Below are 57,671 nucleotides of genomic sequence, written 5' to 3' on the forward strand. Positions count from 1 at the left end.
GTACGGATGCAGAAGATCTCCGCACAGAGCAGGGAACACTCTCACGGCTCTTTGCCGTCAGTGGTTTTGGTGCGCTGATCGGATCCTTGCCGCTGAGCATTGCCCCCATCTCCGCTGTTCTTCCCGCACGTGAAGGAGCGCCGTATCTCTGCGGCATTCCTCCGACGGCCTGGATATTCTCTCTGTTTCTCTTCCTGCTGCTGCCCTGCGCTCCGCTTCTGCAGGCAGTCTCAGAGTTCCCCGCGGCACCTGCCGTTGCGCTCGCTGTTCTCGGTCTGATGCTGCTCCTGCGCGCGCTTGCAGTTCTAAGCAGTCTGCATGAGCCGCTCACATTGCGCGAGAGTGCGGTCATTGCGGCCTTTCTGCTCGCAGCATACGATATCAAGACAGGGCTCACAGCTGCGCTTCTCACCTGGATGCTTCTCACGGCGGTATGCGGCGAACGTTGCCGCATTGCACGCGGCACATGGGAACTGGCAATGCTGCTCACTGTGCTTGCCCTGCTGAAATGGACAACATAAACACAAATCTGGGAGGTTCATCTCTTGCAAAAGGTTATTGTTCTGCGCGGCGCTCTTGCCGCAGCTCTGGCTGTCTTTATTCTGACGTCGGCATCCGGCGAGGCGCGCCGCGTGCATGATCCGGATAAAGCGACGAAGATTCGTACGGAGCGCACGACAAACGCCCCTAAAAGCAATGATTTCCGTGCGCGGATCGATGCACTCATGAAAAATGCGAACGAGATCAATGCACCTGTGCGGGAGGACGATTCTCCCTTCAGCGTTCCAAAGACGCTCTCTGAGTATGACACGGCCATCATCGGCACCCCCCTTGCGAGTCAGGAACAATGCGTGAGCTATCTGCTCAGTGTGAACCCGCATCCGGCGATCTCCGTTTCACCGCGTGAACTCGTCGCCTACTACTATGAGGAGGGTGCGCGCGAGGGCATCCGTCCCGACGTGGCATTTGCACAGGCGCTGAAGGAAACCGGCTTCTTTCGCTACGGCGGAACGGTAACGCCCGATCAGAACAACTACTGCGGGCTCGGCACAACGAGCACGGAGATCAAGGGGGCCTACTTCGCCACCTCGCAAATCGGTGTGCGCGCTCATATCCAACATCTGCTCGCCTATGCCTCAACGCGCAGACCCGTACGCCCCGTCGTTGACCCCAGATATAATCTCGTACGCAATGTCTACGGCACCATTACCCTCGGAAACTGGCAGGATCTCAACGGCCGCTGGGCAGTTCCCGGCGACTCATACGGACAGAGCATCCTGTCGATGTTCCGCGCAATCCTGCGTAAATAGAGAAGGAGAACGGAAAGATGATCACCGTCAACAATCTGAGTCTGCAATTCGGCAAACGCGTCCTCTATAAGGATGTCAATCTGAAGTTCACCCCCGGCAACTGCTACGGCATCATCGGCGCGAACGGCGCGGGGAAGTCCACCTTTCTCAAACTCCTTTCCGGTGATATTGAACCGACAGGCGGCATTGTAGACATTACGCCGGGTGAACGTCTCGCTGTCCTCCAGCAGGATCACTATGCCTTCGACGAGGTCGAGGTGCTGCGTACGGTTATGATGGGGCATGCGCGCCTCGTTGAGATCATGGATGAGAAGGACGCGCTCTATGAAAAGCCGGATTTCTCCGATGAGGACGGAATGCGCGCCTCCGAGCTCGAGGCAGAGTTCGCCGAGCTCGACGGCTGGAACGCCGAGACAGAGGCGGCACAGCTGCTCAACGGTCTCGGTGTGCCGGACGCGAAGCACCACCTCAAGATGAATGAGATCTCGCCCTCTGAGAAAGTGCGTGTCCTGCTCGCACAGGCACTCTTCGGCTCGCCTGACATCCTGCTCCTCGATGAGCCGACGAACCATCTTGACGTCTCCTCGATCAACTGGCTCGAGAACTTTCTCGCAGACTTTCCGAACACGGTCATCGTTGTCTCGCATGATCGTCACTTCCTCAACCAGGTCTGCACCTATATCTGCGACGTAGACTTCGGCAAGATCTCGCTCTACGCCGGCAACTACGACTTCTGGTACCAGTCCAGCCAGCTTGCCCTGCAGATGGCAAAAGATGCGAACAAGAAGAAAGAGGAGAAGATCAAGGAGCTGCAGACCTTCATCCAGCGCTTTGCGGCAAATGCGGCAAAATCTCGGCAGGCCACCTCGCGCAAGAAACTCCTCGAGCGCATCACGCTCGATGATATCAAACCGTCCACCCGCCGCTATCCATACATCGCGTTCACCCCTGACCGCGAGGCAGGCGATCAGCTGCTGACGGTCGAAGGGCTCTCCAAAGAGATCGACGGGCGGCAGCTCTTTAAGAACATCAGCTTTACCCTCAAAAAAGGGGATAAGGTGGCCTTTGTCGGTCCGAACGGGGCAGCGAAGACGATGTTGTTCAAGATTCTCATGGGCGAAGAGGAAGCAGACGCAGGCACGTTTAAGTGGGGCGTAACGACGACACAGACCTACCTGCCCTCGGACAACAGCGCTTATTTCGACAATGTGAAGCTCAACCTCGTCGATTGGCTGCGTCAGTATTCGAAGGATCCCGATGAGACATTCGTGCGCGGATTCCTCGGGCGCATGCTTTTCTCGGGAGAAGAGAGCCAAAAACGTGCCGAGGTGCTCTCGGGCGGTGAGCGCGTCCGCTGCATGCTCTCGCGCATGATGCTCTCGGGTGCGAATGTCCTGCTCTTTGACGAGCCGACTGATCACCTTGACCTGGAGTCCATCACAGCGCTCAACAACGGTCTCATGTCGTTCCCCGGCACGATTCTCTTTGCCTCGCGTGACCACGAGTTCACACAGACCATTGCGAACCGCATCATCGAGATTACACCGATCGGCATTGTCGACCGCATCTCGACGTATGACGAATACCTCAGCAACGAGACGGTCAAACAGCAGCTTGCAGAGAAATATAAGGCTGCGGAATAACCCCATATTAAAACAGGCAGGAGGTGCGCATCTATGCTGGAGTCATTGCTGCACGGCACAGAGAATAAGAATGCCGCTCTGCGCCTGCGCGAAATGGTTGCCGTCCTGCGCCGCCACGACATCGTACACGGACTGACGCCGGCAAAGCTGCGGGCCATCTTTGAGGATCTTGGTCCGACTTTTGTTAAGTTCGGACAAATCATGAGCATGCGCCCCGACTTTCTGCCGACGGAGTACTGCGACGAGCTGATGAAGCTGCAGACCGGCGCGAGCCCCCTCGCCTTCCCAGTCATTCTCTCCATTGTCGAACAAGAGTATAAGCGCGATTGGAATCGGGTCTTTCGCGAGATCGACAGTACGCCGCTTGGCTCGGCAAGTATCGCCCAGGCACACAGGGCGGTGCTGACTACGGGAGAAGAGGTCGTCATCAAGGTGCAGCGCCCCGGCATCCACGAGATCATGCGCATGGACCTTACGCTCATGAAGCGTGCCGCAACCATCATCCGACTTGTCAGCCGCGACGATGTCGTCGATTTCCGCTCGCTGATGGATGAAATGTGGAACATTGCAAAGCAGGAGATGGACTTCCTCATTGAGGCGAGCCACATCGAGGAGTTCTCCCATCTGAACCGCGATCATCCCTTCATCTCCTGCCCGCGCGTCATGCGCGATCTCTCGACCCAGCACATCCTCGTCATGGAGTACATTGACGGCATCCCGCTTGATCAGACCGATGCGCTGCATGCCGCAGGCATCAACGTCACTCAGATCGGGCGCCGCCTCGGCGAAAACTACGCCAAGCAGATCATTGAGGACGGCTTCTTTCACGGCGATCCACACCCCGGAAACATCCGCATCCGAAACGGCACGATCGTATGGCTGGACCTCGGAATGATGGGGCGGCTCAGCAACCGCGACCGCACGGCGCTGCGCCGCGCGATCATGGCGCTTGCAACACACGATACCTTTGAGATGAAATCTGCCGTGCTCGCGCTCGGCATCGTCAAGGGACGCATCAACCACGCCCAGCTCTATCAGGATATCGACGTCATGATGGAACAGTACGGCTCGCTTGATTTCAGCGACCTGCATATGGGCGTGCTGACAAACCAAATTCTCAGTATTCTGCGGATGCATCGCATCGGATGTCCGAGCGGGCTTGCCATGTTCGCACGCGGCGTCATGACCGTGGAGATCGTCATGCGGCGCTGCGCGCCCGAAGTCAGCTTCCTTGAGATCTTTGCCCACAGCCTCTCCCTCGGCCTCGTCCACGGTATGAACTGGCGTGAGGGCCTCGCAAAGGTCCGTCAGGAAGGCATTATGCTCCTGCGCAAATCCGTGCAGATCCCCGAGCAGCTTGCAGACCTTCTCAAGATGACCATGAGCGGACAGGCAAAGCTGAACATCGATCTCACCGGTTCGGAGGAACCCGTGCAGCGTCTTGACAAGATGATCAACAAGCTCATCATTGCCCTTCTCTGCGCAGCGCTCCTCATCGCCTCGAGTACGCTCTGCACGACGGATATGCAGCCGCAGCTCGGCGGCATTCCCATCATCGGTCTGCTCGGTTATCTCATCGCATTTATTCTCAGTCTCAGACTCATCTGGGATATTCATAAGGGGGTGTAGCTATGCGCGGCATACGCGGCGCCATCACCGTCGGGCGCAACGAAAAAGAGGAAATCTGGCTGGCAGCACAGGAGCTCATCACCGAACTCCTCCGCACAAACGCCATTACTGCCGCCGATATCGGCGCTGCAATCTTCAGCGTCACCGAGGATCTGACGGCGGCATTCCCGACCGCCGGCGTCCGCCGCATCAACGGCTTTGATCTCGTTCCCCTTTTTGATGCGCGCCAATGCGCCATCGAGAACAGCCTCCCCCGCTGCATTCGTGTTCTCCTTCTCGTCAACACCGACGCAGCGCAGGCGGATATCCATCACGTCTATCTGCGTGCAGCAGCACATCTGCGCCCCGATCTCGAGGAATGAATCATAGACAGCAAAAAGCCGAAGGTGAAACTTCACCTTCGGCTTTTTGCTGCGTATATATCTACCCGATTGGATGCATAACGATCTTGGTTGCCTCCCCGTTCTTGAGGAGATGATATGCTCTGTCCCACTCGTCAATGCCGACCTCATGCGTGATCATCTTGTCCGCGTCGATCTTGCGCTCACTCATGAGCTTCAACGTCGGCTCCCAGTCGTGCGTATTTTGACTGCGGCTTCCGACAACGGTCAATTCCTTCTGGATGATCTTGGAGAAATTGACCGTCACTTCGTCCTTCGCAAAGAGGCCAACCTGTACGTACTGCCCTCCCTTTTTCAGGAGATCCATGCCGAGATGCATGGAGGGAACCGCCCCCGTGCAGTCATAGCAGACATCCGCACCGTAGCCCTCCGTGAGGCTTTCAACCAGCGCTTTGACATCATCCTTCTGCACATCCGCGATGTGCTCGACGCCAAATTTCTCCTTGGCGATCGTCAGGCGCCCCACATCCTGTGTCAGTCCTGTCATCACAACACGTCCGCCGTACGCCATGACTACCTGTGCCACGAGCAGCCCGATGGGGCCGGGACCGAGGACCAGAACGACGGCGCCTTTCTCAAATTTTGCCTTGTTGACACTGTGGTAGGCGCATGCTGCTGCCTCCGTGATGGACGCCTGACGCGTCGTCACATTCTCCGGCAGGATATGAACGCTCTTTGCGCGTGCGAGCACATACTGCGCCATTGCTCCGTCCTGCTGTGTGCCGAGTCCCTTGCGGCTGGAGCAGAGATTATACTCTCCGCGCCTGCAGTAGCGGCAGTGCCCGCAGATCTTAAAGGTAGTCTCGGAGGTGACACGGTCGCCGACCTTGATATTCGTAACCCCTGCGCCGACTTCCGCGACCACGCCCGCGAACTCATGCCCGATCGTCAGTCCCTCAGCATCCGCATTATAATGCCCCTCGAACGTATGGAGATCGCTGCCGCAGATGCCGATATACTCCACGCGGATCTTGACCTGTCTCTCTCCGACGACAGGCTCCGGCTTATCAATGACATGCCAGTTGCCCGCCCCCTTCGAGACCTTGACCAATGCCTTCATGATGATTTCCTCCTATCCCCCGTGCAGAAATTGCTGATACTTTCATTTTATCGGCGATTTCCATAAAAGGCAGGGAGACCAGCTCTCACGAATCTGCTCCCTGCCCCGCGGCAATCTCTGCTCAAGTGAACAGTGCAAGTACCTTGAAGATAACGAAGTTGACGATATTGCCGGCCTGGTCGATGCTGGAAATGAGCGCAGCGCCCTCCGGCATCTTAAAGTTCGCCGTGACGCCCATCGAGGTCTGGAACTCTGCGAGCGCCGTTCCGATGAGAAGACAGACTGCGATGACGACCAGTCCGCTGAGCACGGAGTGGATGATATTGCCGCGCGCTGCCGCAACGATCATCGCAACGAAGAACGGGATCGTTGCCAGGTCGCCGAAGGGGAGCATATTGTTCCCGGGAAGGATGACGGCAAGCAGCAGCGTCAGCGGAACGAGAATGAGCGCAGTGGCAATGACGGCAGGATGTCCGGTTGTCACAGCGGCGTCGAGACCGATGTAGAGTTTGGAGTGCTCGGAGTCCTCTCCGAAGCGCTTCTGAAGGAAGTCGCGCGCTGCCTCGGAGATTGGAATCAGGCCCTCCATGAGCAGCTTCACCATGCGCGGCATCAGCACCATAACGCCCGCCATCGCCATGCCGATCTGAATCGTCTTGCCCACATCATAGCCCGCGAGTGCACCAAGGATACAGCCGAGGATCAGCCCCATGAAGATCGGCTCGCCGAAGATGCCGAAACGTTTTTGAATGGTCTCAGGGTCTGCCTTGAGATCCTTGATGACGGGAATCTTTTGAATGATCCAGACGAGCGGGATACCGATGAGAGAATTCGCCATGGTCGAGCCCGTCGGAACGGAGACACCCGGCAGATCGTAGTATTTCTCCATATAGGGTGCCGTCCAGTCCGCGAGCTTCAGCATGGCGATCTCAAAGAGCACCGCCGCCGCAATCGCCAGCGGGATACTGCCGTTGATTGCGTATACGCACGCACCGCAGAATGTAAAATGCCAGTAGTTCCAGATATCAACGTCCATCGTCTTGGTCGTCTTTGTGACCAGCATGATGAAGTTGACGAGCAGGCCGATCGGCAGTATGATCGCCGCAATCGGGGAAGCCCATGCAAGACTTGCCGAACCTGGCCAGCCGATATCGATGATCGTGAGATTAATGCCGAAGCGCACGACCATCGCCTGTGCGGCAGGGCCGAGATTATCGACGAGCAGCGCAACGACAAGACCAATGCCGACGAAGCCGACGCCGATGGTAAGACCTGAGCGGAACGATTTTGCAGGGCCAAGGCCAAAGCCCAGACCGATGAAAAAAATAAATACCGGCAGAATGACGGTCGGTCCGAGCGACAGGAATGCCTGAACTAACGGAGTTAAAGTCTCCACGAAAATCTCCCCTTTCTAAAAGTCAAAAACGACAATTTACTTTTGCAGCTCGGCAAGGATCTCCGCCTTCACCTTATCCAGGCCCATTCCCGTAAGGAAGGGGCGGCCGTTGATAACTGGGAACTTGTACTGGTCTTTGTCCACAACCGTCGTCGTGATGAGAAGATCAGCGCGGTCTGCATAGCCCGGTACCTCCATCATCTTGCACTGGATGATCTCCACCTGGAGTCCGTTCTCCTTCGCCAGATTCTCCAATGCAGTGTTGACCACTGTCGACGTAGCAATGCCTGTTCCGCATGCGACCAGTACAACCTTCTTTTCATTCGCCATGATGCTCACTCTCTTTCTGTAACAGAAATCATCCATCCTCCGACTTCGACAGGCGTTCTCTGACAAACGCGCAGATCTCCTCTGCCGATTCGCTGCTTTTCACGGTCTTCAGTGCATCCGCGTCCTGCAGGATTCCCATGAGGTTCTGCAGCAGCGTCAGCTGCGCGTGCGCCTCCTTCATCGCCAGCATAAAGATGCAGTCTACGGGAATCGTCTCCGTATCGTCCCCCATGACGACGAAATCCACCGGTTCCTTGAGACGCGCGATGCAGACGGCAGGCGCATTCACATGTTCCACATCCGTATGCGGAATCGCAACGCCTCCCATCACTGTCGGCAGGCCTGTTGCAAAGACCTTCTCCCGCGCGACGACCGCGTCCGCATAGCTCTCCTTCACATAGCCCTGCTCATACAGGCGCTGTGCTGCCTGACGCAGCAGATCGAGATTGTCCCGGGCCTCCACGTCCAGGAGCACAAGCTCTTCAGTAAGCGCAACGTCCATATGGTTCCCCCTTTCACACACCGAACACCTTGAAACAATTTCATTATAACGACAAGCCAACGCCCCTCATAGACATATCTGTTTCCTGAAACATTCCTGAAAAGAGGAAATATGAAAGGTCTTTTCCACTTTTCGCTTCCGCAATTACATATGCGGAAGTCTCGAAGAGGCATAGAAAAACTGCGGTCATAAGATCGCCGTAAATTCTTGGAGAAATTTTTCATAGGATTTATGTTTGAGCAAAGAATCCAGACCGCGATGTTCCTTGATAAACTCATAGAGTTTGAGAAACAGCTTCTCCCAGAGGGGCGCCTTCGCCTGCTCAATGTTGAGGAGAAATACGACGCGCACGGGGAAGTCCTCCCATTGCACAGACTCTTTCAAAACGAGCACGGAGATGTTGGAAGAGGTACATCCCGTCGAAAGCGCATGCGGAATGGCGGCATAGTCGCCGATTGCTGTCGAAGACATCCGTTCACGCTCAAAGACGGAGTTCTTCCCCTCCGCATCCATCCAGCCGTTCAAAATCGCTTCATCCGTGAGGAACTCCAGACATTCCTCACGCGTACGGAATGACTTGTTCACATAGAAGCTATCCTGATGGAAGAACCGGCGAACCGTTTCTGCATCGAGGCTGGCCTGTTTTTGGAACATGATGCGCCGAATCTTTTCGATATCGTCTGGGCGCAGCATATGGTTTACGCGGATAATCTTCGGCGAGGACATCTCAAGCGGAACCGTAGAGACGATATAGTCTGCCTCCTCCATCATCTCCGTGGTCAGCTTATAGGCCGGAAGAACACTGATGACTTGAATGCTCCCGCGAAAATGCTCTTTGAGCTTTGCCTTCATGAGGACAGAGACGCCGAGTCCCGCCGAGCAGATGACATAGACATTCTTCGGGTGTTCATCCTCCGCCATGCTGTTTCGGCTCATCGAGGCGCCGAAATGCAGCGCAATGTAGCCGATCTCGTTCTCGTTAAACTCGATATGGTCAATCTCGCGCACCATCTTTGCCGCATAGACGGCAATCTGAAAGGCAAGCGGATAGTCTTGCTTGACCGAGCCGAGCAGCTCATTGCGGATATTTACGCGGAAGTGCACGCGGGCAATCGCGATACGCAGGTGGAGCATGAGCCCGTCCTTGAGATATTCGTCCGCTGTAAAGTCAAGACCGAACTTCTCATCTACGGCAATGAGCACTCGTTCAACGAGCTCTTTCACATGGGCATCGTTGACGGTGCTCCCGATATCCAGCAGCTTCTTGCCCGTCAGGAGACACCGGGTGATGTAGAACACCTCGCTGTATGGGATATCGATGCCGGTATAGCGAAAAATCTCGTTGGCGACTTCCTTTGCCGCGCTGTACTCAAAGGTTTCCTCCAGCTTCTGCGCCATGCTGGCGCGGCATTCGACCGTCTGCCCGGCAGCAGACCGATGAATGGCAAGCGCCGTCTGCACGGCGAGATCGCGGCGCGCCGTATCCGTCAGCTGGAGATTGCGGACGCTTGCGGTCTGCGAGAGAATTTTATCCATTGCATCGCAGCTGATCTTGTCAAAGAGCAGCCCCTGCACTCCCTCGTCCCGAACCTCATGCAGATAGTCGACGATAAAGCTGCGCAGATCGCACTCCTCCGCATCAATACGCAGGCCTTCGCTCTTATGCTGCACGATCTTGACGGCATACTCGGCGAAACGTTCCCGCGTCGTATGCAGATAGTTCTTGATCGTCGACAGGCCGACATACATCTCGTCGGCAAGCGTCATCTGCGTGACCGACATATCCTTCAGGCTGCACTCCAAAAAACGGCTGATGATATAGTTCTGCTGCTCTTCCGCACTCGCCAGGCCGACGGCCCCGCCCTTGCTCTCTAAGAGGTGCAGAAGATCCTCTGCATCATCCTCCGGCAAAAGTTTATAGCCGCGGTTGGGCACTGCCAGCAGCCTTCCCTTTTTGTCCGCAAGCAGTTCCTGCAGCATTTTGATATCGGAGCGTATTGTCCGGGAGGAGACATTCAGGTGCCGCGCAAGCTCCATTCCGGTCATGCCGTCTGCATTCTTTAGGAGCAGTTCCAAGATCCTTTTGCACCGTTCCGGCTTCTGCATCGTCAGTCCTCCCTGCGGCAAGAATGATTTAGATCAATAGGAAGCCCGCATACAGCAAAAAAGCGCAGGAAGTCATTCCCACGCTCTCTGTGCTTATATTGGCAGCTATATATGTCCCGCAAGATTTTTCAACTCAGCGCTGACGCATCCATGCGGGAATATCGATGACATCTGTGCCGCCGGAGCCTGTATTCGGCTCAACGACATTCATGCGGCGGTTATTTCCCGTATGCGGCGGAACAATAGCGGCAGCGGGACGTGCCTGTGCCTGCGGAGGCGGCGCCGGCTGCGGCGACGGCGCTGCCGATGATTTTGCTGCCGGCTGCGTTCCGCCAAGACCCGGTACCGGGATCGTCCAGTCCTCCGAGAGCCCCGTCCCCGCGTCTGCCTTTCCTCCATCCGTGAGGCCGCCAAAGCCCGTTGCCACAACAGTAACGCGCACACAGTCCTCGAGTGTCTCATCCACGCCGATGCCCCAGATGATATTTGCCTGACGCCCGCTCGACGCATTCGTAATCATGCTGTTCAGCCACTCGGATGCCTCGTTGACCTCGAACATGCTGAGGTTCTTTGAACCGGTGAAGTTCAAAATCACCGAGCTGGCTCCCTCGATGCTTGTCTCGAGCAGCGGGGACTCGATGGCCGCCTTTGCCGCGGCAACGGATGCCCCCTCGCCGCGCGCTTCGCCGATGCCCATGATCGCCGCGCCGCCGTTCGCCATCGTCGTATGCACATCGGCAAAGTCGAGATTGACGACGCCCTGGTTTGTGATGAGATCGGTGATCCCCTTGACCCCCTGCCAGAGCACATTGTCCACCTTGCTGAACGCCTCGGTAACCGGCGTACTCTTGTCAATGATCTTCATCAGGCGGTCATTGGGGATGGTGATGATGGTATCGACATGCTGCTGCAGATTATCGATGCCCGTATCCGCATTGCGCGCGCGGGTCATTCCCTCGTAGGAGAAGGGACGCGTAACAACGGCAACCGTGAGTGCGCCGAGCTCGCGTGCACACTCTGCCACGACGGGAGCAGCGCCCGTTCCCGTACCGCCGCCCATGCCGGCCGTTATGAATACCATGTCCGCACCGCGCAGCGCCTCGACAATCTTCTCGCGGCTCTCGGTCGCCGCCGCTTCCCCGATCTCGGGACGGGCCCCGGCACCGAGTCCGCGCGTGCGCTTTTCACCAATCTGAATGCGAAGAGCTGCCTTCGACTGCAGCAACGCCTGCGCATCCGTATTGATTGCAACAAATTCAACTCCCTGCAAGCCGGAGTCGATCATATTGTTGACTGCGTTTCCGCCGCCGCCGCCTACACCGACAACGATGATCTTTGCGAGTTCTTCAAAGTTATCATCCATTTCGAACACAGCCTCAGCCTCCATATCGTATCTTTATCATCTCAGTCCGTTGACAGACAACAATTTCCTCGCTTATTTTACCATGAAACTCGATATATTACCATAGCGCAAGAAAATTTTTAACTTCTTTTCCCGTTCAGCGCGTTCTGCCCCGATAGTCTTTGAGCAGATAGCGGCGCAGGATAGCAAGATTTTTAAAGATACGGAAACCGAAGGCAAGCAGCGCAACGTAATAGAGGTCGATGCCGAGGCGGTCGCCGATAAAGACGAGTGCGGCTGCAAGCAAGGTGTTTGAGAAAAATCCCGTGACAAAGACGTGCTTGTCAAAGCGCTCTGAAGTCGCTGCGCGCAGTCCGCCGAACGCGGCGTCAAGAGCAGCAACAAGGGCAACGGAGAAGAGTTTCGAATAGGCAAGCGGAATGACGATGGGGCTGTTGTAGCCGATGAAGAGCCCGATCACAAGACTGATCAATACGATGTAGATCATTTGCTCTCCTCCTCACGTTCCTGCGTCTCGTGCGCATAGGTCTGGCGAATGCTCCCGCCATAGGGAGGGATGTACACATCGTCACTGGCCGTAATATCGAGCTGGATGCCCCAGACGCCCAGCGTCTCGACAACGCCCCCGCGCATACGCAGAGAATTTTCGAGTGACTTTTTTTCTCCGATGGCGCGGATCTCAAACGGTGCAGACGAGCGGACATTATTGACCGAGAGCGTGGGTCCCGCACAGCGGATCTCAGAGACGCCGGTGAGGCGCTGCCCGTTGACGGAGATCGCCTCTGCGCCCGCCGCGCGCAGCTCGTTGATGACGCGCAGGAGGTCGTCATCGTGGATGACGTAAAGATTCGGGTTCTCTCCGGATTTCGCGGGTCTCGCACTGTCGTCCATGCGTACGATGACGCCCTCTCCCCGGAGAGGGACGAGTGCCGCACGATACCGCAGCATCTTCTGATCCTCTGTACTCGACTGATCCGCTGCCGCCGCCTGCATCTTGCGCAGCTCGTCCCCCAATTCGTCGCGTTCATGTTCCGTCTGGAGCAGCCGATCCGAGATCTCCTCGATGCGCTGCTGGGAGAGACTTCCCTTCCCATCTTGGGCCGTGCGGAACTGCACGGCAATCATAAATCCGATCAATATGCAGACGAGTGCAATGAGCCACCCGCCCTGCCAGAACTGTTTCATTTATTTCCCCTCTGTCGTTTTATCCGCGAGTTTGATGAACGGCGCATCGTAGCTGAAGTCCACGTACTCGATCGTATGGCGCGTTGTTTTCTGATCCTGTAAAAAATCCTGTGTGAGTCCTGCCTTGTCCGGAATGCCCTCCAAACGTCCGAGACGTATCGGGAGCGCGTTCTTGGTATAGGCAACGACGGCATTCGGCACGGTGATGTTGACCTCTGAGATCTGCCCAATGTCCGCTGGGTCGATCCTGCTGAGAAAGCTGATGACCGATGCTACCTGCGGATCGGAATTATCGTCTCCGATGTAGAGGTCGCGCAGCTTGATCCCGGTGATGATGGGAATGTCCGCCCCCTTGAGCGTGCGGTAACTGGCGATGACCTTTCCCTGCCGGTCAAAATCCAGATATCCGTAGTCGCAGGCAACAGTCGCAACCGGCATGCGCTCGACAATCTCCATTTCGATCTTGTTGGGCAGCTGCCGGCGCACGACAGCAGATTCGATGCGCAGATCGCGGAGCAAATTTGTCGTCATCTCATCAGTCTTGAGCTCAAAGAGACGCTGCCCGTAGTGAATGCGCGCGATCTCACAGAGTTCAGTCTCGTCCAGATTGACGCTCCCGCGAACGACCAGCTGCTGAAACGTAAAGAGAGGCGAATAGATAAGCGCCGCAAGAATGCCGCTGGCGCAAAGGAGATAGAACGCCCCTTTGAGAACACGGCGCGATTTCATCGGTAATACCCCGCCATCGTGAGGATTTTCTCGCAGAGCTCAGGGAACTCCATCCCAACGGCGCGTGCTGCATCCGGCACAAGGGATGTCTCTGTCATGCCGGGTACGGCGTTGACTTCGATGACATAGGGCTGCTCCTCTTCGCTCAGCATGATGTCGACGCGCGCTGCGCCGCTGCACCCGCACGCTGTGAATGCACGGACAGCGATCGCCTGCACCGCCTCTGTACATTCTTTGGAAAGCGCCGCCGGGACAATATGCGTCGATGCGCCCGGCGTATACTTACTCTCGTAATCATAGCGCCCCGATGCCGTCGTGATCTCAATGACCGGCAGAGCCTCTGCCGCCGCGGGCATTCCCCAGACGACAACGGTGAGCTCCCGCCCGCGGATGAACTCCTCCACAAGAGCTTCTCTGCCATAGGTAAACACATCGTCCAGTGCGGCATTCAGCTCTTCCGCACGCGTGACGATATGAACGCCGATGCTTGATCCCTGCTCCGGTGCCTTTACGACAACCGGCAAACCGAACTCGCGCCGGATGTCTTCCGCCGTATGCTCGCCGCACTTGCCCGCATCAATCAGGCGAAAGCGCGGCGTTGCAATGCCTTCCGCGCGAAAAATCCGCTTTGCCGTCCCTTTGTCCATCGTGAGCGCAGCAGCGCGAACACCGGAGCCGGTATAGGGGACGCCGAGCATGTCGAGCGTTCCTTGGAGAACTCCGTCCTCGCCGTATTTCCCATGCAGTGCATTAAATACGATCGCGGGGCGAAGTTTTTGAATCTCCTCCGCAAAGGTCTTGGGCATCAGTTCGAGTCCGGCCGCAGGATAGCCCTTCGAAAGAAGCGCCTGCAGGATTGCCTTGCCCGAGCGGCGCGATACTTCCGCCTCAGTAGAAGGGCCGCCCATGACGACGACAATCGGTGCCTCTGCCGATCCCGCCGTCCCCTCTTTGAGCCGCTTGACAAGATCCTCCCCTACCTCGAGGATATTGCCCGCGCCCATCGTGATAACAAGATCACCCGCGCGCACATGTTGGGCGAGATAATGTTCGAGATCGCCGCGCGCCGGCAGATAGACCGCATCCTGCCCCGTCTGCTTTGCGACCTCCTTCATCAGCGTCTCCCCGCTGACGCCGGGGATCGGTGCCTCGCCCGCTGCATAGACGTCCGTCAGGAGGAGCAGATCCGCTGCGGCAAAGCATGTACCGAACTCTTCGCGCAGCAGCTGCGTGCGCGAATAGCGATGCGGCTGAAACACACAGATGAGCCGCCCAGGGTTCGTTTGGCGTGCCGCAGCGAGTGTTGCGGCAATCTCCGTCGGGTGATGCGCATAGTCATCCACCACCCAAACGCCGCGCTCCTTGCCCTTCGTCTGGAAACGGCGCTTTGCCCCATGAAACTGTGCGAGCGCACGCCGAATCTCAGGGAACTCCACACCAGCAAGACGCGCCACAGCAATGCAGGCAAGCGCATTGAGCACGTTGTGCCTCCCCGGAATGTTGAGTAAAACGCGCCCCATCTCCGCGCCGCGCTCAAAGGCCGTAAAGGAGATCACAGAGCCGTGCGTCTCCATATCCGCCGCGCGATAGTCCGCCTCCGCATCAATGGCATAGGAAACGACGCGGCACGGTGTCTCGCACGCGATTTGGCGCAGGATTTCATTTTCAAAACAGAGGACTGCCGTGCCGTCCGCATCCGTCTGATCAACGAACGTACGGAATGCCTCGATGATCTTCTCCATCGTGCCGTAGTGATCCATATGATCATCTTCGACGTTTGTTACGACAGCGATGTGCGGGCGCAGCTTCAGGAAGGAGCCGTCGCTTTCATCCGCCTCGGAGACGAGATAACGCCCCGTTCCGAGCTTCGCATTCGTGCCCAGATCCGGTACCTCGCCGCCGACGATGATCGTCGGGGAAACACCGGCACAGTCCAGTGTCACGCCGATCATGGAAGTGGTCGTGGTCTTGCCGTGCGACCCGGCGACCGCAATGCCGTCATATGCATTGACGAGCGCCGCATTGATATCCGAGCGGTGAAGCTTGGGAATGCGCAGATCCCATGCCGCGATCACCTCTACATTATCGTAGGGAATCGCCGTGGAGACGACGATGGCATCCGCGCCGCGCACATTCTCGGCATGCTGTCCGTCCGTCCAGATGCGTGCGCCGAGGCGAATGAGTTCCTCGATGATGGGCGACGTGCCTTGATCAGAGCCGGATACTTGATAACCGAGCAGGAGAAGAATCTTCGCCAGCGGACTCATCCCTGCGCCGCCGATGCCGATAAAATGGATCGCGTGGATCCCCTTTAAATCTTTGAGCAATATCTTCACCCTTCTCCTTTAGATATTCGCAGCGCAAGTGCTGCGATTTCCTCGGCTGCCTTCGGCTTTCCGAGGCGCTTCATCGCCGCCGCCATCCCCGCGCGGCGCACATCATCCGAGAGCAGCGTCCGGAGGGCCTCCGTGAGTACGGCGCCGTCGAGGTCACGATTGAGAATGACCTCTGCCGCCCCTGCAGCCTCCATCGCGCGGGCATTCTTTTCCTGATGGTTCTCCGCCGCATACGGGTAGGGAATGAGGATCGCAGGCACCCCCCGTGCCGCGAGCTCCGCAAGCCCCGTCGCCCCGGCGCGAAATACCGCAACATCCGCCATTGCCATCGCCTGCGGCATATTGTAAAGATACGGCAGGACACGGATGTTCGGATGTTCCTCGAGCCGCACCCCTGCATTGCGGATGCGTGCCAGCGTATCACCATGCTCCTCTGCTCCGGTCACATGGAGATACTGTACGTCCGTCTGCTCTGCCGCGCGGGCGATAACCTCCACCATTGCACGGTTGATCGAGCGGGCACCGCGGCTGCCGCCGGAGACGAGCACAGTCTTTTTCAGAGGGTCGAACCCAAACGCCTTTGCTCCCTCCCCGCGCGATGCCGTGAGCACTTCGGGACGGATCGGGTTGCCCGTCACATAGGTTTTATTCTGCGGGAATACGGCGCGGGCATCCTCCATGCCGACGGCAATCGCCGTTGCAAACCTCGCGAGAATGCGGTTGGTCACGCCCGCATATACATTCTGCTCCTGCACGAGTGTCGGCACGCCCGCAAGGCTCGCTGCGAGGAGAATCGGTCCCGCAGCATAGCCGCCTGTCCCGATGGCAACGTCGGGTCGAAAACGGCGCACGATACCGCTTGCACTCGCAAGGGCGCATAGAGCACGACCCGCGCGCAGAATATTCTCAAGCGAAAATTTTCGCTCAAAGCCTGCCAGGTCCACCGCGATGAAGTCAATGCCCTCGCGCGGTACAATGTCTGCCTCCAGCCCATGCGGCGTACCGACGTAAAGGATACGGGCAGAGGGCTCGTTCTGCTGAATCGCGCGGATAATCGTGAGCGCCGGGTAGATGTGTCCGCCCGTTCCACCGCCGGATACGATGATATTCATAACTCGTTCACGATCCTCTTGAAATCCCGTCCGCGCTCCTCGTAGCCGCTGTACATGTCAAAGCTGGCACAGGCAGGCGAAAGCAGTACTGTCTGCCCTTTTGCCGCCAGATCATGCGCCGCCTGCACTGCCGCCGCCATATTGTAGCCCGCGCGGCGGATATGCTGCTTGGAGAGGCCTGCACCTTCTGCTGCTGCGGCAAAACGCGCTGCTGCATCGCCGATCAGAATCAGCTCGTCGACACGCGCATGAACAAGCTCCATGAACTCCGTGAGATCGGTCAGCTTATCATCGCCGCCCGCAATGAGAACAATATGCCCGTCAAACGCCTCGAGAGCCTTGATCGCCGAGTCCGTATTCGTCGCCTTGGAGTCATTGTAATAATTGACCCCGTCCAGTGTGCGCACGAACTCAATGCGGTGCTCCACTCCTTTGAAGGAGCGCAGAACGGGGCGCGCCTCCGCCGGTGTAACGCCGGCGAGCAGCGCCATTGCCGATGCCGCAAGCGCATTCTCAACATTGTGCCCGCCGGGGATGCCAAGTTCTCGGACAGGGATAAGGACATGCTCCGCACCGTCCCAACGCATGACAATCATGCCGTCTGCCCGCACGGTTGCCCCCTCGCTCAGCTCCGTGCGCCTGCTGAAGAAGCACACATGTCCTGCTGCGCGCTCCGCCATGCCGCGCGTATGCGGATCATCATAATTCAGTACGAGAAAGTCTTCATGCGTCTGCGCGGCAAAGAGTTTCTCCTTCATCGCCTGATAGACTTCCATCGAGCCGTGCCGCACAATGTGGTCCGGCGTCACATTCAGCTCCGCAGCAACAGCCGGATGAAAATGCGTCGTCGCCTCCATCTGATAGCTCGAGATCTCAGCCGCGATCGCACCGTCCGCAGGGATCTCCTGCGCCACATCGATGAGCGGCACGCCAATATTGCCGCCGACGCCGACAGCCGAAAAATGCGCACGCAAAAGTTCCCCAAGGAGGGTAGTGGTTGTGGTCTTTCCGTTCGTTCCCGTAATCGCGTAGATCGGCGCGCGCGCAATCTCCCCTGCCAGCTCCACCTCTGTCGTTACGCGAATGCCGCGTGCCCGCGCGGCGCGAACGAGCGGGATGCGCTCCGGCACCGCGGGCGAGAGCACAATCAGATCGATCCCGTCCAGCAGTTGTTCCCTTTGTGCGCCAAAGACGCAGGAGATCCCCTGCGTCCTCAAATCCTCAATATGCTTCTGCGTCAATGCATCTTTTTCCGCATCTGCCTCATCCTTTGCGTCCGAGAGCGCCACGCGCGCCCCCGCTGCCGCGAGATACCGCGCCGCCGCAAACCCGCTGATGCCCGCTCCGATGACGAGCGCAGACTGATTGTCATAGGACAATTCCCTGTGTCCCCCTTATGAAAAGCCATATCACGATGCCAGCACAATGATCCACGCGATGACCGCCGCCGCCGCACCGATCGCCCAGAATGTATAGACGACGCGCGTCTCGCTCCAGCCCCCGAGTTCGAAGTGATGATGAATCGGGCTCATGCGAAAGATGCGCTTTCCCCGCGTCTGAAAGGAAATCACCTGCAGGATCACGGACAGCGCTTCGCAGAAGAAGACGAATCCAACGATCGGCAGCAGGAGTTCCGTATGCGAGAGGAGTGCGACGCCCGCGAGCGCGCCGCCGAGAGCAAGCGATCCCGTATCTCCCATGAAGATGCGTGCTGGGTGATGATTATACCATAAAAATCCAATGCATGCACCAATTATTGCAGCAGAAAAAACCATCAGCCCGCTGTCCATGCCATACATGAGCGCCGCATAGAAAAGCGCCGCTGCGGTTACGGTCCCAGAGGCGAGTCCGTCGAGACCGTCCGTCAGGTTGACCGCATTCGAGGTGCCCACGAGCACACATACAACGAGGACGTAGTAGAGCGCACCGATATCGACCGCCTTGCCCATCAGCGGAACCCATACGCTTGTATCGTGCCCGAGCACGACGCTTCCGATCAGAATAGTGACGAGCGCAATGACGAGCTGACCGAGCAGCTTCTGATAGGCGCGCAGTCCGAGATTGCGCTTTTTGACCACCTTGATGTAGTCGTCTGCAAAGCCGAGCAGAAAATGCCCGAGGAAGATGAAGAGTGCGAGCAGCGTCGTCACCGTCAGCGGAGCAAAGAGAAGCGTCGCCGCCGTCACGGCAAGCACAATCATCACGCCGCCCATCGTCGGCGTGCCGCTCTTTTGCTGGTGACTCGCGGGGCCCTCGGCACGGATGCTCTGTCCGTATTTCAGGCGATGCAGAAACGGAAGGAAATACACGCCGCTGAAAAGCACAATCGCCAGCGATGTCACGACCGTCAGCAGGATGCGCAGCTGCGGTGTGATAGAATCCAATATATAATCCATCAGTGCCCCGCCTTCTCACCTGTCAGCAGGGCGATTACCTGCTCCATCCGCATGCCGCGCGAGCCCTTAAATAGAACCGTATCGCCGTCCGAGAGAATTTTGCGCAGCAGCTGAGCTGCCTCCTCATGCGTCTCGGCATGAAAGCATGCGGCGCAGCCCGTCTCCTCTGCTGCCTCATGGATCCAGCGGGCCTGCGGTCCGTAGGTCACGACTGCCGCAAAGCCCAGCTCCGCCGCGCGGCGTCCGATCATGCGGTGCGCCTCTTCGGCCGCGGCGCCAAGCTCCAACATATCGCCGAGCACCGCGATTTTGCGTCCCGGATAAAGCGCAGCCGTCGTTTCGAGCGCTGCGTGCATGGAGGAAGGACTTGCGTTATAGGCATCGTTGATGAACATCCATGCGCCGACTGACTCCGTTTCGTAGCGCATCTTTGTTCCCTCGATGTTCCGCAGTCCCGCCTGCATCTCCTGCGGCGTGAGGCCGAGAGCAAATCCGGCTGCAAGCGCAGCGAGGGTGTTGCTGACATTATGCCGGCCGGGCAGGGACACGGCATATTCATGCCGTTCATTCGCATACGTCACCATGAAGCGTGAACCATCCGCCGCACACTGCAGTGCTTCGGCGCGCACATCTGCATCCGCATCGATCGCGTACGTTAGGATACGCACGCCGTCCGCTGCAAACGAACGCATTGCAGCGACACGGCTGTCATCTGCATTGAGGATCACCGTCCCGCCCGAAGGGATCGCCTCCACGAGTTCGGCCTTTGCCTTTGCAATGTTCTCGATGGAGCCGAGCAGCTCCATATGCACCTCGCATACATTCGTCACAATGCCGATCGTCGGCGCAGCAACGGGGGCAAGCGCCGCGATCTGCCCCAATCCGCGCATGCCGATCTCCACAACAGCGGCGAAGTCCTCCGGCACAATGCCGAGCAGCGTCAGCGGCAGGCCGACCTCGTTATTGTAATTTTCCGCTGTGCGGCAGACCTTCCCCCGCCCCGAGAGAACAGCGGCTGTGAGTTCCTTCGTCGTGGTCTTGCCGTTGGACCCCGTAATCGCAATCACGGGGATGTCAAACTTCATGCGCCATGCATGCGCGATTGCTTGATATGCCCGCAGTCCGTCGTCCGCTTTGAGAACGGTGCCTTTTGCTTTCTTCAGCGCCTTCTCGGCAGATGTGCTCAGCGGCGTGCCGACAATGACTGCCGCCGCCCCCCGCTCGAGCGCTTCCGCTGCAAAATCCGCGCCGTCAAACTTCTCTCCGCGCAATGCGACGAAGAGATCGCCCGAAGAAATTTTGCGCGTATCCGTCGTGATATGCGGGAATACCGTATTCCCGGCAAGTTTCCCGTTATGCGCTGCAGCGCCGACAGCAGCCTGCACCTCATCCCATGTCATGCCCGTCATTGCCTGCTCCTTATCGCCTCTGCCGCCGTTTCCCGATCATCAAAATGAATCGTTCCGTCCTTCAGAATCTGATAGGTCTCATGCCCCTTGCCGAGGATGACCACGGTATCGCCCGCACGTGCCGTCTGTACGGCATGAAAGATCGCTGTGCGCCGATCGACAAGCTTCTCGTAGGGCTTTCCCCCGATCGCCGGCAAAACGCCCGCCTCGACCTCATCCAGGATCGCCGCCGGATCCTCTGTGCGGGGATTATCTGACGTGAGCACGATGACATCGCCGAGCTCTGCTGCAATCCGGCCCATAATGGGCCGCTTCGTCCGATCTCGATCGCCGCCGCAGCCAAAGACGGTGATAATCCGCCCTGTTGTCACGGCGCGTGCGGTACGCAGCACATTTTCCATGCCGTCCGGCGTATGCGCGTAATCGACGATAACGGAAAAATCCTGACCTGCGCGCACGAGCTCGAACCGCCCCGGCACCCCGCTGAACGCCGCAAGTGCCGCCGTAATATCCGACGCTGTCACTTGTTCAGCGAGTGCAGCGCCTGCTGCCGCAAGCACATTGTATACGTTGAACAGGCCGGTGATGCCGGTCTGCACAGCAGGCAGCTCGGCCCCCGCATATGCGATGGTCAGCTCCATGCCATCCTGTCCCAGACGGATCTTCCGTGCCGTGAGAGCCGCCGGCATATCCACACCGTAGGTAATCAGAGGACAGTGCGTATGTGCACGCATCATCTTGGCCGCCGCATCGTCCGCGTTGAGGATTGCCGTCTTGCCCTCCTTCACGCCCTGCTCGGACACGAGGTCAAAGAGGCGCGCTTTCGCACGTGCATAGTTCTCCATCGTCTTATGATAGTCGAGATGATCCTGCGTCAGATTTGTAAACACTGCCGTATCAAACTCGATCCCTGCTACGCGCCCCTGATCGAGCGCATGCGAAGAGACCTCCATCACGACCGCATCCATGCCGCGCGTGCGCATCTCTGCAAGCAGCTGCTGCATGACGATGACATCGGGTGTCGTGTTCGCCGTAGAGAAGACATCATCCTCCATCATGATCTGAATCGTTCCAATCAGGCCGACCCGCCTGCCCGCATGACGGAGCATGGCGCGCACAAGATAGCTTGTCGTCGTCTTGCCGTTGGTCCCCGTGATGCCGATCACACGCATCGCACGCGCGGGATAATCGTAAAAATACGGCACGATGAGATCCAGCGCCTCTTGAAGATCCGGCACGTGCAGAACGGAGATGCCGGGCGGCACCGCCACCTTGTCTCTCTCCGTCAAAACAGCGCGGGCTCCTGCCCGCGCCGCATTTGGTATAAAGCTGTGTGCGTCCACATGAACGCCGTTGATGCAGACGAAGAGCGCCCCCTCCGCTGCTCTGCGCGAGTCGCGCTCAATGGAGGTGATCTCCGTACATTTGTCTCCCGCAATCCGTGCGCCGGGCACAAGGTCAGCGAGTTCTTCCAATCGCTTCATCATAGGCCCTCATTCCCCTTCATGCGAAAAGTATATATTCTGCGGCACCTGCATATGCAGTTCCTGTACCGCAATTGACTCAATCCGCGACGGCGACTTCAGCTGTGCGATCTCGATCTTGAGCCGTTCGTTCTCCTGTTCAAGCTGCTCCGCCTTCTGCTGTGTCTCGAGCAGCGTATAGCCGCTCTTTGCGCCGATGCCGCCGAGCAGGGTCACCGCCATTGCACCGCATGCGACGAGGAAGAAGACGGCACGCAGGCAGTTTCGAAGATTGGTATTCAGTTGATGGCGCAGCAGAGGCTCCCGCGGCACCTCTGCCTGTACTGCCGGCGCAGCTTCTGCAGGGACAGGAATATCATAGAGATATGCGTCCTCCTTACGTGCCAGCATGTGCCCCACCCCCTTGCTTTTGATTTCCTATAATTTCTCTGCTGTACGCAGTTTTGCACTCTTTGCTCTCGGATTTTCCGCGCATTCCACGGCGCTTGCCATTTGCGGCTTTCCAATCAGCCGCAGTTCCGGAGTATGTCCGCAGACGCAGACCGGTGTATGCGGCGGGCAGATGCACCCCTGTGCAAACCGCTTGAGCGTCTTTTTGACGATGCGGTCTTCGAGCGAATGGAATGTAATGACCGCCAATCTGCCTCCCGGCCGGAGCGCTCGTACGGCTGCAGTCAGCGCACCCTCCAAAATGGTCAGCTCTTCGTTTACCTCAATGCGGATCGCTTGAAAGACGCGTTTCGCCGGATGTCCTCCTTTTGCGCGTGTCTTCTTCGGAACGGCGCGATCGATCACCGCAACGAGCTGTCCCGTCGTCTCGATCGGATGGGCCTTGCGCTCCTCTTCGATGAATGCGGCAATGCGTTTGGCCCACCGTTCTTCGCCGTAGTTGTAAAAGATCTCCATCAGTTCGGCTGCCGTGTATTCGTTGACAACACTCCGGGCACTGCGCCCCGCACGCCGATCCATGCGCATGTCAAGCGGCGCATCCTGCATATAGGAGAATCCGCGCTCCGCTGTATCAATCTGCGGGGAGGAGATGCCGAGGTCGAAGAGAACCCCATCCGTGCTGTCTACGCCTGCTCCCGCGAGAATCGCCGACAGATTTCGGAAGTTATCACGCACCAATGTGACCTGACACGCCGCATCTGCAAGACGTTCCTGCGCTGCAGCAATCGCGGCCTCATCCTGATCGATGCCGATCAGGCGTCCCTCGGGCGACAGCCTCGCCGCGATGCGCCCCGCATGCCCCGCGCCGCCCAGCGTACAGTCCACATAGGTGCCGTTCGGCGTGATGTTGAGCGCATTCAGCGTCTCCTCGGGCAGGACGCTCACATGATGAAAGTCCATCGCATCCCGCTCCTAAATCGAGATGCCATAGCCCGCCAGCTGCGTCGAGATCTCCGTGATGTTTGGATCCACCTCGCCGGCATAGCGCTCCCACTTCTCCCTGTCCCAAACCTCGATGCGTGCGTCTGCACCCGTCAGGATGACGTCCTGCTTGAGACCGATGTTGGCATAGGTACGCAGATTCGCCGGTACGAGGAAGCGCCCCTGCTTATCACATTCGAGCGTCCGCGCGCCTGCGATGAAAAAGCGTGCAAATGCGCGTGCGTTGGGATCGGCAATGGACAGTGTGCGCAGCTTTGCCGCGAACTCATCCCATGCCGCCTGTGGGAACAGAAAGAGGCTCCCGTCAAGACCTTTTGTGATGATGAACGAGACGCCGAGTTCCTGGCGGAAGTCCGCAGGCAGAATGACGCGGCCCTTTGCATCAATGCTGTGGGCGTATTCCCCCATAAACATCCGGCCGCACCACCTTTCAGAATCTTATCACCACAATATGGCACATTCCACCACATTTCACCACTTTTCCTACAGTTATAGCAAAAACGCTGTGTCTTTTCAAGAAAACAAATATTCTCTTTTTCATGTATACAATGTATAAAAGTCCCTGCAGCCCTTGTATATCAAGGGCTGCAGGGACTTTTACAAAATTTATCAAAGCGTAAAAAAAGACCTGCTTTCCACGCGAAAGCAGGTCCCCGGGTTGTTTCAGATAAGTTCGTGCGCGATCATATACTCCGCAATTTGGAGAGCATTGAGAGCTGCACCCTTGCGGATCTGATCGCCGCAGATCCAAAAATTCAGCGCATGATCCGTTGATTCGTCGCGGCGCAGGCGTCCGATCTCGACGTCTGTCCGGCCGGAGGTGAAAAGCGGCATTGGATATTCCTGCTCCGCCGGATTATCGTGCAGGATAACGCCGGGGAACGCCGCGAGCGCCTGACGCGCTGCATCGAGCGAGATCTCGCTCTCAAACTCGACGTTGACGGACTCCGCATGACTGCGGTAGACGGGCACACGCACCGTTGTGGCGGTGATGCGCAGCGCATCATCGCCTATGATCTTCTTTGTCTCGTCGATCATCTTCATCTCCTCTTTCGTGTAGAGGTTATCCATAAAGACATCGATCTGCGGGATGAGGTTGAACGCGATCTGATAGTGCTTCGGCAGCGAGCCGACAGGCAGGATGTTCGCCGCAGGCTCTTTGCCCGAGGAGAGCGCGGCCACCTGCTCCTCCAGCTCTGCCATCCCCTCCTTGCCCGCGCCGGAGACCGCCTGATAGGTGGAGACAACGATGCGGCGGATCTTCGCGAGATCATAGAGCGGCTTCAGCCCCATCACCATGATAATGGTCGAGCAGTTTGGATTCGCGATGATGCCTTTATGCTGCCTGATCGCCTCAGGATTGACCTCGGGCACGACGAGAGGCACCGCGGGGTCCATCCGGAAGGCACTCGAATTGTCGATGACGACAGCCCCCGCTTTCACCGCATAAGGAGCGAACTCCTTGCTTGCCGAGCCCCCCGCAAAGAGCGCGATGTCGATCCCCTCAAAGGAGTCCGCCGTCGCCTCCTGCACCGTATACTCCCTGCCCATAAAGGCGATCTTCTTTCCCGCTGAGCGGCTGGATGCGAGCAGGCGCAGTTCTGCGAACGGGAACTTGCGCTCTTCGATCAGGTTCAGGAACTCCTGGCCGACAGCGCCCGTTGCGCCAAGGATAGCGACGCGATATTTCTTCATAACAATTCCCCTTACAACAGTTTATCCAGTCCAACGGTGAGTGATGTGAGAGAGCGTACCTTCTTCGCAGCGAGTACGACACCCGGCATAAAGGACTCACGGTTCAGTGAATCGTGGCGGATCGAGAGGGTCTGTCCGAGGCCGCCGAAGATGACCTCCTGATGCGCGACATAGCCCGGCAGGCGGACACTGTGGATGCGCATCCCCTCATACTCTGCGCCGCGCGCACCCGGAATCTTTTCCGCCTCGTCGGGATGCCCCTGTCGATGCGCAGGGCGTACCTCGGCGATCATCGCCGCCGTCTGCACTGCTGTCCCTGACGGCGCATCCAATTTATTGTCATGATGGAGCTCGATGATCTCCACTTCCGGCATATACTTTGCCGCCATGCGGCTCATGAGCATCATGAGCACGGCGCCGATTGCAAAATTCGGTGCAATGAACGCGGGCGTATCATTCTCCTCCGCCGCCGCCTTGATCGCCGTCTTTTGCTCCTCGGAGAGTCCCGTTGTGCCGACGACCGGCGATACCTTGTGTGCGAGCGCCGTCAGCACATTCGCATAGACAACGTCGGGGCGCGTAAAGTCGATCATCACATCGGGATGCAGGCGTTCAAGCGCCGTGGCCAGATCAGTCTCCACAAGAACGCCGTTCTTCGCCGTGCCCGCAAGTTCCCCGCTGTCCGCGCCGCCGGTGATATCGACCGCGCCGACAAGCGTGAGCTCCGCATCGTCTGTCACGGCTTTGAGCACCGCACGTCCCATACGCCCGCAGGCGCCGTTCACCAAAACCTTTGTCAAGGCAATCTCCTCCTCGAATGTCAATGTGTCGTTATTCTATCGCAGAGAATCCTGCCGTGTCAAGGAATACAAGACGCATGCGATACCTCTTTGTTTCAAATCTCGCGGATGTGTTCAAATTGCTGCCGATACTGGCGCATGATCGTCGGCAGGACAAAAGCGAGCGCCTCCGGATCATCGACCGTTGCAAGAGCGGCACGGCGCGCGAGCAGCAGGAGATCCATATCGGCGAGAACATCGGCGATTTTAAGATCACCGAGCCCGTGCTGCATTGCTCCGAAGAACTGTCCAGGACCGCGCAGACGCAGATCCTCCTCGGCAAGGCGAAAACCGTCACTCGTCTGCTCGATGACCTGCAGGCGCTCCTGCGGCGCCGCGCTCCGCCCCGCGATCAGAATGCAGTAGGAATCATAGGATCCGCGCCCAACGCGTCCGCGCAGCTGATGGAGCTGTGCGAGGCCAAACCGCTCCGCGTGCTCCACAACGAGGATGCTCGCATTCGGCACGTTGACGCCGACCTCGATGACCGTTGTCGACACGAGAAGTTTGATCCGGTTCGCATAGAAGCCGTTCATCACCTCTTCCTTTTCCGCGGATTTCATCCGCCCGTGCAGGAGTCCGCAGGCGATCCCGCGGAAGATGCTGCGGGAGAGCTCCTCATAGACTTCCTCTGCCGAGGGCAAATCACTCTCCTCGCTTGCCTCAATCAGCGGACAGACAACGTACGCCTGCCGCCCGCTCTCGATCTCTCTGCGCACAAACGCATAGATCTTCCCGCGTGCGGTCTCATCGCGCAGGAACGTACGGATCGGACGCCGCCCCGGCGGCAGATGTTCAATGCGTGAAACATCGAGATCGCCGTACACCGTCAGCGTCATTGTCCGCGGAATCGGCGTCGCCGTCATAACAAGCACATCCGGTGTTCCCCCGCTTTTTTTCTCGAGCGCCGTACGCTGCGCCACGCCGAAGCGATGCTGCTCATCCGTCACCACCAGGCCAAGCGCATCGAACGCCACATGATCCTGAATCAACGCGTGCGTGCCGACGATAATATCCACCGTATGTGCGGCGAGCGCCGCATCGATCTCCGCACGTTCCTTCTTCGTCAGCCGCCCCGAGAGAAATCCCACACGAATGCCAAGCGGCGTGAGCAGCGTCTGCAAATAATCATAATGCTGACGCGCCAGGATCTCCGTCGGCGCCATCAGCGCACCCTGATATCCGTTCTCCGTTGTTTTGACGAGAGCGAGCAGGGCGACTGCGGTCTTTCCCGAGCCAACATCTCCCTGCACGAGGCGGCGCATGGGCAGAGGCGACTCCATATCGCGCGCGATCTCCCCCCATACCTTCGCCTGATCCTCGGTCAGTTCGAAGGGCAGCGCCTCCAAAACGCGCGCAGCCAGCACACCGTTTGGCCTGTGTGCAATCCCTTCCTGCTCCTCCGCCGTCCGCTTTTTGAGGGCGAGCAGCCCGCATTGGATGAGATAGAGTTCCTCAAAGGCAAGCCGCCGACGCGCCGCGCGCAGTTCCTCCTCCCGCTTTGGGAAGTGAATCCGTCGAAAGGCATCCGCACGTCCGATGAGATCATACTCCTGCCGAATGCGCGGCGGAAGGGTCTCCGTAAGCTTATCCGCGCTCTGCGCGAGAGCATACTCCATCATCTGCCGCAGCTGTTTCTGCGGGAGTCCCTCGGTTGCCGCATAGATGGGCAGAATGCCGAGCAGCGATTCCGCATGATCGCGCGCGCCGAGCAGCTCAAAGGATGTGATCTGCGAAAGCGCAAGCTGTCCGCCGCCGTTATAGGCATAGTCCGTCTTCCCCGTGAGGAGAATGCGCCGGCCCTCACGCAGCTTCGACTTCAGAAAGCGCTGATTAAACCAGACTGCCTGCATGTAGCCCGTCCCGTCGCCGATGAGCGCAGTCAGCACGGTGAACCCGCGCCGCCGTGTCTGGCGGTCCGTCACCTGGTGAATGACGCCGAGAACAGTCGCACGCATCCCCGCCCGCAGATCGGCAATGCGCGTAATGCTGCTCTGATCCTCATATGCGCGCGGATAATAAGTCAGGAGGTCATATACCGTTCGAATGCCGAGCCGCGCAAAGGCGGCAGACTTCTTTACGCCAACGCCGCGAACTTTGCTGATGCTGTCCGTGAGCTCCATTCGCTCCCCTCCTTCCCTCTTTTCAAAAAAGAAGCTGCCGCAAACATTGCGGCAGCTTCTTCCACGGAGCAATAATGTTTAAAGCTGCGGCCCCGCCGAAACGAGCGCTTTGCCCCCCTCGTTGCCCTCATACTTCTTAAAGTTCTTGATGAAGCGCGCAGCGAGATCCCTTGCCTTTTCATCCCACTCCGTACGGCTTGCATAGGTGTCGCGCGGGTCAAGGATCTTCGGATTGACGCCCGGCAGTTCCGTCGGAACCTCGAAGTCGAAATACGGAATCTTCTTCGTCGGCGCGCTGTCAATGGATCCGTCCTGGATAGCATGAATGATGCCGCGCGTGTCCTGAATGGAGATGCGCTTTCCTGTTCCGTTCCACCCCGTGTTCACGAGGTAGGCGCGCGATCCGTGCTGCTCCATCTTGCGCACGAGCTCGTCTGCGTACTTCGTCGGATGGAGCTCAAGGAACGCCTGTCCGAAGCATGCAGAAAACGTCGGCGTCGGCTCGGTAATGCCGCGCTCTGTACCCGCGAGCTTCGAGGTGAAGCCCGAGAGGAAGTAGTACTTCGTCTGCTCCGGCGTCAGAATCGAGACCGGCGGCAGAACGCCGAACGCATCGGCGGAGAGGAAGATCACATGCTTTGCGTGCGGGCCCGCAGATTTATCTGCAACGTGACCGAGCACGATGTGCTCAATGTGGTTGATGGGATATGAAACGCGCGTATTCTCCGTAACGGACTTGTCCGCGAAGTCAACGTGACCGGCGAGATCGACCGTAACATTCTCGAGCAGCGCATTGCGGCGGATCGCCTGGTAGATATCGGGCTCCGCCTCGGGGTCGAGGTTGATGACCTTCGCGTAGCAGCCGCCCTCGTAGTTGAATACGCCCTCGTCATCCCAGCCGTGTTCGTCGTCGCCGATGAGCAGGCGCGCATTGTCGGTCGAGAGGGTAGTCTTTCCCGTACCGGAAAGGCCGAAGAAGAGCGTTGTGTTCTGCCCCTCTTTATCTGTATTCGCCGAGCAATGCATGGAGGCAATCCCCTTCAGCGGGAGGTAGTAGTTCATCATCGAGAACATGCCCTTTTTCATCTCGCCGCCGTACCATGTGTTGACGATGATCTGCTCACGGCTCGTGAGGTTGAACATAACCGCCGTCTCGGAGTTGAGGCCGAGGTCGCCGAAATGCATCACGCGCGCCTTTGCCGCATTGTAGACGACAAAGTCCGGTTTGAAGTTCTCAAGCTCCTCCGCCGTCGGACGGATGAACATATTCGTGACAAAATGTGCCTGCCACGGCACCTCCACGATAAAGCGAACGGCCATGCGCGTATTTTTATTTGCGCCGCAGAATGCGTCGACGACAAAAAGGCGCTTGTTGCAGAGTTCGCGGATCGCAATCTCGCGTACAGCATTCCACGCTTTCTGCGTAGCGCGGTGATTGTCGTTCGGATACTCCTTGGAGGTCCACCAAACTGTATCATGCGAGGTCTCATCATCGACAATGTACTTATCCTTCGGCGAACGGCCCGTATAGATGCCCGTCATGACATTGACCGCATCCTTCATCTCCGTCACTTGCCCGCGCTCATAGCCCTCGAGGTCAGGGCGGAGCTCCTCGCGAAACAGCTGGTCATAGTCCGGGTTGTGGACAATCTCTGTCGTGCCCGTGATACCGTATTGTGTCAGATCAATCGTTGCCATGACATTTACCTCTTTCTTTTCAAAAGATTGGCTGCAGTCGATGCGAGGCATGCCCTCCTGCCTTCGTATCATACACTATATGTGTGAAAATTCTTCATATACACAGAAAATCCTTCTTCCTATGAAAAATTTTATTGTTCGTATCGTTTTTCTTGCCTATTTCTGCCGGCAAACGCCAAAACTGCATCGCGCATCTCCGCACGCGCGCAAATACCGTCATGAAGAACGGGCATCGTGCGCAGCGCCGCAAGGCGCAGCGGAATATCCATCCTGCTCAGCGACTGCAGGCGCTCCATCTGTGCAAACGCATCGAGCGTTCCTGCATCCTCGCCGAGCGCCCTGAGCACGCTTGCGGCAAATTTATACGGGCTCGCCGTCGAGAGTACAATCATCGGCCGCTCATCCCCCGTCGTACGGCGGTAGGATTCCGCCGCACGATAGGCGACGGCCGTATGCGGGTCAACCGTGTACTTCGTGCACGCATAGACTGCGCGAATTTCCTCCTCGGTCGCACGGTCATCGGCGAATGCCGCCCAGAAATTCTCATTGAGAACAGGCAATAGACGACGCGCGTCATATTGCCCGGTCTCCGCGAGTTCCTTCATCCACGCGGCGACCTGTGCCGTATCCTCCGTCAGATGATAGAGCAGCCGCTCGAGGTTGCTTGAGACAAGGATGTCCATCGACGGTGACAGCGTCTGATAAAAACTGCGCCTGCGATCATAGATCCCCGTCTGGAGGAACTCGGTCAGCACGTTGTTTGCATTCGAGGCACAGACGAGCTTCCCGACGGGAAGACCCATGCGTTTTGCATAGTATCCCGCGAGAATGTTGCCGAAATTCCCTGTCGGCACGGTAAAGTTCACCGCATCGCCCGCTGTGATCTTTCCCTCCTTGAGGAGGTCGGCGTATGCGCTGAAATAGTAAACGATCTGGGGAACGAGGCGTCCCCAGTTGATCGAGTTGGCCGAGGAGAGCTTCGTATGCAGAGCGGCAAGGCGCTTTACCATCTCCGCATCGCCGAAGATCTCTTTGACGCCGCGCTGCGCATCATCGAAATTTCCGCGCACCGCTGTGACGGAAACATTCGCGCCCGTCTGCGTCACCATCTGGAGCCGCTGCACGGGACTGACGCCCCCGTCGGGATAGAACACCATAATCTCGATTCCATCAGCGTCTGCAAACCCCTCGAGTGCGGCCTTGCCCGTATCTCCCGAGGTTGCAACAAGGATGAGGATCGTATCTCGTTCTCCCTCCTTCGCACGCGCTGCACTCATCAGCTGCGGCAGAAGCTGCAGTGCCATATCCTTGAACGCACTCGTCGGGCCGTGCCAGAGTTCGAGCATCTCGAGTTCGCCGACCGCACGCACGGGCGCACGGCGTGCATCATCAAACGTATGCCCATAGGCACGCTCCACACAGCCGCGGAGTTCCTCATCCGTATAATCCGTCAGAAAGAGACGTAGGATGCCGACGGCGCGCTCCTCGTAAGAAAGGGGCGCAAGCGCCGCGATCTCGGAGCTCGTCATCTGCGGAAACGCGTTGGGCACGAATAGGCCGCCGTCCGAGGCAAGCCCCTGCAGGATCGCCTCCGCAGAGGAGACGCGTTCCGACGCTCCGCGCGTGCTGAAGTAATCCATTGTATACATCCTTTCAAATAGGCAGATAAATCCATCTGTGCTATACTATATCTGTTTTTAAAATTATAACATCTCACCGCAGAAAAAATCAAACCCAAGGAGCATCACTATGAAAATTGCACTCATCTCGATGGAGGTCGTCCCCGGCCGTCCCGATCAGAACGCCGCAGCCATGCGCGAAAAAATAGCGGAGGCAAAGGCAGCGCATGCGGAGATTGCCGTATTTCCCGCACTCAGCCTTTCAGGTCTCTTCCTCGGGGGCGTATGGAAGCACTCCGCCTTCCTGCGCGACTGTGCCTCCTATGCCGAGGAAATTGCAGCTGCTGCGCAGGACATTACCGTTGTCTTCGGCAATGCCGCAAAAGAAGAAGGCGCTTGTGCGGGCGTCAGCCGGACACTCATGGAGGCGAGAAACGGAGTGCTCCGCGAGGTCGCCCGACGTCCGCTTCACGGCGCCGGGACATCATTTGATCCCCTCTTCTATACGGCGGCGGACAGAAATTTCATCCTTGCCGCCGATGCCACCCCCTTCCCTCACTGCTTCGGTGCACGCACACTTGCGGAGACGGCACGCGAAAAACACATGCCCATTTTCTACATTAACACCCTTGGGCTGCAGGACAAGGGAAAAACAGTCTACGCCTTTTCCGGCAGTGCACAGGTATTTAATGCGGCAGGCGAGCGCGTCCTCATCTCCCCCGCCTATGCGGAAGGGTTGACGATCATCGACAGCACACAGCTCTCTCCTGCCGCTGCACGTCCCGCAGAAGCAGCCATTGCCCCCATTCACCGCACGATCCGTTACGCCGTGCAGAAATTCCTCGCTCGGATCCATATGGAGCGCGTTGTGATCGGCATCTCGGGCGGCATCGACTCCGCCGTTGCAGCGGCTCTCTATGTCGACGCCATTGGCGCGGACAAAGTACTCCTCGTCAACATGCCGAGCAAGTTCAACTCTGCGACGACGAAGGACCTTGCCGCACAGCTTGCCGAGAGCCTCGGCTGCCGCCATATGATCGTTCCAATCGAAGAGAGTGTCGCATACACTGCAGAGCAGCTGACGGGGATCCCCATCATGGGGAAACCTGCGGCGGAGGGCGAACATCTCACCATCTCCTCGTTCGTCCGTGAGAATATGCAGGCGCGCGACCGCAGCGGGCGCGTTCTCTCCGCCGTCGCTGCTGCATGGGGTGCAGGCTTTACCTGCAACGCGAACAAGGCGGAGTCCACCGTCGGCTATGCAACCCTCTACGGCGATCAGGCGGGCTTCCTCTCTGCGCTTGCCGACCTCTGGAAATATCAGATCTACGATCTTGCGCGCTATCTGAACGAGACGGTCTATGGACGCGAGGTCATCCCGCAGGGCATCATCGATATCGTGCCGAGTGCCGAGCTCTCCGATGCCCAGAACGTCGACGAGGGCAAGGGCGACCCCATCCGCTATCCGTACCACGACTATCTCTTCCGCGCCTTTGTCGAAGAGAACCGCATTCCCGAAGATATTCTCGCACATTACGCAGACGGAGATCTCGAGGACGATATCGGCTGCGGGAAGGGCGTCATCGCTTCCTTCTTCTCCACGACAAAAGACTTCATCGATGATCTCGAGCGCTGGTGGAACCTCTACACAGGCATGGCAGTCGCAAAGCGCATCCAGGCGCCGCCCCTCATCTCTGTCACCGGCCGCGCATACGGTGCAGATCATCCCGAATCTCAGATCGGTCCGTATGAGACGATCTCCTATCGCGCACTGAAAGAAAAACTGCTCCGAAAATGAATCGCTCCGACACATACTGCGGCGTCCCTGCGAAAATATACGCGGGGGCGTTTTTTTGGAGTTTTGTCAAAAAATATTTCATTGAGAAATTTTCTCATTTACAAGATTCAATTTTTGTGCTATTCTCAATACAAAAGAAAGGATGGTGCAAATATGCACGCAAAAAAATTATTTCCACGATTCCTGCTCACCCTCGCACTCGCCATGATGGCACTGGTCGCCGTCGGCTGCGGCGGAGGAGGCACAGGCAGCGACAAGGCAGCCGACACGAAGAAAACGGTGACGGTCACAACCTCATTTTTACAGGATATGACAAAACAGCTCGCGGGCGACTATGTGAACATCGAGCTGATTATTCCCGCCGGTGAGGATCCGCATCTCTACGTCGCGCAGCCTGCCGATCTTGAGAAGATCAAGAAGGCAGATCTCCTTCTCTACCACGGTCTGCACTTCGAGGGTAAGATGGCAGAAGTACTCGAGAAGAAGGGCGTCGCAGTCACGAAGAACTTTGCGGACGCGAACATCAACTACATGGAGGAGGACGGCAAGAAGATCGTCGACCCGCATTTCTGGTTCGATGTCGCCCTCTATAAACAGGCAACGGAGACGGCGGCCGCTGAGCTCATTAAGCTCGTTCCCGCACACGAGAAGGAGATTCAGGAGAATCTAAAGAAGTATCTTGCCGATCTGGATGCGCTTGATGCGGAGATCACACAGAAGATTGCACAGATTCCCGAGGGTCAGCGCAACCTCGTCACGCCGCATGACGCATTCAACTATTTCTCCCATCGCTACCACGTGAACGTCATTGCACCGCAGGGTGTCAGCACGGACTCCGAGGTTGCAAATGCTGACATCGAGAAAACAGCAAACTACATCGTCGATCACAAGGTTAAGGCGGTGTTCGCTGAGAGTACAACGAATCCCGAGCGCATGAAAAAGCTGCAGGAAGTCTGCAGGACGAAGGGCTTCGATGTCGAAATTGTCGGAGGCGAGGGCAACGAGCTTTTCTCCGACTCGCTCGCACCCGCCGGGGAGAAGGGCGATACCTACATTACCATGTACCGCAGCAACGTCGACCTGATTGTTTCGCATCTGAAATAACCATGACGCGTTGTCATATGTTGCACGCAAATGACAGCATGTCCGTGTGTTGCTCCTAAGCAAACCCTAGTGAAGCAAGCGGAGCAAAGGGCACGTTCTGCCCCCTGCGGATTTCTTTCGTTCAAGCGAAGCGCGTTTAAGAAGTCCGCAGGTATTTAGGCAGATAAGTGCCCGACCGCTTGCGTAACGAAGCGTTTGCGTGGGAGCTCGCACGGATAAGGACATAAAGCAAACATAGGGAAGGGACGCAAAATGGAAGGAACGAACAGCGTCATACATGTCGAAGATCTCACAATGGCATACCGCGAGACGCCTGTGCTCTGGGACATCGATCTCGACGTACCGGAGCATGTGCGCTGCGCGATCGTGGGTCCGAACGGCGCGGGCAAGTCTACGCTCCTCAAGGGTATCCTCGGACTTGTAAAGCCGGTCTCGGGCGCAGTGCAGCTCTGGGGAAAGCCGCTCTCCGCCGTGCAGAAAGAGATCGCCTATGTGCCGCAGCGTGGCTCCGTCCACTGGGATTTCCCGACGACAGTCTTCGACGTCGTGCTCATGGGCCGCTATGCCCATCTGGGACTCGTACGCCGCCCCGGCAAGGAAGATCGCGCACACGCGATGGAGGCCCTGGAAAAGATGAAGATGGCCGACTTTGCCAACCGTCAGATCTCGGAGCTCTCGGGCGGGCAGAAGCAGCGTGTCTTTATCGCGCGCGCACTTGCGCAGGATGCGCAGCTCTACATTATGGACGAGCCGCTTGCGGGCGTTGACGAGACGACGGAGCGCATCATCATGGATGAGTTCATAAACCTGCAGCGCGACGGCCGCACGGTCGTTGCGGTGCATCATGATCTCAGTACGCTGGACACGTATTTTGACTATCTTGTCGTGCTCAACCGCACGGTGAAGGCATGCGGCTATCTGGCGGCACTGGATACGGATGCGGCGCTGGCACGCGCCTACCGCGTGAAGGAGTGACAGCGATGGACATACTGACAAACTATACGTTCCAAATCGTCGCACTCGGCAGCGTCATCCTCGCCGTTGCCGCCGCCCCTGTGGGTGCGTTCAGCGTCTACAAGGGGCAGAGTCTCATCGGCGATGCGATCGGACACTCGACCTTTCCCGGCATCATCCTCGCCTACATGGCATTCGCGACGCGCAGCCCCGTCGTGCTCCTTGCGGGTGCAGTCACAGCGGGCGCGGCAAGCTATGCGCTCATCCAGCTCGCCCACAAGGACAAACGCCTCGGCCTCGACGCGAATCTCGCCATCTTCCTCTCAGGCTTCTTCGGGCTCGGTATGGCGCTCAAGAGTTTTATTCAGGGCAATCCCGACTATGCGGGGGCATCGCAGGCGGGTCTCGGCACCTACATCTTCGGACAAGCGGCATACATGCTTGAGGCAGACGTGCAGCTCATCTGCGTCGTCTCCGCCGTCGTACTCCTCCTGCTCCTGCTCTTTTACAAGGAGCTGAAACTCTTCGTTTTTGATGCAGAGTATGCGGAGGTGGTCGGGCTCCCCTGCCGCCTGCTGAACATCCTGCTGCTCGTCATGACGATCGCAGTGATCGGCATCGGCATCAAGGCAGTGGGAGCGATCCTGATCAGCTCCTTCCTTATCATCCCCTGCGCTGCAGCAAACCAGTGGTCGAACAATCTATCCCGCGTACTTCTGCTGAGCAGCGGCATCGGTGCAGTCTCTTCGCTTGTCGGAACATACATCAGCACGCTCGAGCAGGGCATGTCGACGGGGCCCTCTATTATCCTCGTTGCTTCGGTGATTGCATTTTTCTCGATTCTTTTCGGGACGAAGGGGATTCTCGGCAGGGCGCTCAAACGGAGGCAGCGAAATGGATGACGCACTCCTCGTACTCCTCTTGACAGCGGCAGCATGCGCTCCGCTCGGCGTCTTTCTCATCCTGCGCCGTCTCTCGATGATGGCGGACGCGATCAGTCACACGGTGCTGCTCGGGATCGTGCTCGCATTTTTTCTCACGCATGATCTCGGCTCTCCGTGGCTGCTCTTCGGTGCTGCGCTCATCGGCGTCGTCACCGTCTCGCTCGTGGAGCTCCTCGGCAAGACAAGCCTCGTCAAATATGACGATGCGATCGGCGTCATCTTCCCCCTGCTCTTCGCACTCGCCGTCATCCTCATCAGCAAATATGCGGGAAACGCCCATCTCGATACGGATATGGTGCTCATGGGCGAAGTCATCTACGCAGGGCTGAATACGGTCGAGATCGGCGGCACAGAGATTCCCGCCGCTGCGCTTAAGATGGGCGGGCTGATTGTTGTGATTGCCTCGTTTATCACCGTATTCTACAAAGAGCTGAAAGTCTCTACATTCGACGGGGAGTATGCACGGCTCATCGGCGTGCCGGCAGGCATCCTCTTCTATGCCTTTATGTCACTCACCTCGCTCACCACGGTCGCAGCATTTGATGCGGTCGGCGCGATCCTCGTCATCTCCTTCTTTATCGCTCCCGGTGCGACGGCACTGCTCTTTACGAAGCATCTGTCGCATACATTGCTGCTCGCCCTCCTCATCAGCGTTATCAACTCCATCATCGGCTATGCGCTCGCCGTGCATATGAATGCCTCAATCGCCGGGCTCTGCGCTGTCATAAATATGCTCGTCTACGTGCTCGCCCTGCTCTCAAGCCCGAAAGGCACGATTACATCCTACATTCGCCGCCTGCAGAGCATTCAGCAGATGCAGCGGGATCTCTTCCTGCTCCACATCGGCACGCATACGGCAGAGAGCAGGGAGAGCAGCGAGAATCATGCGGATGAGATCGGCGATCATCTGAAATGGGACGCCCCGAAGATTCGCCGCGTCAGCCGCGAGCTGATCGAGCGCCGCCTCCTGTGCCGGGACGGCAATTACTATTTGCTGACCGAGGAAGGCAGGGCAGCCTACGACACGCTTTGCCGGCGGTATTATATCTGACTCTCGTCCGTCTGCAGATTTTCCATGCATCAAAAAATCCGTCCGATTGCAGTACTGCCCTGCAGTCGGACGGATTTTTCATGTGCATATATTTACCGCATAAAGTAGGCGACGCCGGACTCAAAGACCATTTGATTCATATCGCCGGGAACATTCTTGCCGATGTTCTCGCCGATGCGCTCGGCGTGCGCCATGCGTCCGTAGATGCGCCCGTCAGGGCTGGTGATGCCCTCGATCGCGTTCACCGAGCCGTTCGGATTGTACGGCTGCTCGAGCGTCGGTTCCCCCTTTTCGCTCACGTACTGTGTGGCAATTTGTCCGCGGATGCGCAGATTTGCGACGGTGATCGCATCGGCGTAGAACCGTCCCTCTCCATGTGAGACGGCGAGCGTGTGCGTATCGCCGACATTCACATGCGAGAGCCACGGAGAGAGATTTGATGCAACGCGCACGCGTACGGTCTGCGATACGTGGCGGCCGATGTTGTTGTAGGTGAGCGTCGGCGTGTTCTCATCGAGCTCTGTGATTTGGCCGTGCGGCAGGAGGCCGAGTTTGAGCAGCGCCTGAAATCCGTTGCAGATGCCGAGGATCAGCCCGTCCTGATCGCGCAGGAGGCGCTGAACGGCCTCAGCGATTGCCGGTGCGCGGAACATTGCGGCGATGAACTTTCCTGTACCGTCGGGCTCGTCGCCGCCGCTGAACCCGCCCGGCAGCATGAGGATCTGCGCCCGCTTGAGCGCTGCGGCAATCGCCGCAACGGTTTCCTCCACCGCCGCGGGCGTCAGGTTGCGCACGACGAGGATCTCCGGGATCGCTCCCACGCGCTCCCATGCGCGCGCCGAGTCATACTCGCAGTTTGTCCCCGGAAAGACGGGGATGCAGACGCGGGGCTTGGCGATCTTCACAGAGCTTCCAATCCGTCTTCCCTGCGCATAGGGCGCATAGGTCGGACGTTCAGCTTGGCGCGTACTCTGCGGTATGGTTGTCGGAAAGATCTTCTCGAGCGGCTGCGTGTATGCCTCTTTGACATCTGCGAGCACAATGGTGTCCAGATCTGTGATGATGCTCGGCACATCGCGCGTCGTCCCGATTTCCACGGCACCCGTTCCGGCGAGATTCGCCGCCACGTCAAGCGAGGGAGAGACCTCAAGCAGCATCGTACCGTAAAGCGGCTTAAAGAGATCTTCCTGCGGAAAAAATGCAGTGAACTTAAACCCGAGATTGTTGCCGAGGCACATCTTCGAGATCGCCGCCGCAATGCCGCCGCGCCCGACGCTCTGTGCCGAGAATACCTTCTGATCGGCGATCAGATGATGAATCTTTTCAAAGTTCCTGTTGAGCCGTTCAAATACGGGAAGATCCTGCGCATCGTGCGCGACCGGAACCATAAGGACCTTGTTGCCCGGATATTTGAACTCGGGCGAAATAACCTCGTTCGCATGAACTGTCGCTGCGGCAAACGCGACAAGCGTCGGCGGAACGTTCAGATTCTCGAATGTCCCGGACATGGAATCCTTGCCGCCGATCGCAGGGATGCCGAGCTCATGCTGCGCGCGCAGAGCGCCGAGAAGCGCAGCAAACGGCTTGCCCCACTTCTTTGGATCGGTGCCAAGGCGTTCGAAATACTCCTGCAGCGTCAGGCGAATGGCATCCGCTTTGCCGCCCGTCGCAACAATCTTTGCCGCGGCCTCGACAACAGCGTAAACCGCTCCATGGAACGGACTCCACGTCGAAAGGTCCGGGTCAAAGCCGAACGCCATTGCCGACGCGGTATTCGTCTCTCCGTGACGCACCGGGATCTTTGCGACCATCGCCTCCGTCGGGGTGAGCTGATACTTTCCTCCGAACGGCATGAGCACGGTTGCCGCGCCGACGGTCGAATCAAAACGCTCGCCGAGCCCCTTTTGACTGCATATGTTGAGATCGCTCAGATTCGCGATCCACATCGCCTCCAGATCACGCCCCGCCTTCTTGACGAGCGGGGGGGCCTGCTGCAGATACGGCGTTTTCTCATTCGGTGCCTCTACGGTGACCCGGACGTGCTGGCGCACACCGTTCGTCGCGAGAAAACTGCGCGCGATCCGCACAATTTCCTTGCCGTGCCACTTCATGACAAGGTTCGGCTCTGCTGTCACGACAGCGACCTCGGTCGCCTCGAGATTCTCCTCATCCGCATGGCGCAGAAATGCCGCGGCATCCTGCGGAGCGAGTACGACCGCCATGCGCTCCTGCGACTCTGAGATCGCGAGCTCTGTCCCATCGAGGCCCTCATATTTCTTCGGAACGGCGTCGAGGTCAATTGCAAGGCCGTCGGCGAGTTCTCCGATCGCAACGGCAACGCCGCCCGCGCCGAAATCGTTGCAGCGCTTGATCATGCGGCTGACCTCGGGACTGCGAAAGAGCCGCTGGATCTTGCGTTCCGTCGGCGGATTGCCCTTCTGGACCTCCGCGCCGGAGGTTGTCAAAGAGCTCTCGGTATGCTGCTTCGACGACCCTGTCGCGCCGCCGATGCCGTCGCGTCCGGTGCGTCCGCCGAGAAGAATAACGACATCTCCCGGTACGGGACGCTCACGCACAACCTGATCCGCAGGTACGGCGCCGAGAACCGCACCGATCTCCATGCGTTTGGCAAGGTAGCCCTTGTGATAGATTTCGCGTACCTGCCCCGTCGCAAGTCCGATCTGATTGCCGTAGGAACTGTATCCTTCCGCCGCGCCGAGCGTAATCTTTTTCTGCGGGAGTTTTCCCGGCAGTGTTTCCTCGATCGGCACACGCGGGTCGGATGCTCCCGTCACGCGCATCGCCTGATATACATACGAGCGTCCCGAGAGCGGGTCGCGGATCGCGCCGCCGAGACAGGTCGCCGCGCCGCCGAACGGCTCGATCTCGGTCGGATGGTTGTGCGTCTCGTTCTTAAACATGAGGAGCCATTCCTCATCCCTGCCGTCAACATCCACCGTGATGCGGATGCTGGACGCATTGATCTCCTCCGATTCGTCGAGATCATCGAGTTTCCCCTCCGCACGCAGCGCCTTCATCCCGATGACGGCAATGTCCATCAGTGTCGTATCGCGCTGTTTTCCGTCCTTATAGAGTGCTCTGCGGTCATCCGTATAAGTCTGATAGGTCTCGACAATCGGGAGCGCAAAGAAGCCGTTTTCAATAGTGACCGCGTCAATCGCCGTGGTAAATGTCGTATGGCGGCAGTGGTCGGACCAGTAAGTGTCGATGACGCGCAGCTCCGTGATCGTCGGAGCGCGGTGCTCTGTATCGCGGAAATACTGCTGTACGAATTCGAGATCCGCCCCGCTCATTGCAAAATTATGCTCTGCGTGAAAGCGTTCCAGCTCCGTCCGTGAAAGCTGATTGAACTGCGTGAGGACTTCCACATCTGTGGGAAGCGTAATCCGCGTCTCCAGCGTCGCGGGTTTGGCGAGCGACGCCTCGCGGCTCTCTACCGTATTGATGAGATAGGCTTTGATCTGCTCATAGACGCGCTCATCCACCTTGCCGACGAGCACAATGACGCGCGCCGTACGAACATCCGGGCGCTCTCCCTGCGTCACGAGCTGTACGCATTCCGCCGCCGCAGCCGCCGTTGGATCGAACTGTCCCGGCAGAGGCTCGATCGCAAATATGCGCGCATCGGAAAAGTCCGGCAAAGCGTCCTCATACACGGTATCAACAGGCGGGTCAGCAAAGACAATATTCCGCACCCGCGCAAATTCCTCGTCGCTGAGCCCCTCAATATCGTAACGCATGATCATGCGGACGGCGCGCAAATCCGTCAGGCGGAACGTCTCTACCAGATCATTGCAGAGCCGCTGCGCAGGAATATCAAAGAAGCCCTGCCGCTTCTCCACAAAGATTCGTTTGACTGCCATCGGAATCCCCCTTCTCTAACGCTGTTTCTCTGCACTCTATTCTATCGTAATTTAGTTGGATATGCAACGGCTATCCTTCGTATCCCCTGATCGAAGCATATACAAAAAAGAGCCGCTGCGGGCGCAAGGGCTCTCTCGTATTTTTGTTCAAGCGATCGCTGTCTCGAGCGCGATCTTGATCATATCGTTGAACGTGGTCTGGCGCTCCTCGGCGGTGCATTCCGCCCCCGTGAGGAGGTGATTGCTGACGGTGAAGAGGGCGAGTGCCTGCCGACCAAATTTTGCTGCCAGCGTATAGAGCGCCGCCGCCTCCATCTCCACGGCGAGTACGCCGTATGCGCGCAGCTTCGCGTTGTCGATTTCCTCGTCGTAGTAGCGGTCAACGGAGATGACGTTGCCGACGCGCACGGAGACATTCAGCTTTTTCGCATTCTCCACGGCTGTCGACAGGAGCTCATAGTCGGCCAGCGGCGCATAGTTGATCGCACCGCCGAAGATGTTGCGGATCATCGAGGAATCTGTCGTTGCCCCCTGCGCAATGAAGACGTCGCGCAGCTTGACCTTCTCATGCATGCCGCCGCAGGTGCCGACGCGGATGAGCTTCTGCACGCCGTAGTGCTCCATCAGCTCATGGATGTAGATCGAGATCGACGGCATGCCCATGCCTGTCCCCTGCACAGAGACGGGAACACCGTGATACGTCCCTGTATAGCCGAGGATGTTGCGGATGGAGGTATACTCCTTTGCCCCCTCGAGGAAGTTCTCCGCGATGAACTTCGCGCGGAGCGGATCGCCCGGGAGGAGAATGCGCTCGGCGATTTCTCCTTTTTCTGCGGCAATATGCGGTGTACTCATGTAAATTCTCCTATCTTTCCTGTGATTGTTTCCTCAGTCCTCATATCCGCTCGGATGAGCTGCGTGCCATTGCCACGCCGTGCCGATGATCTGTTCCACATCCGTAAGCCGCGGCCGCCATCCGAGTACGGCGCGCGCCTTGTCGCTTGCTGCGACAAGCTGTGCCGGATCGCCTGCGCGCCGCGCGCCGATCACAGCCTTGATGGAACGCCCCGTCGCCTTCTCGGCCGCAGCAATCATCTCCTTGACTGAGAATCCCTGTCCGCTGCCGAGGTTGAAGATATCGCTCTCTCCGCCGCTGCGCAAATATTCGAGTGCACGCACATGGGCGTCTGCGAGGTCGACGACGTGGATATAGTCGCGCAGGCAGGTGCCGTCCGGCGTCGGATAGTCGTCTCCATAGACGGTGATATGATCTCTTTTTCCGTTCGGCACTTGAAGAATCAAAGGAATGAGGTGCGTCTCGGTCGCGTGATCCTCGCCGATCACGCCATTCGGCAGAGCACCTGCCGCGTTGAAGTAGCGCAGGGAGACGTAACGGATGCCGCTTGCGCGGCTGATCCACTTCATCATCTTCTCCATCGTGAGCTTCGTCTCACCGTACGCATTCGTCGGTTTTGTCTCATCCTCCTCGCGGATCGGCACACGCTTTGGCTCACCGTAAACCGCCGCGGTCGAGGAGAATACGATCTTATCGACGCTATGGCGCACCATCGCTTCGAGCAGCACCTGCATCCCATAGACATTGTTGTTGAAGTAGAGCAGCGGTTTCTCCATACTCTCACCGACGAGAGAGTTCGCCGCAAAGTGAACAACCGCGTCAACCTCATTTTCTGTAAAAATCCGATCAAGTGCCGCGGCGCTGCGTATATCGCCCTCATAGAAACGTGCCTCCGGATGCAGTGCGCCGCGGTGCCCTGTCTGCAGATTATCGATAACGGCGACCTCTTCACCCTTCTCGACGAGTGCATGGACGGCGTGCGATCCGATGTAGCCTGCCCCGCCGCAAACCAAAACAGCCATGGAACCGCTCCTTTCCATTCCATTGTAGCGTGGATTCCATTCCGCGGCAAGATGAAAAGTAAATTTCTCAAGCAAAAAGTCCCCCGCCATAGAAAGCAAGGGACTTCATCGTTATTTCAGCGAATATGCATGCGCTGTGCCTGCGCACGCAGACGCGCGATGCGCTCTGCGGTCGCCGGGTGGGTCGAGAACAGGCTCTTGAACGAGATGTCGCGGCCCGTCAGAGGGTTGATGATGCACATGTGCGCGGTCGCAGGCGTTGCCTCCGGCAGAGATGCGCCGTGCACGGCATAGTACTCGATCTTCTCGAGTGCCGAGGCAAGATCGTTCGGATTGCCGCAGATCTCCGCGCCGCCCTCGTCCGCGCTGTACTCGCGCGAACGCGAGATCGCCATCTGGATGAGCGCCGCTGCAATCGGCGCAATGATTGCCGTCGCGATGAGGCCGATGATGCCGCCGCGGTCATCGTCACTCGAGCGGCCTCCGCCGAAGATCGCCGCCCACTGGGCAATGTTTGCAGCGTAGGAAATAACGGTCGCCATCGTCGCCGCAATGGTCGAGATCAGAATATCGCGGTGCTTCACGTGCGCGAGCTCATGACCGAGCACGCCCGCGATCTCATTGTAGTCGAGCGTGCGCATAAGCCCCGTTGTCACAGCGACTGCTGCATTCGACGGATTGCGCCCCGTCGCAAAAGCATTCGGTGCATTCTCATTGATCACGTAGACACGCGGCATCGGAAGCTCCGCACGCCCTGCGAGTTTTTCAACCAATCCATAGAGCTCGGGAGCGCTTTCGCGATCAACCTCCTGCGCATTGTACATACTCAGTACCATGCGGTCGGAGAACCAGTATGAGAAGAAGTTCAGGCCGAGTGCAATAACGAGCATGACGGTCATGCCCGTCTGTCCGGCAAAAACTCCGCCGAGTGCAACCATAAGCGCCATCAGGAGCGCCATGAGCATCGTTGTTTTGATTGTGTTCATAGGCTTTTGCCTCCATTTAAAATCAAGACTTTGTCCTTTTGACTATATCATACAGGGCGATTATGGAAAAAGGCTGAAATTCTCTTTGATACAATTAAATTGTCTCGAAGTTTACCAGCTTCGCATCGAAGATGCCGTCGACGGCCAGCACGCGCGCAAGCGTATCATCGGGGATGTCATGATCGATCGTGAGCACCATGATGTTCATGCCTTCGCGGTCGGATTTGCCCACCTGCATGGACGAGATGTTAATGCCCGCCTCGCCCATGATGGAGCCGATCATTCCGATGACGCCGGGCCGATTGATGTGGGGACAGATGAGGATGCGCGCATGCGGATCAACATCCACGCGGAAGCGGTTGATGCGGACGATGCGTCCCTCCGTGCCGAAGAGCGTCCCCTGTACCTCTGTGGTTCCTCCTGCAGCCGTCACGCGCACGGTAATGAGCGTCGAGAAATGTGAGGTTTCCTTCTCCTTGATCTCCGTCACCTTGATGCCGCGCGACTTTGCAACGCCCGGTGCGTTGACATAGTTGATCTCGCTCTCGAGGATGGGATTGAGCATCCCCTTGAGGATCGCCGTCGTGAGGAAGCTCGTATTGACTTCCGTGATCTCGCCGTTGTAGATGACCTCCACATGGGAAATGGCCCCCTCCGCGAGTGAGCAGGCAGTGCAGCCCAGCTGCTCGGCAAGCGTGATATAGGGGCGGATAACGCGCATGACCTCCTTCGAGACCGGGGCCATATTGACGGCTGCCGTCACCGGCTCACCGCGCAGCGCTGCACGGATGCCCTCCGCCACATCTACCGATACGCCGATCTGCGCCTCCACCGTAGATGCACCGAGGTGCGGCGTCAGCACGATCCCCGGTATACCGCGCAGGGGATGATCCTCCGCAAGCGGCTCGTTTTCGAACACATCAATCGCGGCCCCTGCGACAATGCCTTCCTCCACCGCCGCCGCGAGATCTGTCTCGCTGATGATGCCGCCGCGTGCGCAGTTCACGAGGCGTATGCCTTTCTTCATCCGGCGCATCTCCTTCATAGAGATCATGCCGCGTGTCTCCTTTGTCAGCGGCATATGCACGGTGATGAAATCCGCCGCTGCAAAGATATCATCGAGCGTGCCGACGGCCACGCCGAGCGCCTTGGCCCGCTCTTCATTAATATAGGGATCGTAAGCGATCACGTTCATCTCAAAGGCAAGCGCACGCTTCGCCACACCGCTCCCGATGCGTCCCATGCCGATGACGCCGAGGGTCTTGCCGCGGAGCTCCACGCCGACATAAGCCTTGCGGTTCCAGCCGCCCGTGTGCATCGTCGCGTCAGCCGCGGGGATGTTGCGCGCCAGAGAGAGCATCATTGCCATCGTATGCTCCGTCGCTGCGATCGTATTGCCTCCGGGGGAGTTGATGACGATGATGCCGCGCTCCGTCGCCGCCTTTACATCGATGTTGTCAACGCCAACGCCGGCGCGCCCGATGATCTTCAGACGATCTGCGCGTTCAAGCACATCCGCCGACACCTTCGACGCCGAGCGCACCATGAGGGCATCGTAGCCGCCGATAACCTCTATGAGTTCCTCGTGTGAGATCTTGTCGCGCACATCGACCTCGTAGTCTGCCAGCAGTTCAATGCCCTCGGGCGAAATTCCGTCCGCAGCTAAAATTTTCATCTGTCGGTTCCTCCCTGCGGCGTACGCCGCCCACGCTTGCTTTACATAGTGTACGGCTCATTATAGACAAAACGAACGGCTGGTGTCAAATATTTCAGAGCGCCAGAGAGGAGTCCGCCTGTACTTGCCTGCTTATATATTCATATTTCATTGTATTTAGTATGTATATTTTATTATTGACATTTTTCTTCTGCGGGTTATATACTAAGACCTAATTTTTATAGAAAATTACATATATAACGACTATAAATATATTCATATGTTGATTGAATAAAACGGAGTCCATATGACAAAAAAAGCAATTCTTCAAAGGGGTCTTCTATTTATTCCCGTTTTTTTCGGCATTACACTGCTTTCCTTCGGGCTGCTCTACATTGCTCCGAGCGACCCGGTCAGCATTCGCCTCTCGGCAGGCGGCGCTGCCGCTGATCCGCAGATCGTCGCGCAGATGCGCGCGGAGATGGGCCTCGATGCCCCTTTTCTCGTTCAGTATGGACGCTGGCTCCTGCGCTTTTTGCAGGGGGATATGGGAACGTCCTACATCACCGATCTTCCGGTCGCAGCATCATTCTGGAAGGCGCTCCCCTACACCCTGCGCATGGCGGGCAGCGCAATCGCACTCACACTTCTCATCTCTCTCCCGATCGGCATCGGCGTTGCCGCCTGCCGCAACAGCCGCATAGACTATGCAGCCCGCATCCTGACGTTCATCATGAACGCGACGCCCAGCTTCATTGTCGCAATTGTCCTCATGTTCCTCTTCTCGTACCGGCTCGGCTGGATCCCCGTACTCGCAGCGGCAACGCCCATCGGCATGATCCTGCCCTCGGCAGCACTTGCACTCGTCATGTCCTCGCGTTACATCCGCCAAATTCGTGCAGCCGCACTCGATGAACTGCAGAAAGACTACATCGTCGGCCTGCGTGCACGCGGCATCTCCGAGCGTACGATTCTCTTCCGCAATGTACTGAAGAACATTATGGTCATTGTCATCACGCTGACCGGCATCTCTGTGGGTTCTCTGCTCGGCGGTACGGTAATTATTGAAACCATCTTCAACTGGCCAGGCATCGGCAGTCTCATTATGACCGCGATCTCGAACCGCGACTACCCCGTCATTCAGGCGGTCGTCGTCTGGATGGCTCTTGCCTTCTTCCTCGTCAACCTGCTCGCCGACCTGTCCTATCGGTACTTTAATCCCAAGATCAAGGAATTGTAAGAGGAAATATGACCGACATGCATCATCGAAAATTGCCGAAGATGTTCTGGACGCTGGCATTTCTCTCGGCACTCATCCTCCTCATTACGCTGTTCTCTGCACAGCTTGCCCCGTACGATCCATATGCAACGGATCCACAGCTGATCCTCAAGGGGCCATCCGCCGAGCATCTCCTCGGCACAGACAACTACGGACGAGACATTCTGTCACGCATTCTTGCCGGAGGAAAAACGTCCATCTTTGCAGCGCTCTTCATCATCTTTGCAGCGGGCTCGATCGGCAGCCTGATTGGAGTGCTCGCAGGCTACTACCGCGGGCGCATGGACAGTCTGCTCATGCGAACCACCGACATCTTCCAGGCATTCCCCGACATTGTGCTCGCGATTGCCGTTGCGGGCGTTCTCGGCGGAGGTCTGTTCAACGCTGTGCTGGCACTCATCGCAACTGCATGGACACAATACGCGCGCATTGCGCGCAGCGCAACCATCGCGGTGAAGGAGGAACCCTACATCCATGCGGCGCGGCTCTCCGGCTGCGATGATGCCCGGATCCTTATCCTGCACATCCTGCCGAACATTGCAGGTCCCCTCATCGTCACAGCAGTCCTGCAGGTCAGCATCATGATGATGGGTCTGGCAGGGCTCTCCTACCTCGGCATCGGCATCAAGATCCCGGAGGCCGAGTGGGGCGCCATGATCAGTGAAGGGCAAAAGTATCTCCAGCAAGCCCCATGGGCAGCACTCGCCCCGAGCGGTGTCATGGTCGCCGTCATGATGGTCTTTAACATGTTCGGCGATCAGGTGCGCGATCTGCTGGACCCGAAGACACGGGAGAACCGCGTGCAGTAATGCGTGCGATTTCACATACATCTATATTTTACCAGGAGGCAGAAATGAGTTCAACGTTTTGGAAAATCCTATGCGCCGTCTTTCTGATTGCCCTGCCGGTTGCCGTGAGCGGCTGCGGCAGTTCGGATCAGGCGGCATCCGGAGGAAAGAAAACCGTGCACGTCGGCGGTACCGTCGCCGTGACCAGTACGATGGACCCCGCAAAGGAGTGGATGGGCTGGTATGCCGTGCGCTACGGCGTCGGCGAGACGCTGTTCCGTCTGGACGACGCGATGAAGCCGCAGCCGTGGCTCGCCGAAAAGGCAGAAAATGTGGAGCCGACGGTTTGGCGCATCACGCTGAAAGACAACGTGACCTTCTCCAACGGCACAAAGATGACCGCAGATAAAGTCATCGCCTCCCTGCAGCGCACAGCGGAGATGAACCCGCGCGCTGCTTGGCTCGAGGGTGCAGAGTATACGGCAGAGGGAAATGTACTCACAATCCGTACGAAAGAGCCGTATGCAACACTCGTCAACGCACTCTGCGACCCGTATGCCGTCATCCTCGACGTTGCGGGCACGAAGGACTTTGACAATGCCCCCGTCGGCACCGGCCCGTTTGTCATGGCATCGTTCGAGCCGGACAAACATGCGGTCATGGAGAAGAATGCGGCGTACTGGGGCGGCGACGTGAAGGTCGACAGCGTCGAGTATACGAAGATTGCCGACTTCAACACGCTCGCAATGGCCCTCCAATCCGGCGAAATTGACGTTGCGCTCGACCTCAGCCCCGAGACGGCAGAGACGGTTGCAGCGAATGACAAGTTTACTGTGATCAAGACGCCGCAGACGCGTACCTATCAGCTCTACATGAACCTCGAGAAGCTCACCGACCCGGCGGTTCGCCAGGCAATCATGTACGGCGTAGACAAAAAGACCATCGGTGACCAGTACCTCAAGGGTGCAATGACCGCCTCGAACAGCGCATTCCTCGCTTCGACCCCCTACGGCGACCCAGCGCTCAAGGCACGTTCGTATGATCCAGAAAAGGCAAAGCAGATCCTTGCTGCAGCCGGCTACAAGGACACGGACGGCGACGGCATCCTTGAGAAGGACGGCAAGCCCCTGACGGTGCAGATGGGCGTCTACAAGCGCCTCTTCAACGAGAATATCACGACGGAGATGCAGGCACAACTGAAGAAGATCGGCATCAACATCGAGATTGCAGCGCATGAGAAATCGAATTATCTCAAGCCCGGCGATTTCGAACTCTCCCTCTACTCGGTCATCACAATGCCGACAGGTGACCCGTATGCGTTCCTGCGTGACTGCCTGAGCGCCAAGGGCGTATCGAACTTCGGTCATTACGCGAATCCGGCCGTAGAGCAGGCGCTTGCCGACCTCCCGCACACGTTCGATGCGGCAAAACGCATCGCGCTGACCAATGCGATTCAGCAGCAGGTCATCGACGATGCCGGGATGGATTTCATCGGCTTCAACAACATGCAGGTCGGCATCTCGAAGAGCGTTACGGGATTCCTCTCCACGCCGAGTGACTACTACCATGTAACAAAGGATTTGGACAAGAAGTGAGATCTCTCTCACGGGATGCGCGACGGAGCACAGGATGCACGAATTGCTGAGAATTGATCATCTGACCGCAGGGTACGGGGGCAATGCCGTCATTCACGACATCTGCCTCGCCCTGCAGCCGGGCGAGGTGCTCGGCATCGTCGGCGAGAGCGGCAGCGGAAAGTCGACCCTCCTCAAGGCGGTTGCACAGATTCGCGGTCTCTCCACAGAGATTCACGCAGGCACAGTGACCTTGAACGGGCAGGATATTTCCGCCCTCTCCGAGCGTGCGCGGCGCAGCCTCCGCGGCGAAGAGATTGCCATGGTGTTTCAGTACGCCGGCGCATCACTGAACCCGTCGCGCACCATCGGCGCACAGCTGAAAGAGACCATGCGCGCACATGCAGACTTCTCGGATCCAGAGATCCGCCAGCGCGCTGCAGAGGTCTTCAGGGGCATGGGATTTCCCGATACAGACCGCATCCTCACAGCGTATCCGTTCGAACTCTCGGGCGGCATGGCACAGCGCGCCGCCATCGCCCTCGCTGTCATCCTGCGCCCGCAGCTGCTGCTCGCCGATGAGCCGACCTCGGCGCTCGATGCAACGATCCAGCTGCAGGTGCTCGATGAACTGCACGCGCTCAAAGAGCGCACGGGTACGGCAATCCTCCTCATCACACACAACATTGGCGTCGTGCGGCACATTGCCGACCGTGTCGCTGTTATGCGCAGAGGGTGCATCGTCGAGCAGGGCGCCACCGAGGAAGTTCTTGGGAATCCGCAGGGTGCCTACACCCGGAGCCTTCTTGCAGCCGTACCGAAGATGTGCGCCGGACATGCATACGAGGTGTGCAGTTCGATGCACCCGTCGCCAGCGCACAGGTCTGCCGCAGATTCTTCTGCGGACGATTTGCTCCGCTTCGACCAGGTTTCGATGCACTTTCGGGACGGCAGCGAACAGGTGCAGGCCGTCAATGAGATCTCATTCTCCCTGCAGCGCAGAGAGGTCCTCGGCATTGTTGGGGAGAGCGGCAGCGGAAAATCCACAGTTGCAAAACTCCTCACCGGTCTCCATACGGCGACCAGCGGCAGCATTTTTCTCGACGGCATGGATATCACGCGGGTCTCCGGCAAAAAGCGAAGGGCAACCTACGCACGGGTTCAGATGGTATTCCAAGATGCCGCCGGCTCATTCAACCCGCGCCGCACAATCGGTGCGATGATCGGCGAGACAATCTGCCGCCTGTGTACTCCTGACGTGAGGAATACAGAGCAGCGCGTCTCTGATCTGCTGGCGGAGGTTGGGCTCCCCGCCTCCTACGCCACACGCTATCCGCACGAGATGAGCGGCGGAGAGTGCCAGCGTGCCGCCATTGCACGTGCAATGGCCGTACACCCTGAGATTCTCATCTGCGACGAGGCGACCTCGGCGCTCGATGTCTCCGTACAGGCAAAGATTATCGCCCTCTTGCTGCACCTTCAGCAAGGGCATGGGATGAGTCTGCTCTTTATCTCGCACGATCTGCCGCTTGTCAGCTCCATCGCAGAGCGCGTGCTCATCATGCGGGACGGACGCATCATCGAGCAGGGCGAGACCGAGCGGGTGCTTGCGCATCCCAACGACTCGTATACGAGGAATCTCCTGCGCTCCGCACTCTAAGCCCCCAAGTAAATTTCGATACGCAAAGAGCTGTGACCGCTCCAATCCGGCGGCCACAGCTCTTTATTTTACAGAACGTCTTTTCATTTTCCCACGGCATAGAAGATCACATGCGTACCGTCCTCTGAAATGCCGATGATCTTTGCCTGCGGATGGTTCGGATTGTTTCCGAGATCCCAGACGTAAAAGACGAATTTTTCCTTCAGAGGCCCCACCGCCGTCGGATGCGGCACATAGTCGATAAAGGCACGCTGCCAAAGCGGCAGGCGCGAAAAACGCGGCTCAATCGTCTGCTCATCCACCGTAAGGTTCGGCACGCGAATTGCCGCGTTGATATATGAGTGCCGCGAACGCATCTCTGAGCGCTCGCGCCCTATCTCCGCCCAGCGGCGGAGATTCTCCTTCGTATCGCGATAGGAGAGATAGGCCTCATCCACACCCGGACCGAAACTGATGCGGCTCCACACCTGTACGTCATAAGCTGTCGGCGGAATCTCGCGCGGAAAGAAATCTCGCCGAATGCGCGTATAGTTCTCCTGTCCGTTCGGCGAAAAATCATAGTAAAGAAAAAACCCGACAACCACGGATATAAGAGTCACAGCGATCATGAAAAGCGAAAAAATAATGCCGAGAAAAAGCTGCCCCCATCCGCCGAGTCTCCGCCCTGCGAGATAGGTGAGGATCGTACACAGCGCCATAACTCCGGCAACATAGGATGATCCCCATACATGAAGGAACCCGACACAAAGAACGCCGGTCGACAAAAATACCGCCGGCGGATTAAACGCGCGCAAATCACGCCATACCGTCTCCACGGCACGCACGATTCCCTTATGCGTCCGCATGGTAAATACACTTCCCTATTTTTCTATTCTCTCTCTAATGTATATCATACCACAGAATTGTACCGTTAAAAAGAGCTGTTGCGGCGCAATCTCTCTTATATCAAAAATTTTTCTAAAAAAACGTCTATTTCATATCTTATCTTTCAAACAGCGGGTTCGTCACCAAATCTGCAGGCTGTTCCTTGTTCCGATCACCCGGGGGAACTGCATATTCTCTCCTGTCCGCAGGCCGAAAATCCATTCGTTTTGCTTATCGTAACCATGCAAAGCAAAAGCGTCCGCCCTTGGAGCAGACGCTTTGCTGTGGAAGTTCGTATTTTATACGGCAGCAGCCGACGGTTCGTTTACCTCGATGCCGAACATCGCCATATCATCCTCGACATTCGTAATGCCGCCGATGCCGAAGTTCTCGACGAGGACTTTCGCGACATTCGGAGAAAGGAACGCAGGGAGCGTGGGACCGAGGTGGATGTTCTTCACGCCGAGGTGGAGCAGAGCGAGGAGAACGATGACGGCCTTCTGCTCGTACCACGCGATATTGTAGGCAATCGGAAGATCGTTGATGTCATCCAGACCGAACACCTCTTTGAGCTTCAGCGCGATCAGTGCGAGCGAGTAGGAATCGTTGCACTGGCCGGCATCGAGTACGCGCGGGATGCCGCCGATATCGCCGAGATTCTTCTTGATATACTTATACTTCGCACAGCCTGCCGTAAGGATGACCGTATCGTTCGGCAGCTTCTCTGCGAATTCGCCATAGTAGTCGCGCGACTTCATGCGGCCGTCACAGCCGCCCATTACGACAAACTTCTTGATCGCACCGCTCTTCACGGCCTCAACGACCTTATCCGCAACGGCAAAGACCTGCTCATGCGCGAACCCGCCGACGATCTCGCCCGTCTCCAACTCCGTCGGGGGGGCGCACTTCTTCGCGCACTCGATGACGGGCGTGAAATCCTTCTCACCGTCAACGAGCGGGATATGCGTACAGCCCGGCACGCCGACAGCAGCCGTTGTAAAAAGACGGTCCTTGTAGCTGTCCTTCGGCGGCACAACGCAGTTTGTCGTCATGAGAATCGCACCGTTAAACTTCTCGAACTCTTCCTTCTGCTGCCACCACGCGTTGCCGTAGTTGCCGACGAGGTTGTCGTACTTCTTGAACGCGGGGTAGTAATGCGCGGGGATCATTTCGCCATGCGTATAGACATCGACGCCCGTCCCCTTCGTCTGCTCGAGGAGGCGCTCGAGATCCTTGAGGTCATGACCGGAGATAAGGATGCCCGGACGATTGCGGACGCCGAGTTTTACCTTCGTGATCTCGGGGTTGCCGTAACTCTCCGTGTTCGCCGTATCGAGGAGCGCCATGCCGGCAACGCCCCACTTGCCCGTCTCGAGAACAAGAGCCGTCAGCGCACCGCCGTCCATCGTATCGTCGAGCAGCTGTGCCAGCGCGCGCTGCAGGAACACATCCACTTCCTCGTTCTCGTAGCCCAGCGCATTCGCGTGCTCCATATAGGCAGAGAGCCCCTTAAGCCCATAAGTCGTAAGCTCACGCAGGCTTCGTACGTCCTCGTTCTCCGTTGCGAGCACGCCGACCGTCTTTGCCTTCGCCGAGAACTCTGCACGCGGTGCCGTCCAATGCGCCGCCGCAGGCAGATGAGAGGCATCGCTCAGGTGGCCGAGCAGCTCCTCCTTCAGCGCGAGTGTCTCCTCGATCACATCCATGATCGCCTCACGGTCAAAATTCGCGTTCGTGATCGTCACGAAAAGATTCATCGTCACACGGTGATTCGTCTCGATCGAAACGCTCTTGCCCTCTGCGCGCAGCGCCGTCGTCACAGCGCCGAGCCCCTTCGTCACATAGACAAGGAGATCCTGCATTTCCGCGACATCCGGCTTCTTGCCGCAGACCCCCTGCATCGTGCAGCCCTTGCCGCCCGCCGTTTCTTGGCACTGATAGCAAAACATTTTAGCATCCATGGGAATTTCTCCTTTGCTCCCGTTATAATACACATTTCTTATAGCAATTATAGCAAAGGGATTTCTGAAGGGACGTAACATATGTTACCCCCACTGCAATCAATAGAAATTCTCATTTTTTAAGATCCGATCAAGAGGTAAAGTTCGGATCAAACGCCTGGATATCCGCCAACGTATCAAATTCATAAATGACATTGTCCGCATAACACCTTCGGTAAAGTGCAAGATCATCGATATGCCGCATATAGAATTGTTCCCAGAGGAGTCCGCGAACGGCTTCGTCTGTCTCATACGCACTCTTTAGCAGCGCGCGGAATCGCTCGCTGAACCCCCTTGAAAAATACACCTGGCCCATCATATACCAACCGCGCTGCCCGCCGATCTGCACATCGGTAATGCGGTTGTCCGCATCGACAGACAGATAGTATTCTCCCGTAGGCTCCTCACCATAAATCGATGCATAGTAGGAGCGATAGACATACGGCTCAAAAACATTTTCCGTGAAATAATGATCTGCCGAACAGATATAGGTGTTGTCGAGCACATCCAGGACACGATAGAGAGACGACGTGTTGTTGTAACGAAAATAATCCGGATTCTCAATGATATGGATATGCGGGTCTGAGGCAAGATAGGAAAATTGTTCTTTTCGATATCCTACGACGAGGAAAATATCTCCGATCCCCGCTGCAATCAGCTGCCGTATCTGACGTTCAACAAGCACTTCGCCGCAAATCCGCAGCAGCCCCTTCGGCATCTTATCCGTAATCGGCGCAAGACGGCTGCCATATCCGGCGGCCATCAGTACGGCATTTTTCACACGATAGCTTTCGAGCGCCGCCGCAGCGCGTTTCTGCCGGCACGTGCCGTCTGTTTTACACCGTTCGGAAAGCTTTAGAAACTCCTCATATGTCATAGTATATTCTCGGCCTTCTGCGGATAAAGAGAAACCAACACAACTCCAGCAAAGACAAGTCCACAGCCTAAAATCATCTGTCCCGACACCATTGCTCCCCCAATTCCCCACTGCAGAAGCACGCCCCAAATGATATAACTTGCGTTCAGCGCCATTCCGCGTGCGCATCCAATGGCTCTATTAACCGCGTACCAGAGAAAATAGGATGCACCTGCGATGATGCCCGCGGCGACAAGCGATCCAAGTACGTCGGGGTGGGATGAAATCTCCTCCCATATCAATCTCCCCGGTAAAATGATCAGTGACATGAACAGTAAAGCGCTGCCGGAAATACACTCACGCAGCGTAATCGCAAGGTCAGGCTCAATGTCCTCCATGCCGCGCACGGCAAGCACGATTTCACTCCCCCAGCAAAATGCTGCAGCAAGCCCGCAGACAAGACCCGGAAGAAGCAGTGGAGCAGCAAAATCTGACGGCGTCCCCGCCGTGAGGACTACCCCCGTTACCGCAAGCGCAATGCCAAGCCCCATACGCATTGTTATTGCTTGATGCAGGATCACTCTGGCAAGAATACAGCCGACAACGGGGTAAAGCGCCGAGAGTGCCAATGCATAGGTCGGTCCTGCCCAGAGAATGCCGAGACAATAGGAAAGTTGTCCGAGCGGTCCGCCAAGAAGCGCCGCAGCACATAGAAAAGCCCCAGAACGATGAAAGATCGTGCGGACGGCATGCAGAGCGCCGCGGATCCCGTTCACGAGGAGCAAAGACACAGCTGCGCTCATATCATTGACAGCGGTACAGACGAGCGGAACGATAATCCCCGCCGCTAAATTTCCTTCGAGAAGAGGTCGTGCGCCAATATCGTACAAATAGTTATTACATCCCCAAAGGAATCCGCTTAGGAGGCCGAGCATCAGCCACAGAGGATACCGTCTCATAATGCATTCTCCAGCAGAGCCCGTGCCTTTGCAGGATAGTCTCTTGCAAAGCGGAACTGGTTCTCTGCATACGCGCCGAACGTTACGCCGAACGAACTCTTATAGGCACACCAACAGCTCCAAAGGAGTCCCCCGACCGCCATATATGCATATACTCTCGCTCTGATCCGATCATCGAAGCCCTCAGGAAAGTATCCCGCAAGCAGCTGCTTTGTCTCTTCCTCCGTATAATTTGCATAAATCGCAAACATCGCAATATCAATGAGGGGGTCAGAGAGTCCCGCATACTCCCAATCGATGAGATAGGGGTGCTCCCGTCCTTCAACAAACAGGAAGTTGTCGAAAATCGAATCAATATGACAAAGCGTCACACGATCTGTTAAAAAAGGAGCAAGAAAAGGCCGCAGGAAAAAGACCTCCGCCCGCACATTTCGATATTCGATGCAGTGGAGTCTCTCCAACGGCATCAGCTCTTCATAGAATTCCAGTGTTTCAAACGGGTCAAAAACCTTTGCACCGGTCAATCTGCGCTCATGAAAGGCCCGCAGTGCCCTCATACATCGTTTTACTTCATCCGTATTATGAGGATCGCAGACACGGGCACCCTCATAGTAACATGAGATTTTATACCCGGGATCAATGCTGAGTGCAATGACATGTTCCGTAATATCAGCGGTACCGAGGAGTTCATAGACGACCTTCTCGTTTTCACGGTCGATGAGGAGCTCTGTCCCGTGTCCGTTGTAGCGAAAGATATATTTCTGTCCATTCACAACGAAGAGGAAAGAGTCATTGGTCATTCCTTCCTTGAGCGGCAACAGAGTACCGTCAGCCGCCTCTCTGCCGAAGTGCAGCTGGATCGTACGCCGAATAAAGCGCTCCTCTTCCATCTGCATTGATCTCGATTGCGTTTCCCGATTCGATATCACACACAAGGCCCCATTCCGCGTTTATATAATGCCGAGTTCCAAACGATGCCGGCGAACAACATTCTGTATATCGTGATACAGGGTTCCCGGCCACAGATCGATTTCGACGGGGACCGGAAGCGTCAGCGGATCTGCAAAGAGAAGCATCGCAAGGACGAGGCGGGAACGACGCTCCCGCACCTCCGCAGATTCATACATCTCCTGCAGCTTTCCAAGGATCTGCTCTTCTCCCCACACGAGGTTTTCATTGTGCAGGCGCAGCGGCAGGAGCGCCAAATAGAGCGTATACCATTCCTGTGCGCAAAAATCTTGAAGCAGTTCCTCGTTTCCGCCGCCGATTACCGAAACGAGCGCCTTCTTTTGGTCAAAAATCCATTTTTCAACGTCGGGCAGATATACATGCTCCGAGCACAGGCTGTCCGCGTGGTCTTTTTTAAGGCGGGCGACAATACGCTCTGCCGCTCCGCCGTGTTTTTCTCGAAATTCGGCAACAATCGTCCTGCGCCGATCCGCGGCAGGATCTTCGCAGCGGATCAGCTGCTCCAAATAATATTCTGCCTGCATCCAATCCTCCGCAACATAGCTTCCTTCCAGCATTTTATTATAGTCGTCGGTCAGTTCGACGCCGTTCGGGCAATAGACCAGCGGACGGTCCAAAAGGAAAAAGGGCATATTGAGAGATGAAAAATCCGTAAGCAGGATGTCTGCGCGGCTGAGTGCCTCAAACGGCGTATATGCTCCGTCGTCAAGTT

General features: G+C 57.4%; 47 protein-coding genes and 1 pseudogene (1 of these 48 running past the window's edge). 14 read left to right on the forward strand and 34 right to left on the reverse strand.

Annotation, left to right across the window (positions count from 1 at the left end; translation table 11 throughout):
• The 5 genes and pseudogenes from HMPREF7545_RS10375 to aroH form a co-directional block, all read left to right on the forward strand.
• Positions 1 to 521, forward strand: a pseudogene (locus tag HMPREF7545_RS10375) (nitrate reductase); the annotation flags it as partial.
• 24 nt (positions 522 to 545) lie between these two features.
• Positions 546 to 1,310 carry a glucosaminidase domain-containing protein gene (locus HMPREF7545_RS04420; protein WP_006694484.1) on the forward strand — a complete coding sequence of 255 codons (765 nt, stop codon included), beginning with the start codon at positions 546 to 548 and terminating at the stop codon, positions 1,308 to 1,310.
• Between the two features lie 17 nt (positions 1,311 to 1,327).
• The gene (locus tag HMPREF7545_RS04425) at positions 1,328 to 2,953 is read left to right on the forward strand and encodes an ABC-F family ATP-binding cassette domain-containing protein (protein WP_006694485.1); all 1,626 of its coding nucleotides are present in this window, start codon (positions 1,328 to 1,330) and stop codon (positions 2,951 to 2,953) included.
• Between the two features lie 33 nt (positions 2,954 to 2,986).
• Complete coding sequence (locus tag HMPREF7545_RS04430; protein ID WP_006694486.1) at positions 2,987 to 4,582, forward strand: ABC1 kinase family protein; 1,596 nt, start codon at positions 2,987 to 2,989, stop codon at positions 4,580 to 4,582.
• Between the two features lie 2 nt (positions 4,583 to 4,584).
• Positions 4,585 to 4,944 (forward strand): chorismate mutase, encoded by a 360-nt coding sequence (aroH, locus tag HMPREF7545_RS04435; RefSeq protein ID WP_006694487.1) that lies wholly within the window; start codon positions 4,585 to 4,587, stop codon positions 4,942 to 4,944.
• Positions 4,945 to 5,005: 61 nt separating this feature from the next.
• Here aroH and HMPREF7545_RS04440 read toward each other — a convergent pair whose 3' ends face one another.
• The 23 genes from HMPREF7545_RS04440 to thrC all read right to left on the reverse strand — a co-directional run bounded on the left by HMPREF7545_RS04440 (position 5,006) and on the right by thrC (position 31,787).
• Entirely contained in the window at positions 5,006 to 6,043 is a 1,038-nt protein-coding gene (locus HMPREF7545_RS04440) for a zinc-binding dehydrogenase (protein ID WP_006694488.1), read from the reverse strand.
• A gap of 121 nt (positions 6,044 to 6,164) precedes the next feature.
• Positions 6,165 to 7,439: a PTS galactitol transporter subunit IIC gene (locus HMPREF7545_RS04445; RefSeq protein WP_006694489.1), complete on the reverse strand. Its 1,275-nt coding sequence runs from the start codon at positions 7,437 to 7,439 to the stop codon at positions 6,165 to 6,167.
• Positions 7,440 to 7,475: 36 nt separating this feature from the next.
• Entirely contained in the window at positions 7,476 to 7,769 is a 294-nt protein-coding gene (locus HMPREF7545_RS04450) for a PTS sugar transporter subunit IIB (RefSeq protein WP_006695709.1), read from the reverse strand.
• A 28-nt stretch (positions 7,770 to 7,797) separates the two neighbouring features.
• Positions 7,798 to 8,271 (reverse strand): PTS sugar transporter subunit IIA, encoded by a 474-nt coding sequence (locus tag HMPREF7545_RS04455; protein WP_006694491.1) that lies wholly within the window; start codon positions 8,269 to 8,271, stop codon positions 7,798 to 7,800.
• Positions 8,272 to 8,457: 186 nt separating this feature from the next.
• A complete protein-coding gene (locus tag HMPREF7545_RS04460) occupies positions 8,458 to 10,377 on the reverse strand; it encodes a BglG family transcription antiterminator (protein ID WP_006694492.1) in 1,920 nt (639 codons plus the stop codon).
• A 133-nt stretch (positions 10,378 to 10,510) separates the two neighbouring features.
• A complete protein-coding gene (gene ftsZ / locus HMPREF7545_RS04465) occupies positions 10,511 to 11,764 on the reverse strand; it encodes a cell division protein FtsZ (protein ID WP_006694493.1) in 1,254 nt (417 codons plus the stop codon).
• Between the two features lie 112 nt (positions 11,765 to 11,876).
• Positions 11,877 to 12,227: a small basic family protein gene (locus HMPREF7545_RS04470; RefSeq protein WP_006694494.1), complete on the reverse strand. Its 351-nt coding sequence runs from the start codon at positions 12,225 to 12,227 to the stop codon at positions 11,877 to 11,879.
• On the reverse strand, positions 12,224 to 12,925 hold the full coding sequence (locus tag HMPREF7545_RS04475) for a DUF881 domain-containing protein (protein ID WP_006694495.1): 702 nt from the start codon (positions 12,923 to 12,925) through the stop codon (positions 12,224 to 12,226). The genes HMPREF7545_RS04470 and HMPREF7545_RS04475 overlap by 4 nt, the downstream gene beginning before the upstream one ends.
• Positions 12,926 to 13,654 (reverse strand): cell division protein FtsQ/DivIB, encoded by a 729-nt coding sequence (locus HMPREF7545_RS04480; RefSeq protein WP_006694496.1) that lies wholly within the window; start codon positions 13,652 to 13,654, stop codon positions 12,926 to 12,928. It abuts the gene before it with no gap.
• Positions 13,651 to 15,981 carry a UDP-N-acetylmuramate--L-alanine ligase gene (gene murC, locus HMPREF7545_RS04485; protein WP_040571265.1) on the reverse strand — a complete coding sequence of 777 codons (2,331 nt, stop codon included), beginning with the start codon at positions 15,979 to 15,981 and terminating at the stop codon, positions 13,651 to 13,653. The genes HMPREF7545_RS04480 and murC overlap by 4 nt, the downstream gene beginning before the upstream one ends.
• Positions 15,982 to 15,986: 5 nt before the next feature.
• Entirely contained in the window at positions 15,987 to 17,102 is a 1,116-nt protein-coding gene (gene murG, locus HMPREF7545_RS04490) for an undecaprenyldiphospho-muramoylpentapeptide beta-N-acetylglucosaminyltransferase (protein ID WP_006694498.1), read from the reverse strand.
• A complete protein-coding gene (murD, locus tag HMPREF7545_RS04495; RefSeq protein WP_006694499.1) occupies positions 17,099 to 18,481 on the reverse strand; it encodes a UDP-N-acetylmuramoyl-L-alanine--D-glutamate ligase in 1,383 nt (460 codons plus the stop codon). The genes murG and murD overlap by 4 nt, the downstream gene beginning before the upstream one ends.
• Before the next feature lie 30 nt (positions 18,482 to 18,511).
• On the reverse strand, positions 18,512 to 19,498 hold the full coding sequence (mraY, locus tag HMPREF7545_RS04500) for a phospho-N-acetylmuramoyl-pentapeptide-transferase (RefSeq protein WP_006694500.1): 987 nt from the start codon (positions 19,496 to 19,498) through the stop codon (positions 18,512 to 18,514).
• Entirely contained in the window at positions 19,498 to 20,907 is a 1,410-nt protein-coding gene (locus HMPREF7545_RS04505; protein ID WP_006694501.1) for a UDP-N-acetylmuramoyl-tripeptide--D-alanyl-D-alanine ligase, read from the reverse strand. The genes mraY and HMPREF7545_RS04505 overlap by 1 nt, the downstream gene beginning before the upstream one ends.
• The gene (locus HMPREF7545_RS04510; protein WP_006694502.1) at positions 20,904 to 22,394 is read right to left on the reverse strand and encodes a UDP-N-acetylmuramoyl-L-alanyl-D-glutamate--2,6-diaminopimelate ligase; all 1,491 of its coding nucleotides are present in this window, start codon (positions 22,392 to 22,394) and stop codon (positions 20,904 to 20,906) included. Before HMPREF7545_RS04510 ends, HMPREF7545_RS04505 begins: the two co-directional genes overlap by 4 nt.
• Before the next feature lie 6 nt (positions 22,395 to 22,400).
• A complete protein-coding gene (locus HMPREF7545_RS04515) occupies positions 22,401 to 22,781 on the reverse strand; it encodes a cell division protein FtsL (RefSeq protein ID WP_006694503.1) in 381 nt (126 codons plus the stop codon).
• A 27-nt stretch (positions 22,782 to 22,808) separates the two neighbouring features.
• Entirely contained in the window at positions 22,809 to 23,741 is a 933-nt protein-coding gene (rsmH, locus tag HMPREF7545_RS04520; protein ID WP_006694504.1) for a 16S rRNA (cytosine(1402)-N(4))-methyltransferase RsmH, read from the reverse strand.
• 12 nt (positions 23,742 to 23,753) lie between these two features.
• Positions 23,754 to 24,197 (reverse strand): division/cell wall cluster transcriptional repressor MraZ, encoded by a 444-nt coding sequence (mraZ, locus tag HMPREF7545_RS04525; protein WP_006694505.1) that lies wholly within the window; start codon positions 24,195 to 24,197, stop codon positions 23,754 to 23,756.
• A 249-nt stretch (positions 24,198 to 24,446) separates the two neighbouring features.
• Positions 24,447 to 25,478 (reverse strand): aspartate-semialdehyde dehydrogenase, encoded by a 1,032-nt coding sequence (locus tag HMPREF7545_RS04530; protein WP_006694506.1) that lies wholly within the window; start codon positions 25,476 to 25,478, stop codon positions 24,447 to 24,449.
• 11 nt (positions 25,479 to 25,489) lie between these two features.
• Positions 25,490 to 26,278 (reverse strand): 4-hydroxy-tetrahydrodipicolinate reductase, encoded by a 789-nt coding sequence (gene dapB, locus HMPREF7545_RS04535; protein WP_040571217.1) that lies wholly within the window; start codon positions 26,276 to 26,278, stop codon positions 25,490 to 25,492.
• 95 nt (positions 26,279 to 26,373) lie between these two features.
• The gene (gene recG / locus HMPREF7545_RS04540; RefSeq protein WP_006694508.1) at positions 26,374 to 28,440 is read right to left on the reverse strand and encodes an ATP-dependent DNA helicase RecG; all 2,067 of its coding nucleotides are present in this window, start codon (positions 28,438 to 28,440) and stop codon (positions 26,374 to 26,376) included.
• 78 nt (positions 28,441 to 28,518) lie between these two features.
• The gene (pckA, locus tag HMPREF7545_RS04545; RefSeq protein ID WP_040571266.1) at positions 28,519 to 30,138 is read right to left on the reverse strand and encodes a phosphoenolpyruvate carboxykinase (ATP); all 1,620 of its coding nucleotides are present in this window, start codon (positions 30,136 to 30,138) and stop codon (positions 28,519 to 28,521) included.
• A 131-nt stretch (positions 30,139 to 30,269) separates the two neighbouring features.
• Positions 30,270 to 31,787 (reverse strand): threonine synthase, encoded by a 1,518-nt coding sequence (gene thrC / locus HMPREF7545_RS04550; protein WP_006694510.1) that lies wholly within the window; start codon positions 31,785 to 31,787, stop codon positions 30,270 to 30,272.
• A 100-nt stretch (positions 31,788 to 31,887) separates the two neighbouring features.
• On the opposite strand from thrC, the gene nadE reads away from it, so the two are divergent.
• The 5 genes from nadE to HMPREF7545_RS04575 all read left to right on the forward strand — a co-directional run bounded on the left by nadE (position 31,888) and on the right by HMPREF7545_RS04575 (position 37,608).
• Positions 31,888 to 33,555 carry an NAD(+) synthase gene (gene nadE / locus HMPREF7545_RS04555; protein ID WP_006694511.1) on the forward strand — a complete coding sequence of 556 codons (1,668 nt, stop codon included), beginning with the start codon at positions 31,888 to 31,890 and terminating at the stop codon, positions 33,553 to 33,555.
• Positions 33,556 to 33,708: 153 nt separating this feature from the next.
• Positions 33,709 to 34,659, forward strand: a complete 951-nt coding sequence (locus HMPREF7545_RS04560; RefSeq protein WP_006694512.1) for a metal ABC transporter solute-binding protein, Zn/Mn family — start codon at positions 33,709 to 33,711, stop codon at positions 34,657 to 34,659.
• 252 nt (positions 34,660 to 34,911) lie between these two features.
• Positions 34,912 to 35,634 carry a metal ABC transporter ATP-binding protein gene (locus tag HMPREF7545_RS04565; RefSeq protein ID WP_006694514.1) on the forward strand — a complete coding sequence of 241 codons (723 nt, stop codon included), beginning with the start codon at positions 34,912 to 34,914 and terminating at the stop codon, positions 35,632 to 35,634.
• Positions 35,635 to 35,639: 5 nt separating this feature from the next.
• Positions 35,640 to 36,515, forward strand: coding sequence for a metal ABC transporter permease (locus tag HMPREF7545_RS04570; protein ID WP_006694515.1), 876 nt, complete (start codon positions 35,640 to 35,642; stop codon positions 36,513 to 36,515).
• Entirely contained in the window at positions 36,508 to 37,608 is a 1,101-nt protein-coding gene (locus HMPREF7545_RS04575) for a metal ABC transporter permease (RefSeq protein WP_006694516.1), read from the forward strand. The genes HMPREF7545_RS04570 and HMPREF7545_RS04575 overlap by 8 nt, the downstream gene beginning before the upstream one ends.
• 92 nt (positions 37,609 to 37,700) lie before the next feature.
• Here the strand turns inward: HMPREF7545_RS04575 and HMPREF7545_RS04580 are convergent, their stop codons facing one another.
• From HMPREF7545_RS04580 to serA, 5 genes are all read right to left on the reverse strand, one after another.
• Positions 37,701 to 41,492: a phosphoribosylformylglycinamidine synthase gene (locus HMPREF7545_RS04580; protein WP_006694517.1), complete on the reverse strand. Its 3,792-nt coding sequence runs from the start codon at positions 41,490 to 41,492 to the stop codon at positions 37,701 to 37,703.
• A gap of 147 nt (positions 41,493 to 41,639) precedes the next feature.
• Positions 41,640 to 42,347 carry a purine-nucleoside phosphorylase gene (gene deoD / locus HMPREF7545_RS04585; protein WP_006694518.1) on the reverse strand — a complete coding sequence of 236 codons (708 nt, stop codon included), beginning with the start codon at positions 42,345 to 42,347 and terminating at the stop codon, positions 41,640 to 41,642.
• Between the two features lie 33 nt (positions 42,348 to 42,380).
• Entirely contained in the window at positions 42,381 to 43,370 is a 990-nt protein-coding gene (galE, locus tag HMPREF7545_RS04590) for a UDP-glucose 4-epimerase GalE (RefSeq protein WP_040571219.1), read from the reverse strand.
• A 116-nt stretch (positions 43,371 to 43,486) separates the two neighbouring features.
• The gene (gene htpX / locus HMPREF7545_RS04595; protein WP_006694520.1) at positions 43,487 to 44,356 is read right to left on the reverse strand and encodes a zinc metalloprotease HtpX; all 870 of its coding nucleotides are present in this window, start codon (positions 44,354 to 44,356) and stop codon (positions 43,487 to 43,489) included.
• 94 nt (positions 44,357 to 44,450) lie between these two features.
• The gene (serA, locus tag HMPREF7545_RS04600; RefSeq protein WP_006694521.1) at positions 44,451 to 46,031 is read right to left on the reverse strand and encodes a phosphoglycerate dehydrogenase; all 1,581 of its coding nucleotides are present in this window, start codon (positions 46,029 to 46,031) and stop codon (positions 44,451 to 44,453) included.
• A gap of 286 nt (positions 46,032 to 46,317) precedes the next feature.
• Between serA and HMPREF7545_RS04605 the strand changes: the two genes are divergently transcribed.
• From HMPREF7545_RS04605 to HMPREF7545_RS04620, 4 genes are read left to right on the forward strand one after another with little or no spacing between them, the layout of a single operon-like run.
• Complete coding sequence (locus HMPREF7545_RS04605; RefSeq protein ID WP_006694522.1) at positions 46,318 to 47,250, forward strand: ABC transporter permease; 933 nt, start codon at positions 46,318 to 46,320, stop codon at positions 47,248 to 47,250.
• An 8-nt stretch (positions 47,251 to 47,258) separates the two neighbouring features.
• Positions 47,259 to 48,098, forward strand: coding sequence for an ABC transporter permease (locus HMPREF7545_RS04610; RefSeq protein WP_006694523.1), 840 nt, complete (start codon positions 47,259 to 47,261; stop codon positions 48,096 to 48,098).
• A 44-nt stretch (positions 48,099 to 48,142) separates the two neighbouring features.
• A complete protein-coding gene (locus HMPREF7545_RS04615; protein ID WP_040571220.1) occupies positions 48,143 to 49,672 on the forward strand; it encodes an ABC transporter substrate-binding protein in 1,530 nt (509 codons plus the stop codon).
• A gap of 34 nt (positions 49,673 to 49,706) precedes the next feature.
• Positions 49,707 to 51,311 (forward strand): dipeptide ABC transporter ATP-binding protein, encoded by a 1,605-nt coding sequence (locus HMPREF7545_RS04620; protein WP_006694525.1) that lies wholly within the window; start codon positions 49,707 to 49,709, stop codon positions 51,309 to 51,311.
• Between the two features lie 83 nt (positions 51,312 to 51,394).
• Here the strand turns inward: HMPREF7545_RS04620 and HMPREF7545_RS04625 are convergent, their stop codons facing one another.
• The 6 genes from HMPREF7545_RS04625 to HMPREF7545_RS04650 all read right to left on the reverse strand — a co-directional run.
• Positions 51,395 to 52,156, reverse strand: coding sequence for a hypothetical protein (locus HMPREF7545_RS04625; protein ID WP_040571221.1), 762 nt, complete (start codon positions 52,154 to 52,156; stop codon positions 51,395 to 51,397).
• A 318-nt stretch (positions 52,157 to 52,474) separates the two neighbouring features.
• Complete coding sequence (gene hcp, locus HMPREF7545_RS04630) at positions 52,475 to 54,136, reverse strand: hydroxylamine reductase (RefSeq protein ID WP_006695738.1); 1,662 nt, start codon at positions 54,134 to 54,136, stop codon at positions 52,475 to 52,477.
• A 130-nt stretch (positions 54,137 to 54,266) separates the two neighbouring features.
• Complete coding sequence (locus HMPREF7545_RS04635; RefSeq protein WP_006694528.1) at positions 54,267 to 55,052, reverse strand: NTP transferase domain-containing protein; 786 nt, start codon at positions 55,050 to 55,052, stop codon at positions 54,267 to 54,269.
• Complete coding sequence (locus HMPREF7545_RS04640) at positions 55,049 to 55,990, reverse strand: DMT family transporter (protein WP_006694529.1); 942 nt, start codon at positions 55,988 to 55,990, stop codon at positions 55,049 to 55,051. The genes HMPREF7545_RS04635 and HMPREF7545_RS04640 overlap by 4 nt, the downstream gene beginning before the upstream one ends.
• Positions 55,987 to 56,886, reverse strand: coding sequence for a choline/ethanolamine kinase family protein (locus HMPREF7545_RS04645; protein WP_006694530.1), 900 nt, complete (start codon positions 56,884 to 56,886; stop codon positions 55,987 to 55,989). The genes HMPREF7545_RS04640 and HMPREF7545_RS04645 overlap by 4 nt, the downstream gene beginning before the upstream one ends.
• 54 nt (positions 56,887 to 56,940) lie before the next feature.
• Positions 56,941 to 57,671, reverse strand: the 3' end of a protein-coding gene (locus HMPREF7545_RS04650) for a CDP-glycerol glycerophosphotransferase family protein (RefSeq protein ID WP_040571222.1). 877 nt of this gene lie beyond the right edge of the window; the window shows 731 of its 1,608 coding nt (coding positions 878–1,608); its start codon lies off the right edge, out of view; the stop codon is at positions 56,941 to 56,943.

The sequence above is a fragment of the Centipeda noxia ATCC 43541 genome (genome assembly GCF_000160555.1).
Lineage (GTDB): Bacteria > Bacillota > Negativicutes > Selenomonadales > Selenomonadaceae > Centipeda > Centipeda noxia.

Bases quoted from the DNA above. Each gene is read 5' to 3' on its own strand.
- HMPREF7545_RS04425 (WP_006694485.1), top strand. From the start codon at position 1,328: ATGATCACCGTCAACAATCTGAGTCTGCAATTCGGCAAACGCGTCCTC.
- HMPREF7545_RS04430 (WP_006694486.1), top strand. From the start codon at position 2,987: ATGCTGGAGTCATTGCTGCACGGCACAGAGAATAAGAATGCCGCTCTG.
- aroH (WP_006694487.1), top strand. From the start codon at position 4,585: ATGCGCGGCATACGCGGCGCCATCACCGTCGGGCGCAACGAAAAAGAG.
- HMPREF7545_RS04440 (WP_006694488.1), bottom strand. From the start codon at position 6,043: ATGAAGGCATTGGTCAAGGTCTCGAAGGGGGCGGGCAACTGGCATGTC.
- HMPREF7545_RS04450 (WP_006695709.1), bottom strand. From the start codon at position 7,769: ATGGCGAATGAAAAGAAGGTTGTACTGGTCGCATGCGGAACAGGCATT.
- HMPREF7545_RS04455 (WP_006694491.1), bottom strand. From the start codon at position 8,271: ATGGACGTTGCGCTTACTGAAGAGCTTGTGCTCCTGGACGTGGAGGCC.
- HMPREF7545_RS04460 (WP_006694492.1), bottom strand. From the start codon at position 10,377: ATGCAGAAGCCGGAACGGTGCAAAAGGATCTTGGAACTGCTCCTAAAG.
- ftsZ (WP_006694493.1), bottom strand. From the start codon at position 11,764: ATGGAGGCTGAGGCTGTGTTCGAAATGGATGATAACTTTGAAGAACTC.
- HMPREF7545_RS04470 (WP_006694494.1), bottom strand. From the start codon at position 12,227: ATGATCTACATCGTATTGATCAGTCTTGTGATCGGGCTCTTCATCGGC.
- HMPREF7545_RS04475 (WP_006694495.1), bottom strand. From the start codon at position 12,925: ATGAAACAGTTCTGGCAGGGCGGGTGGCTCATTGCACTCGTCTGCATA.
- HMPREF7545_RS04480 (WP_006694496.1), bottom strand. From the start codon at position 13,654: ATGAAATCGCGCCGTGTTCTCAAAGGGGCGTTCTATCTCCTTTGCGCC.
- murG (WP_006694498.1), bottom strand. From the start codon at position 17,102: ATGAATATCATCGTATCCGGCGGTGGAACGGGCGGACACATCTACCCG.
- mraY (WP_006694500.1), bottom strand. From the start codon at position 19,498: ATGGATTATATATTGGATTCTATCACACCGCAGCTGCGCATCCTGCTG.
- HMPREF7545_RS04505 (WP_006694501.1), bottom strand. From the start codon at position 20,907: ATGACGGGCATGACATGGGATGAGGTGCAGGCTGCTGTCGGCGCTGCA.
- HMPREF7545_RS04510 (WP_006694502.1), bottom strand. From the start codon at position 22,394: ATGATGAAGCGATTGGAAGAACTCGCTGACCTTGTGCCCGGCGCACGG.
- HMPREF7545_RS04515 (WP_006694503.1), bottom strand. From the start codon at position 22,781: ATGCTGGCACGTAAGGAGGACGCATATCTCTATGATATTCCTGTCCCT.
- rsmH (WP_006694504.1), bottom strand. From the start codon at position 23,741: ATGGACTTTCATCATGTGAGCGTCCTGCCCGAGGAGACGCTGAATGCG.
- mraZ (WP_006694505.1), bottom strand. From the start codon at position 24,197: ATGTTTATGGGGGAATACGCCCACAGCATTGATGCAAAGGGCCGCGTC.
- HMPREF7545_RS04530 (WP_006694506.1), bottom strand. From the start codon at position 25,478: ATGAAGAAATATCGCGTCGCTATCCTTGGCGCAACGGGCGCTGTCGGC.
- recG (WP_006694508.1), bottom strand. From the start codon at position 28,440: ATGGAGCTCACGGACAGCATCAGCAAAGTTCGCGGCGTTGGCGTAAAG.
- pckA (WP_040571266.1), bottom strand. From the start codon at position 30,138: ATGGCAACGATTGATCTGACACAATACGGTATCACGGGCACGACAGAG.
- thrC (WP_006694510.1), bottom strand. From the start codon at position 31,787: ATGTATACAATGGATTACTTCAGCACGCGCGGAGCGTCGGAACGCGTC.
- nadE (WP_006694511.1), top strand. From the start codon at position 31,888: ATGAAAATTGCACTCATCTCGATGGAGGTCGTCCCCGGCCGTCCCGAT.
- HMPREF7545_RS04560 (WP_006694512.1), top strand. From the start codon at position 33,709: ATGCACGCAAAAAAATTATTTCCACGATTCCTGCTCACCCTCGCACTC.
- HMPREF7545_RS04565 (WP_006694514.1), top strand. From the start codon at position 34,912: ATGGAAGGAACGAACAGCGTCATACATGTCGAAGATCTCACAATGGCA.
- HMPREF7545_RS04570 (WP_006694515.1), top strand. From the start codon at position 35,640: ATGGACATACTGACAAACTATACGTTCCAAATCGTCGCACTCGGCAGC.
- HMPREF7545_RS04575 (WP_006694516.1), top strand. From the start codon at position 36,508: ATGGATGACGCACTCCTCGTACTCCTCTTGACAGCGGCAGCATGCGCT.
- HMPREF7545_RS04580 (WP_006694517.1), bottom strand. From the start codon at position 41,492: ATGGCAGTCAAACGAATCTTTGTGGAGAAGCGGCAGGGCTTCTTTGAT.
- deoD (WP_006694518.1), bottom strand. From the start codon at position 42,347: ATGAGTACACCGCATATTGCCGCAGAAAAAGGAGAAATCGCCGAGCGC.
- galE (WP_040571219.1), bottom strand. From the start codon at position 43,370: ATGGCTGTTTTGGTTTGCGGCGGGGCAGGCTACATCGGATCGCACGCC.
- htpX (WP_006694520.1), bottom strand. From the start codon at position 44,356: ATGAACACAATCAAAACAACGATGCTCATGGCGCTCCTGATGGCGCTT.
- serA (WP_006694521.1), bottom strand. From the start codon at position 46,031: ATGAAAATTTTAGCTGCGGACGGAATTTCGCCCGAGGGCATTGAACTG.
- HMPREF7545_RS04605 (WP_006694522.1), top strand. From the start codon at position 46,318: ATGACAAAAAAAGCAATTCTTCAAAGGGGTCTTCTATTTATTCCCGTT.
- HMPREF7545_RS04610 (WP_006694523.1), top strand. From the start codon at position 47,259: ATGACCGACATGCATCATCGAAAATTGCCGAAGATGTTCTGGACGCTG.
- HMPREF7545_RS04615 (WP_040571220.1), top strand. From the start codon at position 48,143: ATGAGTTCAACGTTTTGGAAAATCCTATGCGCCGTCTTTCTGATTGCC.
- HMPREF7545_RS04620 (WP_006694525.1), top strand. From the start codon at position 49,707: ATGCACGAATTGCTGAGAATTGATCATCTGACCGCAGGGTACGGGGGC.
- HMPREF7545_RS04625 (WP_040571221.1), bottom strand. From the start codon at position 52,156: ATGCGGACGCATAAGGGAATCGTGCGTGCCGTGGAGACGGTATGGCGT.
- hcp (WP_006695738.1), bottom strand. From the start codon at position 54,136: ATGGATGCTAAAATGTTTTGCTATCAGTGCCAAGAAACGGCGGGCGGC.
- HMPREF7545_RS04635 (WP_006694528.1), bottom strand. From the start codon at position 55,052: ATGACATATGAGGAGTTTCTAAAGCTTTCCGAACGGTGTAAAACAGAC.
- HMPREF7545_RS04640 (WP_006694529.1), bottom strand. From the start codon at position 55,990: ATGAGACGGTATCCTCTGTGGCTGATGCTCGGCCTCCTAAGCGGATTC.
- HMPREF7545_RS04645 (WP_006694530.1), bottom strand. From the start codon at position 56,886: ATGCAGATGGAAGAGGAGCGCTTTATTCGGCGTACGATCCAGCTGCAC.